This window comes from Aquirhabdus parva, assembly GCF_003351745.1.
In the GTDB taxonomy this organism is placed as follows: Bacteria; Pseudomonadota; Gammaproteobacteria; order Pseudomonadales; family Moraxellaceae; genus Aquirhabdus; species Aquirhabdus parva.
In genome coordinates, this window is the sequence record NZ_CP031222.1 from 3,688,232 (window position 1) to 3,745,428 (window position 57,197).

Consider the following 57,197-nt stretch of genomic DNA (forward strand, 5'->3'; position numbering starts at 1 on the left):
AACAGGGATGCGCGCGCTGCCATTTCGGCGCAATCCCGAATCACAGACACTTCGGCGGCACGCATCAGTTCATGCGGATTTTCAGCGCGCAGGTATTGCAGGTCTTCGGCGATTTCTTCAAAGCGTTGTAGCCCGATCTCCATTTTTTTGGTGACTTTGGGTGGCTGTAGATAGTCGTTCACCATACGGCGCAGTTTGTATTCAACCTGAGCGGGAGACAGACCCTGCTTGCGATGCAGCGGAGCATAGACCCGTGCACGCTCCTGCTCGATCTGTGCCGCATCAAGCGCGGTGAATTCACGATCTGCGATGTACTGCGCAGCATTGACCCCTGCAAACCAGCCGTAGGTAAATGCACCCAGCATGTAATTGTGCGGTACGGCTGCCATATCCCCTGCGGAGTACAGGCCTTTGACCGAGGTTTCGGCACGCTCATTGACCCAGACGCCAGAGGCGCTATGACCACTACAAAAGCCAATCTCAGAAATATGCATCTCGACCATATCCTGCCGATAATCAGTATGGCGTCCTTCATGAAAGCGTCCACGGCTGGGTCGTTCATTGGTATGTAGGATGGTCTCGATGGTCTGGATGGTTTCTTCTGCCAAATGATCCAGCTTGAGAAAGACAGGGCCATTGCCGCCTTCGAGTTCCTGATAGAACTCCCACATCATCTGACCACTCCAGTAGTCGCACTCGATGAAGCGCTGCCCTTTATTGTTGGCGGTATAGCCGCCGAGGGGCCCTGTCACATAGGCACAGGCGGGTCCGTTGTAGTCTTTGATCAGGGGGTTGATCTGGAAGCATTCAAGGTTAGACAGCTCCGCACCGGCGTGATAAGCCATCGCGTAGCCATCACCTGCATTGGTTGGGTTTTCATAGGTACCCATGAGATACCCAGAGGCGGGTAAGCCCAGACGCCCTGCTGCACCGCAGCTTAAAACCACAGCTTTAGCACGAATGACATAGAAGTCTGCCGTACGACAATCAAAGCCCATCACGCCATTGACCGCACCCGTGCTATCGGTGAGTAAGCGTGTGGTAACAATGCGATTGCTGATGGCGATGCGTGCCCGTTTAAGCTGGCGATAGAGCACTTTCTTGATGTCATGACCTTCCGGCATCGGCAGCACGTAGGAGCCCATGTGATGGACTTTCTTAACCGCGTAATCACCAGTTTCGTCTTTCTCAAACTTCACCCCCCAGCGGTCAAGCTGCTCAATGGTGGTAAAGCTGTGTTTGGCATAGGCATAGACCGTGGCTTGATTGACGATGCCATCATTGGCGACGGTGATTTCCTTGGTGTATTGCTCGGGTGTGGCATGACCCGGGATGATGGCGTTGTTTAATCCATCCATGCCCATGGAGATAGCGCCGCTCCTTTTCACATTGGCTTTATCAATGAGCAAGATCCGTAAGTTTGGATTGGCTTCTTTGGCTTTGATCGCGGCCATCGGTCCTGCTGTACCACCACCCACGACGACGATGTCATACTCTAATTCATGGGTTTTAATTGCATTATTGGTCATGAGATGTCTCGGCATGCGTGGCTGGTGGATTAGCTTGGCGATCAACACGCAAGCGATATTGGAAGGCGTCACCACGGAAATAGAGATATTCGAAGTCGATGGGTTGTCCTTTGGCATCGTGGGTGAGGCGTTCGATGCGCAGAATCGGTGAACCTTCTTCAATGCCGAGAGCACTATTCAAATCCTCATCGGCCAGAACGGCATCGATACTGAGATCCGCATGACCCAGCGCGATCCCGCAGTCGTTTTCGAGAATAATGAAGATGTCCCGTGTGATCAGATCGGCTTTTTGCAGTTGCTTGCCGATTTCTTCGGGGACGTAGGTTACTTCTAACGACACTGGCTCGCGGTTGAGTAAACGCACACGTTTGATTTCCGTGACGATGCGACCTTCAGGGATTTGTAGTTTTGACGCAACGTGTGATGTTGCAGGTACAAAACTGAAACTTTGCAATTTATTGAGGATTTCATAGCCCATGCTGGACATGGCTTCCGCAAAGCCTTGCAGACGACTGACATTTTGGAAGGCTTTAGGTTTGGCCACAAACGTGCCTTTGCCATGAATCTTAAAGATCAGCCCTTCCTTTTGCAGATCACCGAGCGCCTGACGTACGGTGATGCGACTGACTTGAAAGCGGTTGCAGAGCTCATTTTCAGAAGGCATCTGACTTAAAGGCGGATAGCTACCATCAAGAATCTGCGCGCGTAGTTCAGTACGGAGCTGTGCATAGAGCGATGCGGAATTCTGAGGCTTTAATTTGATCAGGGGGGTGTCCATAGCGATTTTCAATCTTGTTATAACAAGTTAAAAAACAGTCTATGTGGATCGACAGAAATAATGAAATAACAAGTTTAAATATCGATAAGCGATTTAATGATTTAGGAGCAACTGGTTAACAACGGTGATTTTTTTATTGATATGAATGAGTATATTAAAAGAACGAGACCATAAAAAAGCGGCTAACAAGAGCCGCTTTATTTCAATCACCAGCGCTTAGGATGACTTGGTAAACAGCTTAAGTGCAAAGAAATAAACCGCCAAAACAATCAATGCACCGACGATGGAACCAAAGAAGCCTGCGGCTTGACCATCGTGATACCACCCCAGTGATGCGCCGACAAAGCTGGCTACATAGGAACCTACAATACCCAAAACGATGGTCACAATGATTCCGGCTTTTTGGCTGCCAGGATAGATCGCACGTGCCAGTAAACCAATGATAAAACCGATGACGATCGTATAAATAATGCCATGCCCTTCCATTTTAGTTCTCCTGATATGAGTTTTGACACATTGTTAGGAAGCATTGTTTTAAAACGTATAGCATGCAGCGCATATCATGCGCTGTTCATCATTACATTAGCGTGTTATTGCAGATGGATAAGTATTATTTTTGCAAATGAATAGTCAGAAAACTGCATTGATTCATCAGGCTAAAAAAACTCTGCGCTTAGGCAAGCGCAGCAAGAATTTTTTGATGCAATCCACCAAAACCGCCATTTGACATAATCACTACCACATCGTCAGTGGTTGCCTCTGTGGTTATACGCTGAATGATGCTGTCCAGATCATTAGCAACTTGGGCCGCATTGGGTGCGGCATCAACCACCGGTTGTAGATCCCAGTCGAGTCCAGCAGGTTGGTACCAAATGACCTGATCAGCGACCCTTGCAGATTCGGCGAGCTGGGATTTGAAATTTCCCATGCGCATGGTGTTTGAACGTGGCTCGATGATTGCCCATAGACGGCGGTTGCCGATTTTTTTTCGGATGCCATCAAGGGTTGTTTCAATCGCGGTCGGATGATGCGCAAAGTCATCATAGACATCGATACCGCGTACCGTACCGAGCAACTCCATACGACGCTTCACGCCGCCAAAGTTGGATAAAGCGAGGCTGGCTGTGGCGGGATCAATGTCGATATGATGTGCAGCAGCAATTGCGGCGATGCCATTGGCGACGCTATGTAAACCGGTCATGGACCACGTGACGGTACCGACTTTTTGACCCTGATAGTGCACGTCAAATGCACTGCCATCCTCAGACAGAAGGATCGCTTGCCATTCAACCTGTGCATCAGGGCTTGCCGCTGGTGTGGATTGAATCGCGGTCTTGGTGACTGGCGTCCAGCAGCCCATAGCAAGGACATCATCCAGTGCCGGGATGCCTTGTGGCAAAATAATCTGTCCGCTTTGTGGGATGGTGCGTACGAGATGATGGAACTGCTTTTGAATCGCGGCTAGATCATCAAAGATGTCGGCATGATCAAATTCCAGATTATTCAAAATCACGGTGCGTGGGTGATAGTGGACAAACTTGGAGCGCTTATCAAAAAATGCAGAGTCGTATTCATCCGCTTCTACCACAAAATAATTTTTTGCTTGGTCTTTACCGCCACCCACCCGTGCACTTTGACTAAAGCCCAGCGGCACGCCACCAATCAAGAAGCCGGGGTTAAGCCCTGCTTGCTCTAAGATCCAAGCCAGCATAGTAGTGGTAGTGGTCTTACCATGTGTACCAGCGACAGCCAGTACATGACGATTAGGTAAAACATGATCTGCAAGGAAAGCGGGGCCTGAGGTATACGCAAGGCCAGCATCCAGCATGTACTCCACTGCAGGGATCCCACGCTTGAGTGCATTGCCGACGATCACCAGATCAGGATGCGGTTGCAAATGACTGGCTTCATAGCCTTGCATGAGTGCGATGCCTGCATTTTCGAGCTGAGTGGACATTGGCGGATAGACATTTTGGTCTGATCCTGTCACGGTATGACCTAGCTCGCGTGCGAGCAATGCCAGTGATCCCATGAATGTGCCACAGATACCCAAAATATGCAGATGCATAACCGCTCCTCTATATGCCGTTCTTTGCGCCTATTCAGTGACTATTGGCGGAATGCTTCGCGTCATTCTCACCCTGAAGTCATTGGATAAAACAGATGAATTTAATTGGACAGCACGATAGCAAGACATGCTGCTAAAAGATACTATTTCACTGTAGATGTTCTCACCACTTACGCCAAATATAGGCGATTTCCGATGTTATTAATCCGTTGAGTTTGTGCCATGTTGAGTGTTTTTTTCCAGCAGCCGTATGCGCCTTTTTTATTGCTTATTCTATCGAACGTGTTCATGACCATGGCGTGGTATGGGCATCTCAAGTTTTTGCATGATGCGCCGTTGTGGCAGGCGGTACTCATGGGCTGGGGTTTGGCCTTTTTTGAATATCTGTTCATGGTTCCTGCCAATCGTTTATTGGAGGCGCGTGGTTTTAGTCTAGGTCAGATGAAAATCAGCCAAGAGGTCATTACGCTACTGGTGTTTGTCCCCTTTATGTTGCTGCTCTTTAAGCAACCCTTTCGTTTAGATTATTTGTGGGCCGCATTGTGTTTGTTTGGCGCGGTATTCTTTGTCTTTCGCAGTGCTTAGAGGGTCAAAACGCACTGAATATTGCTTAATTCATAAAAAAACAATCAAAAAATAGGCTAAATGTCACCTAATGCTTGGTTCATGGCGTTAAATACGTCAAACTACGCGGTCTATTTTTCAAGTCTATTTGCACGATAAAACGCCATGACTCATGCTGATCCTGTTTCAACAAATCCGTCTTCGACTACTGCGCCTGTGGTTGGAATCATTATGGGTTCACAGTCGGATTGGGCGACCCTTGAGCACACGGCAGTGATGCTGACGCAATTGGGCGTGGCCTTTGAATGTGAGGTCGTTTCTGCGCATCGCACGCCAGATCGTTTATTTGACTATGCCGAAACTGCACGCGAACGCGGTATTCAAGTCATTATCGCCGGTGCAGGCGGTGCGGCGCATTTGCCGGGCATGTGTGCAGCAAAGACTGACTTACCAGTACTGGGTGTGCCAGTGCAGTCTTCGATTTTAAACGGTGTTGATTCATTGCTGTCCATTGTACAAATGCCTGCGGGGATCGCGGTGGGAACGCTGGCGATTGGTAAAGCGGGTGCGACCAATGCGGGACTATTAGCGGCACAGATCATCGGCCTCAGTGATGCCAAAGTGGCGGCAGCTGTGGCGGCGTTCCGTGTTCAACAAACCGAAAAAGTGCGGGCCAATCCTATACCTGGACAAGTCGGTTAAGCGTCTATTGGTGCGTAACGATCCGTTTTATATAATTTTATGATTTTAACTGTGTCATGCTGAAGATGGGTTATTTGAGTTTATGAGTAAAGTTCAAGTCGAAAACATTGGAATTTTTGGGGGCGGTCAGCTGGGACGTATGCTGGCTCAGGCTGCGCTGCCTTTAAATCTCACCTGCACTTTCTTTGAAGCTGGAATTGATTGCCCTTCCAAGGATTTAGGTGCGGTGTTTGATTCGACTCAAGCCAATGCGCTGCAAGATTTTATCGACAGTGCGGATGTCTTTACGCTTGAGTTTGAGAATACATCACTTACAGATGCGGATGCTCTACTCACGCAAAAAGCACTCTACCCGCCTCGTGTGGCGCTGGCCACTGCGCAAAATCGTTTGTCCGAAAAAGCGCTTTTTGATCAGTTGGCTATCCCTGTCGCGCCCTATCAACGCGTTGAGTCAGAGGCTGACTTACGTCAAGCGGCAGTCAGCATGGGTTTGCCTTTAGTCGTGAAGACCGCCTCTGGCGGCTATGATGGCAAAGGCCAATTCGTGGTCCGCGAGGAAGCGCAAGTCAGTCAGGCATGGCAGGAGCTCGGAGCCGCAAAGCTATTGATCGCCGAAGCCTTTGTGCCCTTTGTTCGTGAAGTGTCGATTATTGCGGTTCGTGGACAAGATGGCGAAGTACGCACTTGGCCCTTGACTGAAAACCATCACCATCATGGTATTTTGTCGCATTCAATCGTACCTGCACCGAACAGCACCGATTTACAACCGATTGCGCAAGACTATATCACCCGTTTATTGAATCATTTGAACTACGTCGGCGTGCTGACTTTAGAGTTGTTTGTTACCCCAGAAGGCTTGTTTGCCAATGAAATGGCACCACGCGTGCATAACTCGGGTCACTGGAGTATTGAGGGCGCGGTCTGTTCGCAGTTTGAAAACCATATGCGTGCTGTTGCCGGACTGCCACTCGGTTCAACCGAATTGATTAGCCCCTGTATGATGGTCAATATCATTGGTCAGCATCCTGCACGGGATGCGGTGTTGAAGTTGGCGGGTGCGCATTTGCATTTTTATGGTAAAGAAGAACGTGTGGGCCGTAAACTTGGTCATGTGACCCTGATCCCAACACAAGGCAATACACTAGAAGCATTGAGTAGCGCTCTGGCTGATATTTTGCCTGAGCCTTTAGCGCTTAAAGGGTAATATCATACCGCTCGTATAAAAAAAGCCACTCATTAGAGTGGCTTTTTTATGGCATGAATCAAAGCAGAGGGATTATGCTGCTGGTTTGATTGATGGCAATTTTGCAATCAGTTCGTTTACGAAAGTTTTCAAGCTGCTGTTCGCTTGAAGCGTTTCGAAGTTTTCGATCACTGCAGTGCGTAGCAATGCATAGTCATGCTTCAGCGCTTCATAACCACCAGTTTGCACTTCTTTGATCAACGCAGTTGCTTCAGCGCTGATTTCTGAGAATGATTTTTCTGTGTGGATAGTGGTTTGCAATTGAGCGATGAGGCTTTTTACTTTTTCAACGATGGTGCTTGATTCGGTTTGAACCAAGTCAGTCACTTTGTTGACCAAGTCAGTTGCAGAAGTGGTGACGTCATCAGCCAATTTCTCAGCTTTTTCAGTCAGACTTTCAACGAGGCTTTCGGCCTTCGCGACTTCTTTTTCAACAGTTTCAGTAATCACTTCTTTTACGGTTGTTTCGGTTGCAGCTTTTGGTGCAGCAGCTTTTCTCGTAGGCATGATGAACTCCGGCGTGGTGATAAAAAAAACTTATGTATTATTAATTTTTAAAGCATCATTCATAGACAACTCGTTGCTTATATTTTAAGCAGGTCATGAATTTTTGATAGATATGCAAAGAGTACGCCATATCTAAAAATTCTTAATCTGCTCAATGAGTATCAGAGTCAGTTTTGCAATAGGATTGCAGATCATTGATGCATAACACATCAAACCACAGTCCAGAAAAACTTCAACGAAGACTTTTTGCTAACTAAAGCAAAAATTTCGTTGATCACGACGCGTTATGCCACGTACGTCATGAAAAAATCTGAAAAAAAAGCACTCATTCAAAAAATAGTTACAGACAAAGTAGGGTCATATTGAATAACATCGTCATGCGCTGTGACTTGAAATACGGCACTCTGACGATACGCTTTAATTTAGTGCGTTGTGATGTTATCCAATGTATAACCTGTTGATTCACCGCTTTGTCTGACATTAAGTCAGCTTGGCGAAGATTTACGATGAACGGTCATGGGACAATTGCCCTAAATGATCCACATGAAACCCAATTAATTTAGATGAATGGAATACTGATATGAGTCGTTTTATCCCTGTTGCACTTGCCGTGCTGTTAACTGGAGGTGCATTGTCTCCGGTATTGCTCGCGCACGCTGCTGATCCAGCCGCAAAAAAATCCTCTGTAAAATCAGCAGGTGTCACTGCAACAAGTTCTGATAATCAAAAAGTAGGTTATAGCTTTGGTTATTTGATGGGGAAAGGAAATTCAGAAGCCGTCAATGATTTAGATATTGAAAAATTCTTTGCGGGTTTCCGTGATGGCTATGGCAACAAGCCAAGTGCGCTCACTGAAGATGAAATGCGCAAAACATTGATGGCCTATAAAGAAAAGCGTGATGCTGAGGCGATGAAAGAAATTCAAAAGCTGGGTAGCGAAAATGCAGCGAAAGGCGCAGCATTCTTGGCTGAAAATGGCAAAAAAGCTGGCGTAAAAACCACAGCCAGTGGCTTACAGTACGAAGTGATCAAAGAAGGCACAGGCGCTCAGCCGACAGCGGATGACCAAGTGCAAGTGCATTACGAAGGTAAAATGCTCGATGGTACTGTATTTGACAGTTCAATCGCACGTGGTCAACCGGTGACTTTCCCACTGACTGGTGTGATTCCAGGTTGGACCGAAGGTCTGCAATTGATGAAAGAAGGTGCTAAATATCGCTTCTATATCCCTTCTAAGCTGGCTTATGGCGAAACCGGTGCAAGCACCATTCCACCAAACAGCGTATTGACCTTTGATGTTGAGTTAATCAAAGTCATTAAAGCGGGTAGCGATAAAGCGGCGGCAGCGCCTGCGGACAAAAAATAAGTCAAAAGATATCAGTCTTTAAGATCTGATCGTATTAAAAAAGCCGTTGAGTTAATCAACGGCTTTTTTATTTCTAGCAATCAACCCTTAGTGCTTTTCACCAAATACTGAATTGAAGAATACACGCATGTCATGCCATGATTTTTTATCGGCTGCCGCGTTATAGCCGACATCAATCATATTTTCTTTGCCTAAACGATCTGCTGCAGGGCTTGAAAAGCCATGCTTGGCATTGGGATAGCTGATGAATTGATAAGGCACGTTTCCGGCTTTCATCTCTGCTTTAAAGGCATCTACTTCCGCAGGTTTCACCATTGTATCAGCCTCACCATGCAAGACGAGGATCTTGGCTTTGACCACGCTGGCTTGTGCTGGCGTTGCGGTTGCAAGAACCCCATGGAAGCTTGCGACACCCGCAAGTGGTAATCCTGCACGTGCCATATCGAGCACGATCTTACCGCCAAAGCAGTAGCCGATCGCACCAATCTTGCTGGTATCCACTTGAGGCTGAGCTTCAAGCAGTTCTAAACCTGCTTTAGCGCGGGTCATGGAGGTCGAGGCATCATTGAACACGCCATGCATCATCTCCATGGCTTCACTGGCTTTTTCGGTATGTTTGCCGTCTCCATACATATCAATCGCCAGTGCGGCATAGCCAAGCTTGGCCAGTTGGGTGGCACGCTTACGGGCATAATCGTTGAGTCCCCACCACTCATGGACCACCAAAATCCCTGGTCGCTTGGTCTTGATCGCATCATCATAGACATAGTAGCTGACCAGTTTGGTGCCATCGGCAGCGGTATATGGGATTTCTTTACTTTGGATCGCAGCCAGTGCTGCACTGCCGTATAGCCCTGCTGCAAGTGTGAGTGTGACCTTGAATAATGATGCCTTAGATAATGAAAGTTTGGATATGGACGTCATGATTTCACCCTGAAAATGACAAGCGATATGGCAGCTCATATGAGGTGCACATGAGACATGCGCTTAGAGAGCTTGATTCTAACCAAATGATTAAAGCAACTATAGAGGGTATAAGGGTGATTAATAGTGAATGATACAAAAGTATACATGATGCAAGACTCGACACTCAAAGTCTCATTCGAATCCTACATATTGATCAGGTCATCCTTGCACAAGCAAAGTCGTTTACGCGAATTGATAGTCGCTTAAAGGGAAGGTATGACTGGCATGCATGGCGTTGTATGTGGTTGTTGGGCGCAGTAATGTCGCTTCCCCTTGCGGGTTAAAGTAATAGCTATTCGCAGAGGCACAATTGCCATTGGTAAAAATGGAGCTATCCAATTTATGCTTCATTCTATCTGTAAATGTACTGTTGGCAGCGGCATTGACTTCAAAAGAGGTCGCATCCAGTCGAATCATCTCACCCAGACAGCGTTCGATATGCGCCATCTGATAATCCACCACCGAGAAGTAAGAGAAGCCTGAATACGCATATGGGCTATGGAGATTAAATAAATTGGGGAAGTTCGGCACGCTTAATCCCTCATAGGATTGAAAACCATTGTCATCCCACCATGCCCCGAGCTCTATGCCTGATTTGCCGATGACATCAAAAGCTGGAAAATTGCCCTTCTCCCAGACCTTAAATCCTGTGGCCAAGATCAGGGTATCGATTTTACGTTTGACTCCATCCTGCGTCACGATACCATCAGCTTCAATATGATCGATGCTGGTTGTGACCAGCTCGACATTTTTGCGATTAAAGGTCGGATAGAAGGTGTTTGAAAACGTGGGGCGTTTACAGCCAAAGTCATAATGCGGGGTGAGCTTCTCACGGAGTACCGGATCTTTAATCACGCGACGCATATGGGCGCGGCACATGAACTCAATGCTTTTATTGAGGAAACTGAGCTGTTTGTTATGCAGCACGCCTGTCACCATCATCAGCTCAAGCACGCTTGAACTCGCAAAGCGGGCGATCTTCTGACTTTCGGGCAGGCTGGCAAACAGTTTTTGAATCGATTTTGCAATTTTGGAGTCATTTTTGGGAGAGACCCAAATCGCCGTGCGCTGATAGACATCCAGTTGCGCAAGCTTTGGTGCGATTTCAGGCACGAGCTGCACAGAGGTCGCACCCGTACCAATCACCGCGGCACGTTTGCTATTAAGGTCATACGTGTGATCCCAACGCGCGGTGTGAATGACTTTACCTGCAAAGTTTTCAATGCCTTTAATATCCGGCATTTTCGGATGAGAGAGGAAGCCGGTCGCAAGAATCAGAATACGGGCTGTGACAGGGGCCTGCCCTTGGATGGAAACGGTCCAGAATTGACCTTCTTCGTCATAGACTGATTTTTCAACCAATGCATTAAAGCGCATGTACTGGCGTAGATTGTATTTTTGAGCCACATGATGTGCATAGGCTTTTAATTCTCGGCCCGGTGCATAGATTCTCGACCAATAAGGATTGGGCTCAAAGGAATAAGAATAGGTGACGGATGGAATATCGACGGCAATGCCCGGATAGCTATTATGGTGCCACGTCCCACCCACATCAGAGGCCTCATCCAGCATGAGAATTGAGGTAATGCCTAAGCGATTCAATTGAATGGCGGCCCCCATCCCACCAAATCCTGTGCCGACGATGATGGCTTGGTATTCGGGTGTTTTTGGGGATGCTGGAGCTGATTTTTGAGGTGCTTTGCTCATGATGATTGTCCCCGCCTCATTAGAAAATGTCGTGATGATGGAGTGAGTGGTGGTTCCAGCCTAGTCTGTTTGAAGGTAATTGACAATATATGTTGTCAATTACGTAATGATTTGAATATATCACCCTCATACTAAAAGTGTAATGGCATTTTTTGATATTTGAGGTGTCAATTGATCACTATTTTTTAAATAATTTAGGAAAGTTCTTTTAAGGCCTAGTGCAGTCTGATTAGTTAATAATTAGATTTATTGGGTACTCATAAATTGCTTATTTAATAAATATTTAAAAAGTAATCACCTATTGTCAAAAAAAATTCGAGGTCGCTAAAGATAAACATCTCATAGCGACTAACTCTTATTTCTCTTTTTGACTTCAAGCTATTAAGTTTTCTAATTAGATAAAAATTTTATGAAATTTGCTTGATACATGATCATGCTTTGTGTTACTTAAAGACTAAGAAAATGACATAGAGTAACTACACGGATGAAAATAATAAAATTATCGAATAGTCTTAGAATTTCAAATTTATCGAAATACTTCATATTTCATTTGATGTTATTAGTCAGTACTCTATTAGTATTTAATACAACTTATGCAAACGGGCCTACCGATCAATGTGCTCGATTTGGCGGGGCGCAGGCGCTAGAATGTACTCCTGCGAGTCACCCAGTTTCAGATTGGATTTATCATGCAGGCAATCAAAACTTTGCAAGCGAAGATGCTTTAACTCAATATATTTGGGAACATTGGGCTACTTTCCCATCAGATTGTCTAAAATATAGCTGTACATCACAGATTACTCCAGGTTGGGATTTTAATACGGTTAATCCAAGTAACCCTAATGGAAATCCTCCTCCAGCAGGCGTTGTATGGTCATATACTGGTGGATTAAATAATAACGAGATACAAGGACAAGGCAAGCTAGCCCAGTTCAAAGTTGTACGCCCAGCCACTCAGGATGTAAGTGGCTATACTTGGGATTATAGTTGGACTTATGCACGTAACCGTAATGTGGATACCTATATTTGCCCAGCAGGTGCCCAGCTATGGATTAGGCCTAAAACGGATACAACACCGACGTCTATGTGGTGCTATATCCCTAAACCTATAGTTCAATGTAAGATTAGATCTAGCCCTGCAACAAAAAATCCATGCTCAATCACTTCAGGAAATAAATTCAAACCTCAAGAAGATTGGGCGGCGACAGTTGGTCCACTTCGATTTAACCGCGTATATAACAGTATTAGCTCAGGTCTTATACCAGAATTATCGACTGCACAGCTTGATCCAAACTTTACATGGACAAATGGCGGTGCAGGTGGAGACGCAGGCAGCCCTGCTTCATCTAAACCACGCCCCAACTCTGCCTCACTTGGCAAAACATGGACGCATAACTACAATCTACAATTGATTTACACTCAACCTGGGCAAGTCATCCTAATTCGTGGCAACGGATTACAAGTCTCTGCGTCTAGTATATATACAGATACGACAATTGCAGGAGTTAATGGTTGGTTTATTGATAGAGATCAAGGACTAAAATTATCTCAACTTACCGATGGTAGCTGGCAAGTTCTGAATATTAAAAACAATACTGTTGAACTTTATGATACCAATGGTCGCTTAACTCAGATTAAATATGCAAATGGTCAATATGTTACGGTTAATTACCCTGCAACAAGCGGTGGAACCGTTTTTTATGATCCAAGTTCCGTGGTGGATAATTTTGGTCAAACCATGGGATTTCACTATAATACGTTGAATCTACTGACTTCTATATCATTACCTTCAGGCGGAACTATTACCTATACCTATGACACACAAAATCGTTTAAGTACTATTATTCGTCCTGGTTATGGCACAAAAACCTACCTTTATAGTGAGAACAGCACTGTTGCACCATCAGGTAATCCTAATCTCCTGACAGGGATTCTTGATGAGAAAGGTACACGCTATGAAAGTTATGCCTATGATACATCAGATCGCGGAATTTCAACTTCAATGGCAGGTGGTGTTGAGAGTTATACTCTCAGTTATAACGCCAATGGTTACAATGCAGTCACTGATCCACATGGTCTAACTAAAAATTATTACATTACGACCGCTTCAGGAAGCCCTGTAGTTGGTACAATAGTGTTGATGAATAGTGGTAGTACAACTATTCAAGAACATAATTACACCTACGATGCTGCTGGGAATATTGCTTCAGATAATCATCTTGGTATCACCACCAACTACACCTACGACCTCACCCGCAACCTCGAAACCAGCCGTACTGAAGCAGTAGGAACCCTTCAAGAACGAACCATCACGACGCAATGGGACCCTAACCTTCCCGTTCCTACTTTAATCACTGAGTCAGGTAAAACCACGGCTTATACCTACGACAACAATGGTAATGCACTAACCAAAACCGTTACAGATAAGACGACGACTCCCTTTACTATCCGCACATGGACGTATACCTATAATACGGTCGGGCAAAAACTCACTGAGAAAACGCCAGCAGGTGAAACAACCACCTATGCCTATGATAGTAATGGTCGTTTAATCACCGTGACTGATGCATTAGGCAATGTCACGACCTATAGCAACTTTACCCTCTTAGGTCCAGCTGCAACGATCACCTATCCAAATGGTAATAAAGTTGATTATGTTTTTGATGAGGCTGCACGAGTTAAACAATCCAGCGAAACAGTCTATAGCGCGCCTTATCAAGCTACGGATTCCACCACATCGACGCATTGGCCCCAGTGGATCATTGATCTGATTAATGCCTTATGTCAGTTGATTGGATCAGCTTCGCCGTTTGATGCCTCAGGCTCGACTACTGCATCCGTCGTTCAACCTTTGACAGCCACGGCATCCCGTGTAGACGTCACGAAGTATTATTACGACCCAATTGGACAATTAACCTCGGTCGTCATGCCGAGTGGTGAAACGCTCACCTATAGTTATGATGATGCTCATCGTCTCGTGGGTGCAACCGATAGTTTAGGCAATAGCATTACCTATACCTTGAATGGCGCAGGCGATATCACCAATACCTCCATACAAGACCCTACAGGCAATATCAAAGTCAAAACTCAGCAAATCTTTGATACCTTGGGCCGTGTACAACAGGACGTGGGCAATAATGGGCAAAACACGACTTATGGTTATGACAATTTAGATAATCTCACCAGCACGACGGATGCTTTAAACCGAAGTACAAGCAGTACGTATGATGCTTTAAACCGAAAAGTGACGGATGTCGATGCTTTAGGACAAACCGTTAAATATGGCTATAACGCCTTGGATCAACTCCTTACCATCACGGATGCACGTAATAACACGACCACCTATACTCCCAATGCTTTTGGCGAAATCACCAAGGAAGTAAGCCCAGACACAGGTACGACTACACGTAGTTATACCAATGGACGTCTGATGTCGGCGGTGGATAGCAATAGCATGACGCACGCCTATGGCTACGATGATATTGGGCGTGTAACGACACGGACTGATTCGGGTGCCTCTACAAGTACACTCACAACTCAGTACGGCTATGACCAAGGCACTTATGGCAAAGGTTACCTAACCAGTGTCGGGAATGCGTCCAGCACCCTGCGCTATAGTCGTGATAGTGCGGGTAATGTTATAGAGAAAGTGATGGCGGTGGGAACTAGCCCGTTCCGCGTCCAATACAAGTATCTGGCTGGCAATAAAATTAGCGATATTGTCATGCCCAGCGGACGTCATATTTCTTATGCCTATACCAATGGCAAAATAACCAGTGTCAGCATTTTGGGTTTAGCAACGCTATTGAACAATGTGAAGTACGGCCCAACGGGGATCGTAGGCTGGACATGGATTACCTCTGGTTCAGGTGCAACAGATACCAATACCTTCAGCTATGACTTAGATGGTCGCATGACCAATGTGACATCAACAGGTGTATTAGGTCGGGGTTACACCTATGACGCAGGTAATCGTATCCTGACGATTTCTGACATCTTGGCAGGGATTGGCACACAGTCCTACACCCATGACAAGCTTGATCGTTTAACGCTACAGACGCTTGCAAACCAAACACTGGGTTATAGCTACGATGCCAATAGCAATCGTACCTCTAAGACCCTGACTCCAAATGGCGGCAGTGCAATCAGCAGTACCTATAGCATTCAAGATTCAACCAATCGAATCAATACCATCACCGCAAATAGCACGACGAATACCATGACGTATTTGCCGACAGGGCAATTGGTTAATGATGGCGTACATCAGTTTAGCTATGACGCGGCAGGACGTTCCATCACCATTCAAAATAGTGCCACGGGCGCCACGATCTATAATAGCTACAATGGACTTGGAGAACGTGTCAGCAAGAAAGCGGGTCTGAACCAAATCTATTTTGTCTACGATGAAAATGGTCATCTGCTTGGTGAGTACGATCAGAATCGCGCCATGATTCGCGAATACTTCTGGCTTGGTGATCGTATCGTCGGAATGATGAGTAAAGATCGTCCGGGTGTACTTCTACGTGTCCATACCGATCATTTAGGTACTGTTCGTGCAGTTAGTCAAGGTGATGGTACGAATACACGGACTGTACTTTGGCGCTTTGAAGGCGATGCATTTGGGGATACGCTGCCGAATGAAGATGTGGATGGCAACGGTATTAAATTTACCATGCCGATTCGTATGCCGGGTCAGTACTATGATGCTGAAGTAGGTACGAGCTATAACTACTTTAGGGATTATGATGCCAGTACTGGGAGGTATGTGGAGAGTGATCCGATTGGGCTCAGTGGAGGAAACAACACATACGGGTATGTGGGTGGAAATCCAAACAGTAAAATTGATCCTGATGGGCAGTTTGCTTTCCTGATTCCTTTCCTACCCGAAATTGGGGCAGCTATATGTGAAGGGGGTGGATGTGCTGCCGCAGCTTCTGCGATTGCTAATGCAGTTGGTGCTATAGGACTTGGGGCTGTACTATCTAACCCTCACAATGTCAATGACTATAATGACAACAATATTGAAAAGATTTCTAATAAAAGAGAATATGAAAGGAATTGTGATGACAATGACCCTCCATTAGCTGATCCATGTGAGGAGGCTAAACGGAAGCTAAAAAGGGCTGAGTTGTGTCTAAGCTCAAGAAAGGCTTTCACTAATAAATGGTACAATGGTGTCGATGACCGACATAGTCCACAGCTCTATGTTGATCTTGAAAATAGAATTAAAGCTGCTGAAAGGGAGGTTGCCCGTAAATGCGCATGCTCCAAAAAATGATGAATACAGACTTACTCTTAAAGGAAATAAATGATGTATTTCCTGATAGTCCAATGCCTGACACATCAGAGTTAACTGTACATCAGAAGGATTGTGAACTATGCGATGATGTTCGTCGATACTTGAATGTCTATCGACATTTAAGCGTTGATAATAAACTAATTAGATTCTTGCATCAGAATCTATATGAACTTTCACCCTTAGCCTTTCGTTGGGTACTGCCTCATTATCTTAAATATTGTTTGACGGAAGATTGGGCGTATGCGCAAGAAGAAACATACTTTTTGGTTTTTAATCTTGGGCCGGCCCCTCAGCTTGAGAATGATACACTCATACGATTTGCAGCTTTGAACGATAAACAGATTAATTGCTTAATCGATTTTTTAAGTTGGTGCACTGGAGTTGAGGACTGTATCGACATTGAAGATGATATTAATAGAGCTTTTGCGTTTTTAAAGAAGCTTCTTAACCAAGCAAGATTAAAAATGTAGAAATCGTAGATACCGTCTTCAACGTCAAGTTTTATCAAGCTAATCTTACGTCATAATTAGCTTGATAAGGCATCTGATGCTTCACATAGCACAAATACACAAGCTTAGGCATCGTTGCACCCCAACCATTTTCGATCTGCCGTTTGATAAAAGCCGCTCATACATCACTTTGATGTGAGGGTTATGTTTGATCGCAACTACTGCCGACATATACAAATCCGCACTTTTCTTGGCCGAGCCTGCTTTCGAAAGGGAGCTTCTCCCGTTAATAGAGTTATCAGAAATCGTAGATGGGTAGAGGCATGAAACCCATCTTTACACATATCAATCATGAACGATATATGATTAAAAATGTGTCTGCATCTCTACAGCGGTTCTGATCTCTTGTCCCGTTCCTCCCGATACTTCTGCTTATGGAAATTGACGGTTCTTTCAATCTCATCCAGATCATTGACCAGTTGCAAAGCCAGACGCTGCTGCGCCAGTGTGCTGTGTTCTTGCCGTGCCATTGGATTATCTGGGGGTTGATACGCTGCCCAATCAAGTATTCGGCAATCCGGCTTCTCACATACAAATAAGCAATGCTGTCCTGATTCATGGATTACTCCTGTAGAACGTCTGTTAAACATGAGGCTGAAGAAGTTGGCGAGTTCATTTCAAGTTCAGAATTTAGGGTTTATTTTTGTCCTTTCTGCGGAGAAAAACTTGATAGCAATGTCGATTAGAAGTTTGTCAATTTAGCTTCTCTACCCATTTCCATCCCATGTAAAAACCTCCCGTCCGCGGGAGTTCCTCACCCAAAAAATATCACACACCACTGCTGCAAAGCCTGAAAGCCTTGCTGGTCAAGGCTTATAATGTGTAACACGGATAGAATTAGAAGATGATGAGGATTGTGGATGTCATAAAATCTTAGAAAAACGAAAACGACCACCTTATGATTGGTGTCAAGGTGATATTATTTATTTCGAATACATTGATTGTCTGAAGAAGTGTAAAGAGAAATAGAATGCTTTTTCCCTTAATGACTTACTGAGTTCCAATAAAAAACCGCGCTAAAGGCGGTTTTTTTAAATCACTTTCAATCACTTCTGCTCAGTTACATTCTCATCAATCCCATAACTATCTTCCGCTGGAAGATCTTTTACGGCTTTAGAAATCAGATCCGCCATGTAGTTACCATGCGCGGTTGATTTGTCATAATGAAAACGCAAACGCGGTGTGAAACGGGTCTTGATACGACGACCCAGTTCCTGACGCAGGAATCCTGCGGCACCGTTCAACAGATCTAGGGTTTCTTGATGCGCTTGTTCAGTCAGGTCGTCATTTAATTCACGACCCATGACCGTCACATACACATCGCCATAACCCAGATCTGAGCTGATTTTCACGCCAGAGATGGTGACCATGCCACCACCCAGACGTGGGTCTTTGAGTTCCATGCGAATGAGGTCAGACAACTCGCGTTGTACCTGATCACCCATACGCTGTAGACGCTGACTCATTATAGACTCCGTTTAATCTCATGGACTTCAAAGACTTCGATCTGATCGAGTTCTTGAATGTCCTTGTAGCCTTTAACACCCAGACCACATTCCATACCTGCACGAACTTCATTGACGTCATCTTTATAACGACGCAATGATTCGAGTTCGCCTTGGAAGACCACCACGCCATCACGCAGCACGCGGATTGGGCGGTTACGATGGATGACACCCTCAAGCACCATACAACCCGCAGCAGCACCAAACTTACTTGAACGGAACACTTCGCGGACTTGGGCAATACCCAAGATGTTTTCACGATGTTCTGGCGCCAACTTACCGCTCATGGCTGCTTTTACGTCATCAATCATTTCATAGATGATGCTGTAGTAGCGCAGATCGATGCCATCTTCCTGACTCTTTAGACGTGCGGCATTGTCTGCACGAACGTTAAAGCCAAGCATTGCCGCACCAGTTGATTCAGCCAGTGTGATGTCTGATTCGGTAATCGCACCAACACCTGAACCGACGATCTGTACACGCACATCATCAATCGACAAGTCGTTTAATGCATGAGTAAGTGCTTCAAGTGAACCACGTACATCGGCTTTGAGGACGATATTGACGGTAGGTACGTCTTTCTTGCCCATACCCGCCATGATGTTTTCAAGGCGCATGGCAGATTGACGATCGATTTTGTTTTGACGTTCGCGGTCAGCACGGAATTCAGCCACTTCACGGGCTTTCTTCTCATCAGAAACCACAAGGATTTCATCACCGGCATTCGGCGCATCGGGTAAACCGAGGATTTCAACTGGAATTGAAGGACCCGCAGATTTAACCTGCTTGCCGTTTTCATCGGTCATCGCACGGACGCGCCCGTAGAAAGAACCTGCAAGGAGCAAGTCGCCGACTTTAAGCGTGCCTTTTTGAACCAGAACGCTAGCAACCGCGCCGCGACCTTTGTCGATACGGGCTTCGATCACGATCCCTTGTGCCGCGCCTTCTTCAGAAGCAGTGAGCTCCATCAGTTCAGCTTGGATTGAGATCAGATCAAGTAGCTCATCAATACCCGCACCGGTTTTTGCAGAAACACGCGCGATAGGCACATCCCCACCCCATGCTTCTGTGGTGACGCCTTTGACAGACAGTTCGTTCAGAACGCGATCTGGATCAGCGCTTTCTTTGTCGATTTTATTCAACGCAACGATGATTGGTGTACCTGCCGCTTTGGCATGTTCAATCGCTTCAGCGGTTTGTGGCATTACGCCGTCGTCCGCTGCAACCACCAGAATCACGATGTCGGTGGCTTTCGCACCACGTGCGCGCATTTGGGTAAATGCTGCGTGACCCGGGGTATCGAGGAAGGTGATGACACCACGATCAGTTTCTACATGGTAGGCACCGATATGCTGAGTAATCCCGCCTGCTTCGCCTGACGCCACTTTGGTACGGCGGATATAGTCGAGCAGTGAGGTCTTACCATGGTCAACGTGACCCATGATGGTGACGACCGGAGGTCGCAGTTTCACGTTACCGCGATCAGCAACCGAAGCCATCAGTTTGTCTTCAACGGCGGTATCACTGACCAATACAGGGTTGTGACCGAGTTCTTCAACCACCAAAGATGCTGTAGATTGATCAATCGTTTGATCTTGAGTAACGATTTCGCCCATTTTCATCAAGGTCTTGATGACTTCACGAACTTTAACCGCCATTTTTTGCGCCAGATCGGCAACGACGATATTTTCAGTGATTTGAACATCATAAACTTGTTTTTCAACAGGCTTTTCAAAACCGTGTTTGTTCGATTGGCTGGTTTTCAGACCACGTGGGGTTTGGCGGAAAGATTGCTCTTCCTGACGACCTGAACGATTACGTCCTTTACCCTTGCCCGCACCCGCGCCTGCCGCTGTCGCTGCACCACGTTTGATATCACGATTTTCTTTATCAAAAGATTCTTCGTATGCACGACCAACGAGACCCGCAGCCAGTGGTGCGGTGTCATCGATCTTACGATCTGGAGCTGCGCCATCGGCATATTTGCTGGCCATTTGGCGCATTTGTTCAAGCGTACGTTGTTGTGCTGCTTCAGCTGCTGCACGGCGTGCCGCTTCTTCAGCTGCTTTTAGGCGAGCAGCTTCTGCTTCACGCTCTTTCTTCTGTTCTGGTGTTTCATCGATTTTAGCTGCGCGTTTTTTAACGACAACTTCTTTCTTCTCTACATTTTTCTTGTCGCTTTGCAGACGCATTGCATCAAGCGTTGCTTGATGTTTAGCATCGGCTTCTGCACGTGCTTTTTCTGCCGCTACCGCCGCTGCTTCTTCAGCTGCTTTCACATCCGCAGGCTTTGCGTCTTGCGCTTTTTCTTGGGCACTGGCTTGAATGCTGGCTTGAATACGCGCTTTTGCTTCTAATTCAAGTTTGGCGCGTTCCGCTGCTTGGGCCGCAAGATCAGGCTTAACAAAAGTATGCTTTTTGCGCACTTCAACATTAATGGTTTTGGCTTTACCGCTTGAGCTTGCCACTTTGGCCGTGCCGAGCGTTTTACGCTTTAATGTGATTTGAGTGGTATCAGGCGCAGATTGACCATGGCTCTGTCTTAAGTGAGCAACCAGTTTTTCTTGTTCATTTTCAGTGACGAGCGCAGTTGCAGCACGCGCGGGTAAGCCTGCCTCAACCAATTGGGATAATAATTTTTCGACTGGACGGCCGACTTGTTGTGCTAATTCGTTTACGGATTTATCCGCCATGTGGTGCTACCTACCTATATACTCAAAACATCATTCAAAATCATTCGTGTTAAATCATGGGGGTCATCCTTAAAGATAACCTGCGCTGGGCGCTCATATTAAAAAAACCATGCCAGTACAACTCCAAGTTGTGTAGTGGCGTGTAACGAAGAACAACCCGTTACACGCGATGATGCTTATTCAGCGAGAGCGTAGAGCTGGGAACGAAGACTTGCGCCTTAGTTAAACCAAGACTCACGCGCTTTCATAATCAATTTACCTGCGGTCGCAGTATCGACGCCAAGATCTTCAAGATCGCCAACAGCTTGGTCTGCAAGGTCGTCAACGGTAACAATGCCGTGTGCTGCCAAGTTAAATGCAAGATCACGATCCAGGCCTTCGAGCGCCAGCAATTCTTCGCTAGGGTCTTGGATGCTTTCTTGTTGTAACAATTCATCAGCAAGTGCCGCATCTTTGGCGCGAGCTTGTAGTGCCGCGATCGTCTCGTCATCCAAACCTTCAATTTCATGGAAGGTTTCAGCAGGCACAAACGCCACTTCTTCGAGTGAAGTAAAGCCAAGCTCAACCAGCGCAGTTGCCAAATCTTCTTCGATTTCCAAGCGCTGGATGAATAAGTCAACATACTGTTGTGATTCAGATTGTTGGCGAGCGCGGTATTCGTCTTCGAGCATCATGTCGAGGCGATAACCTGTTAATTCAGATGCCAAACGCACGTTTTGACCCTGGGTACCGATGGCACGTGCCAATTGGTCACTGGCCGCAAAAATGATATCCGCACTGTGTGCATCTTCATCCAATACGATACCTGATACGTCAGCAGGTTCAAGGGCGCTGGCGATATATTGTGCAGGATCATCAGACCAGATAACCACGTCAATGCGCTCGCCTTCCAGTTCTTGCTGAACCGCTTGGATACGTGTACCACGCATCCCGATACATGCACCAACCGCATCAATACGATGATCGTTGGTTTTGACTGCAATCTTGGCACGTACACCGGGTTGACGCGCAGCGCCTTTGATTTCAATGATTTCTTCACTGATTTCAGGTACTTCTTTGCGCATCAAGGCAATCAGCATTTCTGGGCGTGAACGAGACAACAACAGCTGTGCACCGCGACCATCACGATTGACGCTAAACAAAATCGCAGTAACGCGTTGTTTGGCACGCAATACTTCACGTGGAATCATTTCTTCACGCGCCAAATAGCCTTCAGCGTTATTGCCTAAATCGATGATGAAGCCGTCTTTGGTTTGCTTTTTTACTTCGCCATAGATGAGCTCACCAACACGTTCTGCATATTCATCAGCAACCATCGCACGCTCAGCTTCGCGAATTTTTTGCACGATAACTTGTTTCGCAATCTGGGCAGCAATACGACCGAATTCAATCGATGGGATTTGCTCTTCGCGCACATCACCGATTTTCCATTTCGTTGGATCAAGATCACTGATCGCATCTTGTAGGCCAGGCATTTCATGATCTTCATCGGCAACAACAGTCCATACGCGGAAAGTGTCGTATTCACCGGTTTTACGATCAATCGATACACGCAGATCTACTTCGTCGTGTTCGTAGAATTTTTTCTTGGTTGCTGCAACCAGCGCCTGTTCCATCGCTTCGAAAATTGCCTCACGGCTCACGCCTTTTTCGTTGCTGACGACTTCCACGACGGTCAGAATTTCACGACTCATAGGTCACCTTATGATCTTAAAAAAGCAGTTAGAAAACTATTTGAAAACAAATATTAAGTAAAATTTATAACATCAAAAACTGTAAAACATTCACGAAGCAACAGCATACATCCATGTTCGCAATCAATTTTTTGCAAAACGCGAATTAAACAGGTGCAAACACCAAATTAGCTTTATCAATATTATCCGCATCAACTGTGACAGTCACACCGTCAAACTCGACCGTGAGCACCTCATTTTCTAGCGCTTTGAGTAAACCGGTCAGTTTACGGCGATTAGCAACCGGTGCTATTAGTCTTAAGTGCACGGTTTGACCGACATAAGGTTGCATTTGCGCAAGCGTAAAGAACGGACGATCCCAACCTGGTGAGGAAACTTCAAGAATATATTCACCTGAGATTGGATCATGCACATCCAAGACACCATTCACTTGATGAGTCACATTGACGCAATCTTGGACACCAATGCCGCGGCCTGTCTCTGGCGCATCTTCATCTAGTTCTTCGTCCGGTGCATTGTTATCGACGACATCATCAGCAATATCTTGGTCTGGATTCAATGCGGGTACGGAGAAACCGGTGGGCAATGCTGGGATTTCTGTATCTGGACGATCAATATAGATACGTAATAGTGAGCGTTTGCCCTGAGGTAAGAACTCTAGACCCCATAGTTCGACACCACACACCGCAACGGCGGGTTGGATAAGATCAAATAAGGCTTGAGTTTTTTGGGATAATTTCATGGTTTGTCTAAACTTTTTGTTAAGTACGGTCGTCAAATATGTTCAATCACGCCGTTCGTTTGAAAGAAGCATAAAGACATAAATCACGAACGACAAAAACAAAAAATGGGCATGAAGCCCATTTTTAACAGTTCATTCAATACCATCTATTATAAAGGATCACTGCCACAATGAAAGCAATCGATAATAGCTGATTTGAATGCTACTGCACGAAACTGTAAGAAAAATCACATCAATGTAAGCAGTGCTGTCCATTCAATGTGTCTTTCAAAATAAGTGGTAGCGGGGGCTGGATTTGAACCAACGACCTTCGGGTTATGAGCCCGACGAGCTACCAGACTGCTCCACCCCGCATCAACTGGACGGCATAGTATGCCTATCCTTACCTTCTGTCAACGTTTAATTTGCTGACGCCCGATATTTATATTTCATTGATTATAAAAGGTTAATTAACAACCAACTAACCTTTTTACTTTGAAACCTAAATATCATGGTGCGGAAGGGGGGACTTGAACCCCCACGCCGTTAAGCACTACCACCTCAAGGTAGCGTGTCTACCAATTCCACCACCCCCGCAAGAAGGACGACAAGTCTACTGGATTCAATTAAGAATTGGAAGGGGTCTTTGTCGAAATAGTTGTAGGAGTTGGTGTACTTACTGGCGCAGGTGCCGAGTTAGTTGCTGGTGTTGGCAGGCTAAATAGCGATTCAGCATGACGCTTGGCAAAAATTGCCAGTGACAGACTGGTGATAAAGAAGATGGTGGTCAGAACCGCAGTTGACTTGGTCAGGAAGTTTGCTGAACCTGATGCTCCGAATACGGTATTTGATGCGCCTGCACCAAAAGATGCACCAGCTTCTGCGCCTTTGCCTTGTTGCAGCAGGATCAAACCGATCATGCCCAATGCCACTAAAATATGTAATATCAGTACCAGCGTTTCCACGTTTACATCTCCACGCTTAAGCGATATCAAACGCTTTGGCGATTTGCAAAAAAGAATCAGCATCAAGTGCTGCACCACCAACCAATGCCCCGTCGATATCCGGGCACTGGGCAAGTAATCCTGCATTATCCGACTTTACGCTGCCGCCGTAAAGTAGGCTCGTCTCATTTAACGCAGGACGGATGTGACTGAGGACTTGACGAATCGTGGCATGCATCTGCTGTGCATCTTCTGGACTTGCTGTACGACCGGTCCCAATTGCCCAAACGGGCTCATAAGCCAAGATAAATTTTTGTGGGTCAATGATGCTTAAAAGTTGAGTATGTGCAGTCACTTGCGCAGTGACTATAGCAGTCGCCTGCCCAGATTCTCGCTCACTGAGGGTTTCGCCTACACACCAAATGACCCCTAAACCGGCATCTAGTGCAGCGCGAAGTTTTAATTCGATCAGTGCTTCGTCTTCATGGTGTAATGTTCTGCGTTCTGAATGACCGACAATCACCCACTCCGTACCTGCATCTATCAGCAAATCTGCAGAAATGTCGCCAGTAAATGCACCTGTATGACGTTGGGTCGCAACGTCTTGAGCAACCAGTTGAATCTTTGAAGGGATATTGGCGTGCTGAATGAGGCTGCTAATTGTGATTAAATGTAAATGCGTCGGTGCAATGGCCAGTTGACATTGTTGGATAGGCGTAGTGCTTAGTTCTGTGATCAGTGCCTGGGTCAGGTTTTTAGCCGCAGCAAGATTGGGGTTCATTTTCCAATTGCCGATAACCCAGCGTTTACGGGTTGTGAAAGAGGGTGACGCGCTTGTAGGCATAATTTATTCGTATGTCAGTGCAAAATTGCGTTAATTCTAGCGCAAATCGATGATGAATAAATATGGATCGTTATTTTTGGTTCTTTAAGATCATCACTTCGGAGTAAAAATATGCAGCATGGATTGGAAAATACTGATTCAACGATTGAACCGCTCAAGAACGGTCGCTATCGCCATTATAAAGGACAGTTTTATCAGGTCTTAGGCACAGCGAGACATTCTGAAACGCGCGAGTGGCTTGTGGTCTACCGCTGTTTATATGATGACTATAGTCTTTGGGTGAGACCTCTTGAGATGTTTATTGAGTCGATTGTTTTAGAAAACGGTGTGCAAGTCCCACGGTTTAGTTTCGTTGATCAAGATGTTGATGATTTTGTAAACAGTAGTGATGGTGAACCAGTGGGCAATTTAGGCAAATAATAGAATCCTGACCGATACTTAAATGCATATTTAGATATGTTATCCGATTGTACAGTCTTGCGGAGTGGGTTATAGTCGGGAAGCTCACGGAGGTGAGGTCTTTGATAACGAATGGATGAAGGTGTATGTCTGGACAAGCGGTATCCTTCGGTGGTTTAGCGCGTCAGATTGTGAATGAAGGTATCGTCACAGCTGAAATTATGCAGCGCGCAGCCAGCGATGCTCAAACCGAAAAAATCACATTAATCTCGCATTTAGTCTCCAAAAAATTGGCCAAAGCCGATCAGATTGCTTGGTTGGTTGCGCGCGATTTTGGTGATTCCTTATTTGATCTTGATGCGATAGATCAGAGCCTCATCCCGAAAGATCTTGTAGACGAGAAGATTGTTCGTCAGTTTTCTGTTGTGCCTATTTTTAAGCGCGGTTCCCGAATATTTGTCGCGATGAGCGATCCGACACGGGTGGATGCGTTGGAAGCCATCCGTTTTGCCAGCCGCTTAGCGGTTGAGGCGGTTGTGGTCGAAGAGGACAAGCTGGCGCGACTGATAGAAAAGCTTTATGAAAACATGACCACCGCTGATTTTAGCGGCTTTGGTGGTGATGTTGAGCTGGATGTCGAAACCGAAAACAACGACGATAAAAATGCAAACGATGCAGCAGGAGCGGAAGAAGCTCCTGTTGTAAAGTTCATTAATAAAATGCTGATTGATGCGATTCGTATGGGGGCTTCAGACTTACATTTTGAGCCCTATGAGAAAAGCTATCGGATTCGCTATCGTGTTGATGGTGTGATGCGCGAAATTGCCCGTCCGCCTATTCAATTGGCGCCTAAATTGGCAGCGCGTTTGAAAGTCATGTCGCAAATGGACATTTCTGAAAAGCGTATGCCACAAGACGGTCGAATTAAGCTCAAAGTTTCTAAAACCAAAGCAATTGACTTTCGTGTGAACTCTCTGCCAACTCTGTATGGCGAAAAAATTGTTCTGCGTATTTTGGATGCGTCGAGTGCGATGCTGGGTATTGATGCGCTCGGTTATGAGCCTGAACAAAAAGCATTGTTTATGGCTGCTCTTGAGCGCCCACAGGGAATGTTGTTGATCACAGGTCCAACTGGTTCAGGGAAAACGGTTTCGCTCTATACGGGTCTGAATATCTTGAATACAGTTGATACGAATATTTCAACAGCAGAAGACCCTGTTGAAATTAACTTAGAAGGGATTAATCAGGTTAATGTCAACTTAAAAACAGGCTTAACCTTTGCGGTCGCGCTCCGTGCATTCTTACGCCAAGATCCTGATATTGTGATGGTGGGTGAAATCCGTGACCTTGAAACAGCCGAAATAGCTGTAAAAGCTGCACAAACAGGGCATATGGTGATGTCAACATTGCATACCAACAGTGCTCCGGAGACGTTAACGCGTCTGCGTAACATGGGTGTGCCTTCATTTAATATTGCAACTTCAGTGAATCTGGTGATTGCGCAGCGCTTAGCACGCAGATTGTGCCCAGCGTGCAAGAGCCCTGTTGATGTACCGGCGCAAAGTTTAAAAGAAATGGGCTTTACCGATGAGGATTTGGCAACAGGATTTAAAGTTTATCAGCCCGTTGGCTGCTCTGAATGTCGTGATGGCTATAAAGGCCGTATTGGAATTTACGAGGTAATGAAAGTCACGTCTGAGATTTCACGGATTATTATGGAAGAAGGCAATGCGATCGATATTGCCGATGCATCGCGTCGATCGGGCTTCAATGATTTACGCCGTTCAGGACTGATCAAAGTTATGCAAGGTATGACCAGTCTGCAAGAGGTAAACCGAGTCACAGGTGGCGAGTAAATCGATCATAAAACTGCGCAGGCGCTGTTTTGTGATTAATAAAATGAGTTCAAAACGTTGATGAAGACAGAGCGATTGCATGCGGATGCTGCAATTTAGAGATGAAGGACGATGTGTCGTATTGGTATTTAATTTCAATAGGACACGCTAAAAAGAGAGCGAACATGGCCGTCAATAAAGCACAGGATATTCCGAATTTTCTCTACGAGGGAACCAATCGGCGGGGTCAAAAAATCAAGGGGGAAATCCCTAGTAAGAATATGGCTCTGGCGAAAGCAGTCTTGCGTAAGCAAGGGATCAATGTCACCAGCATCCGCAAGAAACAAAAGAATTTGCTTGAGTTCATTTCCAAGAAAAAAGTCTCGGCAATGGATATCGCGATTTTTACGCGTCAATTGGCGACGATGATGAAAGCTGGGGTACCCTTAGTTCAATCTTTTGAGATTGTAGCCGAAGGATTAGATAATCCATCAATGCGTGAAGTTGTTTTGGGCATTAAAGGTGAAGTGGAGGGAGGGAATACCTTTGCAGGTGCCTTACATAAGTATCCCCAGTATTTTGATGAGCTCTTTTGTTCACTGGTTGCTTCAGGCGAGCAATCTGGTGCATTAGAAACAATGCTAGATCGTGTAGCAATCTATAAAGAAAAGAGTGAGTTGCTAAAGCAAAAGATCAAGAAAGCAATGAAATATCCTATCGCGGTTATTATCGTTGCATTAGTTGTGACGATTATTCTGATGGTAAAGGTTGTGCCTGTGTTTCAAGATCTGTTTGCGTCTTTTGGTGCGGATTTGCCCGCATTTACGCAAATGGTAGTTAACATGTCCAAGTGGATGCAGGATTACTGGTGGGCATTGATAGGTATTATTGCGCTTGCCGTTGGAGGATTTACAGAGTCGTTTAAGCGTAGCGAAAAATTCCGTGATTTTTTGGATAAGCTGGTACTGAGATTACCTATTTTTGGTGATTTGGTTTACAAGGCGATTATTGCGCGCTTTAGTCGGACATTAGCCACAACTTTTGCGGCTGGGGTACCATTAATTGATGCATTAGAGTCAACTGCTGGTGCAACCAATAATGTTTTGTACCGCAAAGCAACCATGCAAATTCGTGAAGATGTTTCGACAGGGCAGCAACTGCAATTTGCAATGCGTTCGACGGATCGTTTTCCATCAATGGCCATACAAATGGTTGCGATTGGTGAGGAGTCTGGTGCTTTGGATGCGATGCTTGATAAAGTAGCGACTCACTTTGAAAATGAAGTGGATAACGCAGTTGATGGTTTAACATCGTTGATGGAACCTTTGATTATGGCCGTTTTGGGTGTGCTTGTTGGGGGGCTGGTGATCGCAATGTATCTGCCCATCTTCCAAATGGGCTCGGTGATGTAATGCAGAATTTGCACGATGCTTTGGATGTGATTATTGCTTTACCTTGGCTCAGTACATTGCTGATCGCATTACTGGGGCTGTGCGTCGGTAGTTTTTTGAATGTCGTGATTTACCGACTGCCGCGAATTATGGAAAGTGAGTGGCATCAAGATTGCTCCGTGCTCCTGCATGACGAGTTGCAAGAACAACATCGCTTGGATGAGTCTAAACCCCCAGCAAAAATGACACTGAGTCAACCTGCTTCCACGTGTCCATCCTGCGGTCATAAAATCCGTTGGTATGAAAATATTCCGCTGCTGAGTTGGCTAGTACTCCGTGGTAAATGCAGCGCATGTAAGACTTCTATTGGGATTCGCTACCCTTTGGTTGAACTATTAACCATGTTGGCGTCACTCGCTGTATTTTTAGTCTTTGGTCCAACGTTACAAATGCTTTGTGCTTTAGGGCTTACTTGGGCATTGATTGCTTTGACAGGTATCGATTTTGATACCCAATATTTACCCGATCGCATTACTTTACCGCTTGCTGCTGCAGGATTATTGGTCAATGCACAAAGTCTTTTTGTATCGCCGAGTCAGGCGATTTGGGGCTATGTCATTGGTTTTTTGGTACTGTGGATTGTCTATATTCTATTTAAAGTGATCACAGGTAAAGAAGGCATGGGCTACGGGGACTTTAAGTTACTGGCCGCGCTCGGTGCTTGGTTGGGTCCCATGCAATTGCCGTTGATTATCCTATTATCGTCCTTTGTGGGTGCCATCATTGGTATTATTTTACTTAAAGTACGTAAAGAGAATCAGCCATTTGCATTTGGACCCTATATTGCAATTGCTGGATGGATATCGCTACTGTGGGGCAATCAGTTGGTTACTGGATATTTAGGCATGTACCATTAGATTTAGAACGCGGTGTCAGCAGACATCGTGCACTGCTTAAAAGACAAAATCCCTAAACCTTGGTCAAAGAGAGGTTTGGGGATTTTTGTTTGTGGTATTTAATGCTTCAATAGCGTATTCATCGCATCTCTCATCAATAGGTCCGAGCTATGTTCATTGTGGGTTTAACGGGTGGTATAGGCAGTGGTAAAACAGCAGCAAGTGATTGGTTTGCAGCTCAAGGGATTACGGTGGTCGATGCCGATGTCGTCGCGCGCGAAGTGGTGATGGTAGGTCAGCCAGCACTATTAGAAATTGCAGAAACGTTTGGTCATTGGGTACTCCAACCCGACGGCACTTTGGATCGGGCTGCGTTACGTCAACATGTATTCTTACATCCTCAGGATCGTCAGAAATTAGAAAAGATCACCCATGCACGTATTCATGTGGCGATGGCACAGCAGTTGCAAGCGGCAACATCGCCTTATGTCATTTTGGTATCTCCTCTTTTGCTTGAATCTGGGAAGGCAGGGCTTTCCAGTTTATGTCAACGTATTTTAGTGGTTGATGTACCAGAAGAAGTGCAGCGTATCCGTGCCGGCGCTCGTGATGGACAAACACTAGAGTCGATTGATCGAATCATGGCTGTGCAGATTGCCCGAACAGATCGCTTGGCCCAAGCTGATGATGTGGCCGTGAATGATGGGGAGCTAACGCATTTGTATCAGCAGTTACGCGTCTTGCATGCGCAATATCTAGAGATGAGCCGAGATCATTGATTTTTTATCAGATAATTATTTAGCAATGAGCGTTTAGACATGGCAAATGTGCAGATTTCTTTTACATTGATGGATGTTTTTGCACATCAACCTTTATCAGGGAATGGGCTTAGTATCTTCAGTCTTGTAGAGGATCTCTCTGATGACTTGATGTTGTCGATTACACAAGAGATGCGTCAATTTGAAAGTATTTTTATCAAAAAGATTGATCACTCACCATCGTTCGCTGTGCGCATCTTTACCATGGAAGAAGAGCTCCCATTTGCAGGGCATCCATTGATTGGTGCGGCGGCGTATCTTCATCACAAGAGTTATCCGAAGCAAGATGAAGTGGCGCTGAGTTTGATCACAGAATCTGGAGAAGTTTCAGTCTGTAGTCACCATATAGCGGGTGAATATTGGGCCGAAATGGATCAAGGCGTTGCCAAAGTATCGTCCCCTATTTCTGAGGAATATTTTGAAGAGATATTAGCCGCCTTAAATTTGACCCAAGCTGATCTCATCCCGAATTTACCTTTACAGGTGATTTCGACGGGTCTGCCTTATTTAATCGTGCCGCTACGTCAAAACCTACAACATGCTGGGATCGTTATTAAACACTTCGAAGCGCTATTGACCAAAGTTGGAGCAAAATTCGTGTATGTTTTGGATGTGCACCGGCGCGAAGGACGAACATGGGATAATGATGGACGGGTTGAAGATATTGCGACGGGGAGTGCAGCGGGACCTGCAGCGGTCTACTTGACCCTACATGGACATGCTAAGGTCAATGAAACGATCCAATTCAAACAAGGGCAATATGTGGGAAGACCCAGTGAGATTTTCGCGACGGTCAGTGCTGAGTTGCCGTGGTCGGTTAAAGTACGTGGGCAGGTTTGCTTTGTGGGCGAGGGTACTTTGACGTTACCTCGCTAGATGTTTCTAGCGTCTGATTTAAGTGTTTTTGAGTACTCAATAATGTCTAATACCAATCAAGAAAAGGGTTTAAAGGTGCGCACCGAAGTCATGGGTGAAGCTTTTGTTCAGCGTGCAATTGAAAACACGACACCGCTGACAGAGCCCATGCAGGCTCGGCGCAATAAAAAAATATAATTGTTATAAATAAGACATTTATTGAGTTTTAAAAAAATCATGTAGCAAAGGTGTAGTAACACACTGGCTTAATTGTTCATGTTAAGCCAGTCTGATTTTGCCTTTTCCGCAGCGGCATCCATTGCTAAGCCTAGATCGACAATAGAAACCATATGTTCGGCTTTGTGGCCTTGTTTAATGGCCGGGTAGGGTAAGCCCTGCTTGTTTGCCAAGCGTTTAGCCTGCGTCTCATCCATGCCTAAATCCCATGTATCAAGCGCTTGACGTAGCGTAATCATAGGCGACTTAAATTTAAGTGCAAGTAAAAAATAACTATCGGACATTATTCATTCTCCTCGCGTTTATCTGCTTTCAATTTCAGTTCCGCTTTGGCTTTCTCAAGCCGCTTTAATTCATATTCCAACCGCTCGGCATACCAGAACATAGGATATGTCGTGTAGCCGCCTCGGTAGGTTCCCCGTTCTAGCCAAACAAAACAGGGGTATTCTTTAGGGTCTTTGCCAGTTGGGAACATCTCAAGATGACTGTTTTTAAACCGACTCCAACCCCTCTTAGTTTTAAGTAGGTGCATGGGGCTTATCCTTAATGAGTGCGAATAGCTCAGTTAGTGCATTATTAATATCAGTCAAAAACGCAATATTAATGTCAGTTAAACTTGCATCCATTACTTTATGAATCGCCCCCTCAAGCTCTGCTATGCGCTCATCTTGAAGTATTAAAATTTCTAATGTCTCTGGTTTTGTGATCCCAGCATCCATCCACTTTATTTTCAGTTCACGCAATCTGATTGAGTTACTCATGATTCGCACCCGACAGGCGGCTTAGGCGGAAAACACTTTGGTTTTGGATGCCATAGACCTTTTTCATATTGGACATTTAGGTACCAAATAGCTGTATTTGGATAGTTCTCGGTGATAGCCCACAAGTAGCCGCATTCATCTGTATCTGCTTCTGTCGGCAACCGATCAGCTATATTCACCCATTCACTTTCAACAATAATTGAATCCAGTTTGGCCGCTTGCCATGCCTCAAATGCTAGTTTTGTCTCATGGGCAATGTAGACGGCACCAATGTTTTTAGCTTTCTTAAATACATTGCTGTAAAAAGTGGCTAATTTTTCATAAGCGGTAGTGGTCTTAAACCAAGCTTCAAACCGTTGTTGTTCTAATGGGTTGCTCATGATTGCACCTCGTTAGGACGGCCTTTGAGTGGTTGCCAATGAGAGACGGTACCCATAACAGCCATGTTCATTTCTGGGCCGTCCTCATAGCTGTACCAGTCTGCAGGCCAATAAAGCATGTCTGAGTCATCGTCGTATACTGCTTCGCCTTCATATGGCCGTTCAGAGCTACAAACTACGCTCTTTTCAGAGACCCAAAAAGCAACACGTTGTCTGAAACCATCCCAGATCAAAACATCATCCTCATTGTCCGGGTATCGGTCCTTAGTGCTGATCCAAGAATCAGACTCAAAATCAATCCACTCAATGCCTAGAATGTCTTTGATGCTTTCGAGCGCTTGGCCTGCAGACGTGTCTTTGCATTTGTTGCTTCTTATGTTCTGCAAGTGGCGCAAGAGAACAGTTTGAATTTTTGCTAGATCAGTTTCATCCGATGCAGGCGCAGCAGCTTCAACACCTTTTATTGCCCAATTGGCCGGGCAATTGGTACATGATCGAAAATCATTGCCTTTGTGTGTGCAGCTTAAAGACAGTGTTTGGCTTGTTTTTCCGCACCTGTCTAAGCACTGCGCGTTATGCTCAGTGATTAGGGATGTGAGGCGTATTACTTCGGCTTTATGATTGATACTCACAATTGCACCTCCACTGCTGGCGATGCGCCCTCCTGGTACTCATACACCACTTCCCAAGTCGGGTGACACCAGTGAACCTTACGAATAGGATCATCATCAAAGACAATCCCAACATAGGCGGCGCGGGTTTTGGTTACGCGGCCTTTGCGACCCTTAAAATGCGCCACTGTATCTTTTTGGATTTTTAGGCCGTAGGTCTGATTGATATAATCAAACATAGGGTCATGATGACGTTGTACCCAAGTGCAGTAAGGCCCATCTTCGGTATCAAAAATGCACAAAATAAACCATCCTTCACCCGCAGGCTTTGATGGTTGCCATTCGGTAAAACCATCTAAATCGCCTTCCATATAGCGATTAAATAACTCTTCCGCGTCGCCTTCGAGGAAAATGGTTTGTTCACCAGTTAATTGCTGGTCTTTAAGCCACGCCTTCCAAAGTTGCGACGGTACAACTTCGCCACCGTCAAATTCAGGGAAGTCCGGGTGGTACCAAAAGCCGCCCTCACCGCGCACGACTGGCGCGGGTTGTATTAAGTGAGTCATGATTAGCCCCGCGCCGTAGGCAAAATTTGCAGCAGCGTGTCGATAATTTCTCGAAGTGCTGGAAATTCCGGCTGGTTTGCTTCATCAAATACGGCTTCGGCTCTTTGATTGCCATACTCAACTATTTTCTTAACAATTGAATCAATATCAAAGGACGGTTCAATATCCAAAGATTCGATGCGATCCTCAAGTAACACAAGAGCGTCGTGTTCTGCATCTTCTTCGATACTGAATTTTTTAGCCCGGCAATCGTCATAGTTTGAGTCATCTTCCTCTTCATCATATTCCGCGCTCTCTAAAGAGGCTTGGACATCTTGAAGTGCCGCAAATGCTGGATGACTTGGCGTAACGTGGAGGCGTGCATAGGTCAAGCGTTCAACAGCATCATTAAAATGTGCATTCATCATTAAGCCCTCATGGGTGATAAAGTTATTTGACAGTCCGCACCGTCAACAGGTTCAAAACGTAGTGCTGCGTGTGAATCTGCAGGCATGAAGATTTTCACGTCCTCGCTATCAATGAATTTCATGGCATCGAGCACGTAATCACGATCAATACAGATCGTGTGATCTAGGTTTTCGGTAAGAGTAGCTATGCACTCTTCGTTACCGCTTCCGCTTCCGTGTCTCTCGGTGTAATTAACAAGTAGGCGATCTTTGCAAGGGGTAATGGCGATGGCGCAGAAACTCTTGCTTGAGTCGGCTATGTAGCCCGCAGTGGCAATTTCAACCGCTTGAGTGAGCTCATGGCGGTTTAGGACCGTATTAAAATCCCCTCTTGGAACAATGCGCTTCCAATCAGGGTATTTACCGTCAATTAGCTTGGTTGTGAGTTTTACGCGGTCTACGGTGAAACTGGCTGTACTGCGCTGTAATTGCAGGCAGCAAGCTTTTTCTTTTGCATTTGAGATTAACTGCACAATAGTCTTAACAGTCGGTGCAGGGATGATTAGAGAGGCAGCAACACCCGTTGTAATGGGTAGGCTAAAGCTGGCGAGGCGATGACCATTAGATGCAATTAACGTAATTGAATCTTTATCCATTTGAAGGGCTACCCCGGTGAGGTAGTACCGGACATCGTTATGAGCGACAAAAGGCAGAACGGCTTTTAAGGCAGACGTAAAGTCTTTTGGGTCCTCAAGATCAAGTTGCGCGACCTGTTTAACATCACGATCAATCGACGGTAAATCCTCAACTAAGGCCGTCTGCAGCGTTAAAGCCGCTTTGCCGCATTCAATGTGTAGCGTGCGGTTTTCATCTAAGAAAATATTGATCGGCTTAGAGCGAGTAGACAGGCGCTTAATGATGTTGGTGAAGGCGTAGTTATTGACAGCACATGAGCCCTCTTTAAACTCACCATCAAGCGTCCGGGATGTCTCTATCTCAATTTCTGTATTGGTGCCCCGCATAGTTAAAACGCCATGACTCACAGTCAAAGCAACATTGCTTAGGATCGGCATAGTTGATTTTGTGTGAATGGCCGGTGATAACGCGGCAAGGTCAGAGGCAATCTGTGTGCCTAAGATTGTGATATTCATTAAGCTGCGACCCCTTCAGTTTTATGAAACTTTGCCTTAGTGATGATTTTTTTTGCATGATCCAAAGCAAAACAGCCATAAATGCCGCGAGGCTCAAAAACTGAAACCAAAGCTTCCAGCGCTTCAAGAAGTTCCGGCGCTGTAGCAATAAGCTGCGCATTGCTTGCTTGCACACCGTCAGGATGTTCGCAACCGTAAATCGTTGAAATGCGCGTACCTAAATAGCGTTCGCTATTACTGACAGGGCGAATTTCTGCAATTGAATTTGTGCATTGTTCGTGGGGATGGTCAAAGCAGGCCACCCAAGGTCCGGGGGTATGCTTATTCATAGATGTACCCCAACAGCACAGGCCCCGATGTAGAGGCCAAGGAAAACAAGAAAAACACCGATAATCACCAAACCGTTACCGCCTGACTCTGGATCAATTTGAGGCTGTGCAAAGTCGGGGGCTTGTAAGCGCTGTGTGCAAATCTGATCGATACGCTCAAAATCGATATCTTTGATCGGGTTTGGTTGATTGGTAATGGAAATATCTTTTACCGGGTTTGGTGTGGCTATGAGATCGATTCCCTCAAGAAATTCTTGTAAATCGCTTTCAAACTTATCCATAATATTTTTACTCCAACACTATTTGGGGTCATGCCCTTGGTTGCTAGAACAACGTAAGGGCTTTTTATGGGTCGCTGTATGCGTCCTAATGCAACAAATTAAACCATCGGTTTAATATTAAATCAACGGTTAAATTAAACCGTTGGTTTAACTGGTTACAAAATGATCAATAGATAAGCGATGGACAAAGAAAAGCCCACTGTAGAAAGTGGGCTATGTGTTGAATGTAATTTAAGATTTTTTGCTTAAAATATCATCGATCTTAGGGTAAGTCGGGTAAAGATTATTTTTTGCGGGGGAGTGGGTTTTGTACATCGAAGGCATAACCAAGCACGATAAACCGCTGTTCTTTAATTTGCTCTGCAGTAAGTCTTTCTTCCGGGTACTCTTCGGCGTTCTTGCTAACAACACGTAAGCCGCCAAGCGGTAGATTATATAAATACTTAAATTTAAAAGCCCCGTCATGCTCAATCGCATAAACGCAACCATCTACAATCTTTGTGTCGCTTAAGTCTACATATACCGTCGCTTTATCCTTAATTTCTGGATAATTTGAATTGCCTACCGCAGTCATTGCCGCCGCGCTTGCAGGGTCTACTCCATAACTCTTTAATGTTGAACGACTTAACCAAAGTCGTCGTGTTTCATTTTTCAAAGCCTCTCCTGTTGCGCCTGATCCACAAGCTAATAAAAAATCCTTATAAAATGGAATGGCTATGTCGTCGTCGTCCATTTCCGTATCGTTATCCCATGCGAGGACCGGGGTCACGATGTTTTCTTCTATTGGTATGCCGTCGGGAAGCATTGGCCCTTGACCATCTAGTAACCATCCAGAATTTACACCCGTCAACTTGGCAAGTTCGGAAAGTGTGTCGTTTGAAATCTTCCCCTTTTTCCAATTCGTAGCGGCTTGCGCAGAAAAGCCAAGCAGGATTGCAGCCCGCGACCAAGAGAGCCCTTTGTGATCAAGGGCTAGTTTAATTCTGTCCTGTAGCAGGGCTGGTGTAGATGTCATGTTAACTCCAATGCGTTAAACCGCAGGTTTATATTCTGAGTATTTATAAAACGAAAAGGAATAAACCGCTAGTTGCATTTTTATTAAACCAATGGTTTAATAATTTGCGGATTAATTAAATTGGAAATTTAACATGTCATCACAAAAACAAGTTTCAGCCCTTGAAAAAGCTATTGCTGCGGTAGGTGGTCAAGCAAACGCGGCGGCAATTTGTAATATCAGTGTTGCGGCCATTGGCCGTTGGGTTAAGCGAGGGCATTTACCACGGACGGAGTACACAGGCGAAACGAACTATGCAGAATTGCTTGCTCAAAGCGTTACAGCCCAACAGGATTCTTTCACCTCTGAATGGCTATTAGAGCACGCAAACCCTAGCAAGGTTTATAAACCCCAAAGCCTCGCGCTTGTTGGTTAAGGCGGTGCAGATCATGAGCACTTCTGGACAAGCCGCCGCAATTTTGCAGGCCCTTAAAAATGGCGAATCAATAACGCAAGCTGAGGCTATCCCCCGGTTTAGTTGCTATCGGCTGGCCGCGCGTATCAATGAACTACGTGCAGCAGGGCATAAGATCGTAACGCAGCATGAGCGCATTAACGGCGGTTCGTTTGGTCGTTATGTATTGGCCGATGATTCTGTTAAGGCTGGTGCAACCAATGAATAGCCACATATCAGTAAGTCAAACTACTATTGATTATCTACGTCAGTATTGTGCTTTTGGGGAACCTGATTTTTATGGGCTATTTCCGCATGAACTTATTGTCGATAATTTTGCAGGCGGTGGCGGGGTAGCAGAGGGCCTTGAAGAGGCGTTTAAGCGTCCGGTTGATATCGCAATCAATCACGACCCTAAAGCCTTGGCAATGCACCGTATAAACCACCCAATGACGAAGCATTATTGTGAGTCTGTATGGGATGTGGACCCCTGCGAAATTACCAAAAATCAGCCTGTCGGCTTGGTGTGGCTATCACCAGACTGTAAGCATTTCAGCAAAGCCAAGGGCGGTACACCCGTTGATAAAAAGATTCGTGGTTTGGCATGGGTTGCGCTTCGCTGGGCTGCAAAGGTGCGTCCGCGTGTAATCATGCTTGAGAATGTCGAAGAGTTCAAAACCTGGGGGGATGTTGGCAAAGATGGCAGGCCATGCCCTAAGAGCAAAGGTCGGACCTTCAATTCTTTTGTTAATGCTCTGCGTCGTCAAGGGTATGACGTTGAGTATCGGGTATTGCGTGCGCATGACTTCGGAATGCCTACACTGCGTAAGCGTTTCTTTTTGGTAGCCCGTAAGGATGGATTGCCGATTAAGTGGCCTAAACCTACTCATGGCGATCCAGCAAGTGATGCAGTCAAAAAAGGCAAATTATTGCCTTGGGATATTGTGGCAGATTGTATTGACTGGTCCATTCCATGCCCTTCAATATTTGAACGTACAAAGCCGCTGGCCGATGCGACATGCAAGCGAATTGCAACAGGTTTAATGCGTTATGTCGTGAATGCTGATAAGCCGTTTATTGTTAAGTGTAATCATACTTCGCCTCAATATTCCGCATTCCGTGGTCAGAGCATTTTTGAACCACTACAAACCATTTCTTCTAAAAATGGCTATGGGATTGTTGCGCCTGTCTTAACAGAGTGTGCTAACGCTTCATCACCGCGCTGCATGCCTGCTAACGAGCCAATACGCACCATATGCGCTCAAACTAAAGGCGGTCATCATGCCTTGGTTGCTGCATTTCTAACAAAAAACTATACAGGTGTTGTTGGTTGCCCGGTCACTGGCCCAGCGCACACGATCACCGCAAAAGATCATCATTCTTTGGTGACTTCCCATCTTGTAAAACTTAGAAATAACAATGTTGGTCAGTCTGTAGAAACCCCGTTACATACCATCACGGCTGGCGGTGGTCATTTTGCCGAAGTGCGGGCTTTTTTGACAACTTTCTACGGTAACGATAAAGACGGCCAATCACTTGATAAGCCAATTCGCACAATCCCCACACATGACCGTTTCGGGCTAGTCATGGTCGATGGTATGCCATATCAAATTGATGATATCGGCTTTCGCATGTTGCAACCGCGTGAGCTATTCACCGCGCAAGGGTTTAGGCGTTCTTACATCATTGACCGCGGTATTGATGAGCATGGCAAGGTTATACGCCTCACCAAAACAGAACAAACTCGGATGTGCGGCAATTCGGTACCGCCGGGTTTACCTAAGGCGCTAGTTTTGGCGAACTTTGGGCATGAGATTGCATGGAGGGAGTCGGCATGACACGTATTGTTTGCAATTTCTCAGCCGGTGCGGCCAGTGCCGTCGCCACAAAATTAGCCCTGCAACAATATCCTGATGCTTTGATCGTTTGTGTGTGGATCAAGGAAGAGCATCCAGACAATGCACGTTTCAGAGCAGATTGTGAAAAATGGTTTGGCCGTGATGTCACCATCATCAAAGATGAAAAGTACGGCAGTTCTGTGCGTGAAGTATGGCGTAGAGAACGGTTTATGAAGTCGCGCCATGGTGCGCCATGTACTCGCATTATAAAGCGTGCCCCTCTTGATAAGTTCGCAATGCCCGGTGACATACAGGTTATTGGTTATACGGCTGATGAGCCATGGAGGCGAGATGATTGGTTAGAGCGTCACCCAGATATGCCAATACTTACCCCTTTAATTGATGCTGGCCTAACTAAATCTGATTGTTTAGCAATGGTTGAGCGAGCAGGCATAAATCTGCCTGAAATGTATCAACTTGGCTTTAACAATAATAATTGCATCGGTTGCGTAAAAGGTGGGATGGGATATTGGAATAGGGTGCGGACCCATTTCCCTGATGATTTTGCAGAAATAGCAGCTATACAGGCCGCAATTGGCCCAAGTGCTAATCTTTGGGTGCATGGTGGTAAACGTATAAGCCTGCTTGAATTGCCTGTCGATGCGGGTCGCCATGATGAGCCTTTGCCTGACTGCAGCATGTTATGCGAACTCGCAGAGCGGGGTTATACAGCATGAGCGTAGATGCCACCGTCTGGGCTTGGAATGTGCCCGTATTCAGCAGTAGCGAGCGCCTTGTTTTGCTGGCCCTTGCGGATCGTGCTGGTGAGGAAAATACGTGCTGGCCGTCCGCTGAACGCCTTGAAAAAGATACCCATCTTGATATCAAAACCGTCAAAAAGGTGATCACCGATCTAATCAACCGGGGCCTCATTGCCGACACTGGCAAGCGTAAGGGGTCAACTGGCCGTGTCCGGGTCCTTGAATTGGTCGGCGTAAAGAACCGTGAAAACTACCGTAATGAACCCAAAAGCGGGTCTGTTGAATCGACCCAAAAACGGAATGATTCCAAAAACGGAATGATTCCAAATTTGGATTTTAATGAACCCAAATTTGGGTCGTTGAATGAACCCAAAAACGGGTCGTTGAATGAACCCAAATTTGGGTCGCAGAACCTAACAGGGAACCTCCCACAGAACCTTCCAAGAACCTCAACTTTTTCGCAAGCGAAAAATCTTCGGTTCTTGGAAGGTTCTGTGGGAGGTAAGGCAGAAGCCCAACACCACCCACCACCCATATTTTTGACCGCTGGCAATAAGTACACGCTAAAAGAGATGAGAGAGAAGGTATCAATTGATATTGATGAATATTTTATCAATGATAACTTGCTGAAAAATAAAGACTTTACTGAAACTTTGGCAGAGCTTCACCTTTTAGCAATTAAAGACCCGCAGCATTTTAGAAATATTTATAGATTGAATCCACCAGAAGGAATGACAACATGATAGAAAAAAGCATGGTTGAAACAGTAGGGCATTATCTTGTTGGCATTGATCCCGGTGTAAAGACAGGGTTTGCAACCAAGAAAAAAGGCAGCAAACAGTTAATCAGGGTGAAAACTACAACCATCATTCAGGCGATTGAATGGATCAAAGAACTCTTGCTCAATGGCTGTACCGTTGATTTACATATTGAGGATGCCAGAAAAAGAACATGGTTCACAGGTGGACGGGAGAAGGCCCAAGGTGCGGGCAGTATCAAGCGTGATTGCCAAATCTGGGAAGAATGGGCCAAAACCCAACCGGGTGTAACACTTCACCTCATTGCACCTAAAAACAGCATGACCAAGGTCAAAGACGGGATTTTTAAAAAGATCACTGGTCATGAAGGCCGCACCAGTGAGCACGCCCGGGATGCTGCAATGTTGATCTTTGGGCGGCCTTAATTATGAGAGTAAATTTACATGAAGCGAATGCTTGTGATATTGCAAATTTGAGGGGGTATGGCCCCCGCCAAATTGAAAGTATTCAATATGTGCAAGGTACAGCATTATTTCTGGTCATGGTGACTGGTAGTGATGAAATGATATATACCTCAGATGGAAAATGCGTTGATAATAAATTGTTTAGTGATGAATCTTGCGACATCCTGAGCGTTAATAAACGCGTAATTATCAACGCTTGCCCTTTTTGCGGTGGCCCGCCTGTTGTTTTGGTGGAGTTAGATAAAAGCATGATGGCCGTTCGTATTGAGTCGGACTCGGCTTGGACAACTGAATGTTTTTTAGGGCATGTTTGGTGCCATGAGTGCGGCTCTAAAGGTTCGGAAACTGAGCACGATTTTGGTGATATTTTTGATTCAGAGGATAGAGAGGCAGTTGCTAGGGAAGCGGTTAGATTGTGGAATAGACGTGAAAATATTTTTGGTGGCGATCATTCCCGGTTGTTTGATGTGAACAAAGATACACAAGGGAGATAATGAGTATGAGCATTTTAACATTACCTAAAAAGGATAAGTTTGAGCTGATTGATTTAGCACAGAAACTTATGGACGGGTTTAAAGATGGTCAGTCAAGCACTAAGAAAACCACGGGCGGCAATCGTGTTGCTGAAATGATGGGCGGCTTGCCTGATGATCAATGCGCCTTGCTCTGGGCTCTAATCCGATCAACCAGAAACAATGACCGATATTTTGGTTTAGTGCAGTTATGCCTAACTAATGCTATCCGTCAACTCTTTGTTGAAAAACAAGTTAAGTTTGCGAAGCTGAATGCAAAGGATGTTGCAAAAGGAATTGCCCGCTCTGTCTTGACTCAGTATCTTTTCAATAAGGGAATGTGCCGCATATGCTGCGGCGATGGCAAGCATACAACACCGCATTTTCCATATTTTAGAGACTGTCATTTTTGTGCGGGTACGGGTACGGCAAACTATACCGGAGTAGAACGCCATAGACTCACGGGCTTAGATATCGCAAGACAAGTCTATCTGCGAACCTACGGTGAGTTTGAGCAGGCAGCATTCGATATTTTGCACGCTTGGCGGCTTGGATTAGATATTCATTTGCGCGGTTATTTTTACCATGCAGCAATAGAATATGATTTATAGGGGGTTGCTTCGGGTGCAGATTTGGGGTATGTTTTCGCCATAGTGGAAAAATACGCAAAAAGCTCAGGTCTTAATTGATTCTGGGCTTTTTTATTGCCTGTTATTTTTGGAGAACATCGTGGAAAATCAACACCGTAAAATCAAAGGCTACCGCGATTTAAGTCAAGAAGAAATTGACCTGATGAATCGTATCAAGGCTAAGGGTTCAGAGCTCTTGGAGTTGCAGGCAGAGTTGATGTGCCGCCTAAATACTGACCTAAGTATTAAAAATGGTCAGATTGGTACATATGAGTCTTATTACAATTTAGCGCCCAATGATGCAACGGCTTATAAGGTATTCAACGAAGCTAAAGACGAACTAGCTCGTTTTAAAGCCGCTGAGCCTCAACGCTGGGCCGCAATCGGCAAGACTGACATTGAGACGGGCATTATGGCCCTTGTTCGTTCAATCGCTCAGCCTGCGCCTTTCTAAGAATAAAGCCAAGGGGTGCGGTGTGGTGAGTGCCTCCCCCGACATAAATTAACTCACCACTAATTCGAGACAAAGCCCCCGAAGGGAATGGTTCGCCGGTTGCCATTCCAAAATCAGTCAACCCGGCACTAATTTGTTGTACCCCTTCCCCCTTGTTGCTTGCAGCAGGGGATTTTTTATTTGTGGAGTTCGATATGTCAGCCAAAGAACTAAGAGAGCGTCTTATTTTAGGTGTTCTTGCATATCGCCCTGATATGAATATAGAACAGGTTCTTTTAGTAGCAAAAGACCTTGAGTCTTGGGTCAATGGTGATGACAACTTTAGCCCAGATAGTGAAACAAAACCGCAGAAAGGCGTGTCTGTAATGCCTGCAGTGACCAGTATAACTAAGGGTTGTCCAAATAAAGGCAAGGCATGTTTTTGTACTGGTGCATGTATGGGTAATGGTACGGATTCAAATTTTATAAAAGGTTTTATTACTTAAGAGAATCTTCTTAATAGAGGTTTTTTTTGCGGTGTAGTTCAGCCCGGTAGAACGTGAGAGTCATAACCTCAACGCCGCTGGTTCAAATCCAGCCGCCGCAACCATATTTTTTAGGGCCTGTTAATCATGAAGATCATCAAGGCTGGTCGTCCTGCAGATTCAAAGCCATATATCGCTGATTGCCGCGATTGTGGCGCACGCTTTGAGTTTATGAGGCATGAGGCCCAGCTTAAATATGATCGGCAGCATAGTTGCTTAGCGATCAATTGCCCTTGGTGCCATAAAGAAATTCATAAGGCGGTTTAAATGAGCGCCCGGCCATTCCCTCCAACACATTTAAAGCCTGATGAGGGTGTTTATGTTGAGGGGTCGCAGTTTGCGCCCGCGCCCGATGTATGGGATTGGATACATAACAATATTATCGATCCCTCTGGATCAATCCATAACCCGGATCATGAGCATTTAATGGGTCAAACAGAGATTGCTGTGATGTGGTCAAGTGAGCCATTCATAAAGCAGGGTCGCAGGGTATTAGGTCAATGTGAGTCTGTGGCTTTTCGTGCTGGTGGTTGGCAAAAACTAAGACAAGAACGACAAATGCTTGATTGGTTCGGCTATGTGCCTAAATTTCTTATTACATTGGCCGCGTCATATTGCTTTGAGTGTTCGGATTCAGATTTTTGCGCCCTTGTTGAACATGAGCTTTATCACATAGCTCAAGCTGTGAACGAATTTGATATGCCGAAGTTTAACAAGCAAACCGGGCAAGCAATCCTGACCATGCGCGGCCATGATGTTGAAGAGTTTAAAGGTGTTGTGCGTCGTTATGGCGCGAGTGAGGATGTGCAAATGCTGGTTGATGTTGCCAATAATCCACCAGAGGTATCACGGGCAGACATAGCTCACTCATGCGGTACATGCTTATTAAGGCTGGCTTAGGAGGCTTTTTGATTGACGTAGATTGACAGGTGGGTACTTATGGCAGCGCTAACAAATGAGTTAAAACGATTTATCGTTCAATCGCTTGCGTGCTATGACACACCATCTCAAATCGTGTTAGCCGTCAAGCAAGAATTTAAAATCGATGTTACCCGGCAGCAGTGCGAAATGTATGACCCCACAAAGCGGGCGGGTAAGAATTTGAGCAAAAAATGGGTTGATGAATTTCATGAAGCCCGGACCAAGTTCAAAGAAGATGTCAGCGACATCCCTATAGCAAACAAGTCTTTTCGTTTGCGTGCCTTGAACCGTATTGTCGATGAGGCAAAAGGTAATAGCGTATTGAAAATGCAGGCTTTGGAGCAGGCCGCAAAAGAGGTGGGCGACTCATACACGAACCGCAAAGAGATCACAGGCAAGGGCGGCGATCCTTTGTCTATGCTGGTTACACAATTGCAAGGTTCTGCATTGCCGTTTGCGGAAACGGTTACAGATGATGATTGATATACCGCGCCGGGCCGATGGTGGGATTGATTTTAACTTTAGGCCACAAACCCCCGAACAGATGTTTTATTGCTTGCAGGACGCAATGTGGCGGGTTTGTAGTGGTGCGCTGTATAAGATCATGATCAAGGGCGACAATGACGAAGATGTTTTAGTTCAGGAGTTCAAGCCCAACGCCGCACAGATGCGGTTAATTAAGCGCCTTTGGTACCGAAACATCATCTTGAAGGCCCGTCAACTTGGTTTTACCACACTAATCTGCATTTTGTGGCTGGATCATGCGTTATTCAATGCTGATACCCGTTGCGGGATCATTGCGCAGGACAAAGAGGCAGTACAAAAGATATTCCGGGATAAAGTGCAATTTGCATATGAGAAGTTGCCCGATGTGCTGAAAAACGCAATGCCTCTTGCTCGATCTAATGCGTCAGAACTTCTTTTTGGTCACAACAATAGTTCGATCAAAGTGGCGACTTCGATGCGTTCAGGCACGATTCACCGCCTGCTTGTCTCTGAGTTCGGCAAAATATGCCATATGTTCCCTATCAAGGCCGCAGAGGTTGTTACGGGTTCATTGCCTGCGGTACCAAAGAACGGAATGGTCGTGATTGAGTCTACCGCCGAAGGGCAAGACGGGGATTTTTTTAACATGACTCAATCGGCTAAGAAGGTTAAAGAACTAGGCCGCAAACTGGCACAAAAGGAGTATCGATTGCATTTTGCCCCTTGGTTTGATGAGCCACATTATCGGGTGAATCCTGATGATGTCGTCATGACCGATAAAGATCACAAATATTTTGATGAGCTTGAGGCAAAGCTAAATGTTTCTCTCGATCTACAGCAGCGTGCTTGGTATGTATCAGAACGTGATGTGACGTTTAGCGGCAATCCGCAAAAGATGTGGCAGGAATACCCCTCGTTTGTTGATGAGGCTTTCCAAGTTAGCAAAGAAGGTTGCTACTACGCCGAACAAATGACGATTGTTCGTAAGCAAGGACGCATTACCACCGTCAAATATACGCAAGGCGTGCCCGTAAATACCTTCTGGGATATTGGAAGCAGTGATGGTTGTGGCATATGGCTGCATCAACGTGTCGGGCTGCAGGATCGATTTATAGGCTATGTCGAAGGCTGGGGAGAGCCTTACGCCTTCTACGTTAAAAAGCTTCAAACAACAGGCTATGTGTGGGGAAAACACTGTTTGCCACATGATGCCGGGCATGTAAGACAAGGACAGGTCGCAAACACAAGCCCTATGAAGATGCTGCAAGATTTAGGGCTGCGCGATATTGTGATTGTTAACCGGGTTCAAGACTTGCAGCAGGGGATACAGATCACCCGTGATGTTTTGGTGGGTGATGTCTGGTTTGATGCCACGGAATGCAAAGAAGGGATTGCGCACTTAGACGGTTATACGAAGTCATGGAGCCAACACCGGGGTACATGGTCGGATGAGCCGCTTAAGAACATACATACCGAAGGCGCAGACAGTTTTAGACAGTTCCCGCAGGCAATGGCCCAAGGGCTATTGAATGTCAAAGTTATTCCAAAATCTACACAACGTGGTCGCCGTGGCGGCTGGATGAGTTAATCATGAATTTAGACGATATCGAAAAGCCTGATACTGACGTGAAAGATGCAGACCCGCAAAAGTCAGATGACAAGCGCTCAGACGATGACATCTTGTCTGAAATTCGTGGTTTTCTGACCGAAGCCCAAGACTATTGGAACCCGATTTATCAAAAGGGCCGTGAAGATAAAGAGTTTGTGACGATTGACGGCGCACAATGGGATGCGGTGGCAAAGAAAGCCAGAGAAGAGGATGGATTGCCTAGTCTAGAGATTAATCTTGCCCGCACGTATTGCCGCCAGCAGATCAACACCCAACGCCAGAACAGGCCACAGATTCAGCCTTTACCTGTTGACTCATTTGCAGACATTGAAACAGCAAACACGATTAAAGGGTTAGTGAAAGATACGGAAAGTGTGAGTGATGCAGAGTCAGCCTATGATGCGGCGGCAGAGAATGCCGTATATGGCGGCATGGGCTTTATTCGCGTCATCACCGACTATGTGAGCGAAGATAGTTTTGACCAAGAGCCGCGTATAGTTGCCGTACATAACCCGGAATCTGTTTATATCGATCCGATGTCAAAGGCCCTTGATGGTAGCGACAACACGCGTGCTTTAGTGAAAAGTTGGGTTGATAAAGATGAGCTGATTAAAGAGCATGGCGAAGATGCTGTAGATGATTTTGACAGTGATTTATCAGACATGCCGTCTTGGTACAATATCAGCGATAAAAAGGTACTTGTTGCAGAATATTTCTGTATCGAATCCGATGTCAAAGAGCTGTGTTTGCTTGGTGATGGTTCGACGAAGTGGAAAGAAGAGGTAATTGCGGGTGAGCTTGTTATTAAGACACGCAAGTCTGCAAAGAAGGTGATCAACTGGTATAAGGTGACAGGCAGTAAGGTTTTAGACCGTACGGTTTTTATTGGCCGTTTTATACCTGTCATTCCTGTATATGGCGAAGTCACATTTATAGGTGAAGATCGTCATATTTTTAGTCTGGTCCACTTTGCAAAAGACCCATCACGACTTTTTAATTATTGGAAGTCTACCGAAGCTCACCAACTGTCAGAAATGGTCGACGCGCCTTATGTTGCAGCAGTTGAACAAATTGCAGGATATGAGCATGAGTGGAAAGACCCTAAAGGATTGCGCGTTCTACATTACAACTACAAGGACGATCAAACAGGGCAACAATTACCACCGCCACAGCGCGTAGGCTTTCCCGGTTCGCCTACAGGTGTGCTCAATGCCGCTATGGGTGCACAACAGGCAATTGTCGATGTGCTTAACATGCACGCGCCTGCTATGGGCTCTTCGCAAAATGATCAATCCGGGGTTGCTCTTGGCAAGCTGCAAAATCAGCAAGAAACATCGAACTTTCATTTTCCTGACAATCTGAATAAATCAATAGCACAGGTTGGCCGTATTCTCATCCCTCAATATCAAGCTTTTTACACCGAACAGCGTGTTAAACGGATCATTGGAGAGGATGGCAAGCCTCAGACTATTACATTAAATGAGGCTATGAAACCCGGACAGCAGCTTAAGAAAGGTCAGACATTAAGTAAGAATGGGTGGCTTAATGATTTAACTGTTGGCCGCTATGATGTGCGCATTATGACGGGTCCAAGTTATAACACTCAGCGCCAACAAGATAGAACTGACTTTGTGCAAATGCTTCAATACATGCCAATAGTCGGACAAGCGGCACCAGATAAGATTTTACGTCTATTCGATACACCTGGTATTCAAGAGATTGCGGATCGAGTAGAACGCGCATTGCCACCGCAATTTAAGGACCCGGACGAACAGCAACAACAATTGCCGCCAGAGGTACAACAGCACTTGCAACAATCCGATGCTACTGTGCAGCAGTTACAGCAAGAATTGCAAAAGCTTCAAGCCGAAGTACAGGACAAGCAAGCGGATCGTGACCACAAGGCGCAGCTTGCCGAAATGGATGCACAGGTCAAACTAGCCATTGCTCGAATGAACAATGAGTCTAAAGAGAATCTAAACGAGCTCACGCAGGCCGTTAAATTGATGCTGCAACATATGCAAGTGCCTGCTAGCCTAGCTCAGCAAGTGAATCAGGGTTTTAGCGATGATAACCAACAATATGAATCGCCGCCCTCGCAATATTCAATGCAAGACATAAACCCGCTAAATGCGGGTTTTTCTTTGCCTGAGTCAAACATGGGTCAACAGCCTATGCCGCAAGAACAGCAACAAATGCAACAAAACTACGCGCCCGATACCAGCCAGATCGAGAACAACGCGCCCCCAATGGCTGCAGTAACACAATCCGCACCTGACGGTTTTCAGGGCTAAGAGGAAACTTGCAATGGACGAACTTTCATACACCGTAGCTTCCGACGAACCAACGCCAGAAACTGCAGCAGAGGCCCCGGAAACCCAAGCGACAGCACAACCGGGTGAACCAGAAGCCGAAGTAGTAGAACTGACGGAGGAAGAGCAGGCCGAAGCCGAAAAGGAAAAACAAACCAAAGCTAAGCAGTCAGCATTTGACCGCCGCATTGGGGAAGTTACCCGACAAAAACATGATGCTGATCGTCGTGCGGCTGAGGCAGAGCGGGTTGCTAATGAGTTACGCGCACGATACGAACCGCAAAATGCTACCGCCAGCAATCAAGTGCCTACGATTGATCAATTTGAATCAATCCCTGCTTATGAGAAAGCTGTGCAGGATTACTGGCAAGAGCAAGCTAAATCGTCGGTGCAAAAAGAGTTTGAGCAGAAAAAACAAGCCCAAGATGAGGCAATTATTGGGCAGAAATTTGTCCAAGCCGAAGCAGAATACGCTAAATCTAATCCCGATTATGAGAATGTTTTAACCTCAATGGTTCCTTTTATCGGGCCAGAAGGATTGCCAGTGCATTTAAAAGACGCAATTTTACGTGCTGATGATGCGCCGGCTATGCTTTATGAGTTGGGTAAAGATTTAGCGGGTTTTGCTGATTTTCTTGGTAAGTCGCCCACTGAGCAACTCATGGAATTGGGAGCCGTCCGCGCAAGTTTAAAAAACAACGGTGCAGCAGCGCCGCGTACACCTGCAGCAGCAAACCTACCAAAACCCATTTCAACAGTATCAGGCCGAACCACTGTTAAGACTGATCCTTACGCGATGAGCGATAAGGACTTCTTAGCGGCGAAAGGTCTGAGATAAAAGGATATAGAAAATGCCAAATCCAGTCTCTAACAACACGATTATTACTCATGACATCATCGCCAAAGATGCGGCGGTGATGTTTCTTGAGGAATCAACTTTTGTTAAATCGATCAACCGTGATCGAGAGCAAGAGTTCGGAAAAGACCGAGGCGGTTATACAGCTGGTGAGTCTGTCCGTATTAAAATCCCTCCTACACCCGTTGTCACCGATGGCGACGTGTGGTCACCAACTGATGCCGCAAAAAATGCGGTTGAAGAAACCATTTTGCTGAAAGTCGATACGCCTAAACACGTAGGGCTCAAATTCGGTTCAATTGAACAGGCTTTGAAGTTTGGTGAGTACAACGCAAAAGGCGGTTTTAAAGAGCGTATCTTGAAGCCTGCTGTTAAGGCGCTTGTTTCTGTCGTTGAAGCGGACATGTTGCAACGTGCAATTATTCTCACAAATAACTTTGTGGCGAATACTGGCCCGCTGACCACGCTGTCGCCATATGACAATGCCCGAGCTGCGCTGCAACGCAATCTTTGCCCTGAGGATAACCGTCAATCCTTAATCACCAGTAATATGAACGTTGGGCTTGTTTCGGCATCACGCCAGTTATTTAATTCGCAAAAAGACCTTGCCAAGCAATATACCGAAGGCTGGATTGGTCGCTATGCTGGCTTTGATTTTCATGAGCATCAATCGCTGTATCGCTCGACCAATGGTACGCAGGTTGCGGGTGTCACCGTATCGGGTGCTTCGCAAACGGGCGGAACATTGACGATTGGCGGCGTGACCAATGGCACGATCTTTAAGGCTGGCATGATCTTCACCATGACAGGTGTGAACATGTTGCATCCTCTGACCAAGCAAGATACTGGCAATCTCATGCAGTTTGTCGTACTTGCTGATGCGACGATGGGCGGTACTACTGGTGCGTTAACGATCTATCCTAAGATCACACCAGCAGGAACTGCGAATGCCAATGTGACGGCTTCACCAGCAGGTGGCGCAGGTTTAACTTTCGTTGGTGCTGCAAACCAGACCATCGAGCAAGGGTTAGCCTATCAGGGCGATGCTTACGCGGCGGCTTTTGTACCTCAGAAGCTACTTGCAGGATGTGTTGGTAGCACTTTTGATGCGGGTACCTTCTCAATTCGCTGCATGACCTTTGGTGATGGTGTGAATAACTTTGAAGGTACACGCCTTGATGTGTTGTACGGCTTTACGGGCGTTCGCAATAATTGGGCTGTGCGCACAGGCGTAGGCTTGTAATAGTCATTTAACCTTAAACACAAACCAATAAACGACAAAAGCCGCCTTCGGGTGGCTTTGTCGTTTTTGAGGATTTAAAAAATGTCAGAACCTATTGAATACCCAAAGGCTCTTTATCGTGATCATGCTGATCATGCAATCGCTAAAGACGAAGAGCATGAGGCCCGTTTACGTGAACTAGGTTACGGGGATTTTTCGGAGCTTGATCACTCAGACCATAAAACTACTGAGTCTGAAACTAATGCCCAAACAGAGGCATCGGGTGATGTTGCTTTTCTGCAAGCGCGAGTTGAAAACCTTGAAGGGCTTTTAACACGCGCAGAATCAGACCTAACTGCAATCGATATTCGTAACAAAGAGCTAGTCTCTGACCTAGAAAAAGCTAATGCAACTATTGCAGAGCATGTGCAAACCATTGCTGAAATGGAAGGGCATGCAGAGAAAGGTATTGCAGAGATTGAGCGTTTAAACAACGAAGTCTCTTCTTTTCAAGTCACCGTTAATGGCTTGCAAGAGCAAATAGCAAAATCAAATGCAGATGTATCAAAAACTGATAAAAAGGATAGCAAATAATGAAACCTGTTCTTAGTTTGCTGCGGGAGGCCGCACGCAAAGCGAATCTAATCGCGTCCGGTGAAAATCTCAATGCAGACCAAGAGCAGGAGTCATTAGAGGCGCTTAACACGTTATTGGACGGGTGGGCGCTCACTCTTCGCAATGGTTCTTTGCCACAGAGTGTTAAGGTGACTGATACCTTATATTTACCTGATGGTTACGCATCAGCAATCATGTATAACTTGGCGGTGCAGATCAGTGTTGATAATGAATTACAGATTGATCCCGAAGTTCAGCAAATGGCGCTTAATACCTTGTCTGCAGTGCGCCGTGATGGTACCGCGCCATTAAAATCTAAAGGTGATACCACACTAAGCCGTATGAGCCGCCGTCATGGTCTAGGACGAAATTTCTATGGCTAAGTTACCCATAGTCGGCGCGGCTTATAAAAACCCTTCGCTGATCATTGATTGTCAGAATACGATTAATTGGTACCCTCAAGCCATTGAGCTACCTAATGGTGCACAACGTGTATCTGCACTAATACCAACACCCGGATTAATCCGCCGATTCACGGGTGATAGTGCGGCAGTTCGTTGTCTAAAAGTTTTGTCTACTGGTCAGCTTTTAGCGGTGATTGGGAAGAAGCTTTATCACAGCCCGGCCAATACTTTTAATCTGACTCAAGTCACTGGCGTGATTATGGGGCTAGATATTGTCTCGATTGCTGATAATGGCACCGTGGCTATGATCGTCAACGGCAATACAAATCAAGTCTTAGACCTGAAAACCTTGGTACTGACTACACTCACCGGCTCGAATATTCCGCGATCTTCTTTTGTGGTTTTTCTTGATGGCCGCTTTGTGATGAATAAAGAGAAGTCCGACCGCTTTGTATGGTCTGACTTGTACTCAACCAATATTGACGCACTGTCATATGCTACTGCAGAGGCAAGTCCTGACCCTATGGTTGCCTTGGTCGAGTTTCAGCGCGAACTGTGGATGTTTGGCACTCAGACCACAGAACGCTATTACTCCAACAATGACAAAGATCAACCCTTTGCACGTATGCCCGGCGGCGTGTTTGAAATGGGGTGTTTAGCCCCTAATAGTGTATGTGCATTTGGTACAGGGATAATTTGGCTTGCTGTATCAGAATTTGGCGGCAATCAGATTGTGATGAGTTCCGGCGGTCAGCCTGTCCGTCTCAGTAATCATGCTATTGAGGGTGAAATTGACTCTTATCCAACAAATAATGATGCGGTGGCATTTGCCTACCAACAAGAAGGTCATTCTTTTTATGTGATTAGTTTCCCCTCTGGGAATACCACATTTGTTTTTGATATGACAACGCAGCTTTGGCACCAACGATCATGGACCAATACACAAGGGCAACATGACCGTCACCGCGCTCATATTCACGCCTATTTCAACGGTACCCATTATGTGGGTGACTACAGTAACGGCAAGATTTACGAATTAGACCGTGGAACCTATACCGATGATGGCAACATCATTACCCGTGAGCGCACTTGTCCTGCAACGCTTACAGACGGTCAAATGATGCGGTTTACGCGGCTTGAGATTGTTTGCGAGACGGGTGATTTAAAGAAGAGGGGGATTCCCCCCGATTTAGAAATCCATTCATACACAAGTCAGCCTTACCCTTATATGTTTAATGATGTTTTTAAGGTTGGCGGCAGTTTAACAGGCATTTCACTTAGACCTAACTTTTACACCATCCCTGCAGAAATCTTTCGTATGGGGGCATCTCTAACAGCAATTAACCTGCCTGTTGCAGTCACTTACGGCACGTACAACATTCCGCCTGAGGCGTTCAAGCCTTCTGCATCTATGACCGCAATAGATATGCCTATCTTGGTGAGTTACGGAACATACAACATTCCTGCAGAAGCCTTTAAACCATCAGCATCCATGTCTGCGATATCTCTGCCGATTGTCGCTTCCTACTTAACATATAGCATTCCTGCAGAACCTTTCAACATCGGTGCTAGTCTTACTGGAGTCACCTTAGCATGAACATAGAAACTAATATCCGTCTTTCGGGGCGATTCAAATTGACAGCGGTAAACGAGCATGGCGAGGAAAGATTTTTAGCGGAATTTGATAACTTAATCTTGAACCAAGGCTTAGACAAAGTAGCGGACACTGCGCCTAGTGCCCCTGTTATTGCTTGTGTGCAAGTCGGTACGGGCAACACTGCGCCTGCGGTTACGCAAACTGCTTTAAGTGCATACTTAGTCGGCACGAGCCGCAACTTTTCCTTTAGCACAAACCCGCCGTCATCTGCACCTTGGGTCGGCACTGTTGTGTACTCTTGGCAGTTTGATCAAGGTGTTGCGGCAGGTAATTTAAGTGAAGTAGGGGTAGGTTGGACATCATCAACAGGCAACTTGTTTTCTCGCGCGTTGATTTTAGATGGCAGTAATAACCCGACCTCAATCACTGTACTCGCTAACGAGTTCTTGACTGTTACATACACGCTAACCGTAACACCTCCGACAGCAGATAACGTAACCGTTATTTCTGTAAATGGTGTGAATACCACATGCACAACAAGACCTTCAGCGGTAAGCACTTATACGACTGGTCAAGGGGCATGGGGTGTCCTGTATGGAGGGTACAGCATATTTCACGACATCAGTTCTTCAAGATGTATAGTTGGTGCGGGAACGTTAGGAAATTATGATTCCATCCCATCAAGCAGTACCTTAGTGCTAAATGGTGGTTTTACGGTTGGGAGTTATACACCCGGTTCCTTCTCACGCTCAATCACTTGCAACGGCACACTAACAGACAATTTGCCTGGGAACGCACCTATTACTGCGGCGCTTATCAACGTGTTAGGGGGTACTTCGTGGCAGACAAGTTTTAGTCCGGGATTGCCAAAAGATAATACAAAGACATTGGCATTGACCTTAACGATTAGTTGGAGTCGCTAACATGTTGCCAAATGGGGTGCTATCGACTACGCCTATCACGGGATCATTTATAGCACCTGATAACCAACCGTTTAGTTATACAACGGATTACGAGAAAGGCGGCATACACCTGCAAGACCCTTCGCAAGGTCTTGATGTTCAAGTCTGGACAGCACAGGTTAAATTAGACGGTATTTATATCAGTGCGCCCAACACCCCAGAAGTCAAAATACTTTCAGGTCTGCGATACACGGAAGTCGGTTTATCATTTGATCAGAACATGAACCCGCATATCAGTTTTGTGCAAAATGGTAATGCGGGTTTATTGTGGTATGACTCGGCAGCTCATGCGAACGCCACGATGATGATTCCTGATGCTATCAACCCTCGCACATGCTTGGATGACAAGCGTTCATTAAGTTCAAGTTCAAGCGACGTACTGCTTTTCTATCTCAAAAGTGATAACCATTTGTATTACCGTCAACAGCGTGACCGATTCGGCATTGAATATCCATTGGGTGTGGTTGATGGCAATGTATTAAGACGTGTAGGAATGAATCAAAAATACCGTCTACAAATTGAAATTGAGAAATTATCTAAGCCCACTATTTAAGTGGGTTTTTTAATGGAGATCGATATGCTGACCGATGACGAAGCAAAATTGATGGTCACATGGTCCGATGACCACGGCAACACATGGTCAAACAATCGTTTATTGCCACTCGGTAAAGTTGGTGAATATCGCAAGCGGGTAGAGACTCGCCGCATGGGGTCGGGCCGTGATCGAGTGTACCGCGTGCGCTGTACTGATCCGGTGAATATCGTCATTGTCGAGGCGCGTTTGTCATGAGTAGCGGAATCCCGGCCAATGATCCAATTTCAATGCCTAATGGATTATGTACGCGGCAATGGATTTTGTATTTAGATGGTTTATCAAATAGCTCAGCCAATGGAAGCGCGGCAGCTTTAGCAAAGGCAAATCAAGCCCTTTCTACGGCTACACAAGCCGAAAGCGCGGCAAACCAAGCCAACACAACCAACAATGCTCAGAACAGCAAAATTAGCACGCTGGAAAGCAATGTAAGTGGCTTGCAAACAGGTAAAGCTGATCAAACGGCCTTAAACAATAGCAATAACCGCATAAATACGCTTGAGACAGCAAACGTCACAACACAATCTCAACTTACGGCACTGACAGCAAAGGTTAATGGTATCGGTGATGCTTCTACAGACATAGCTGACATTAAAACAGAGTTATCTCAAGACACAGTTTTGATCAATCAACTACGCGTTACAGCAAATGATCATGAAGAGCGTATAGATACTTTAGAAACGCATGATGACGATCATGAATCACGCATAACTGCAATTGAAACTTTTGATACTGCAGCCGGTATGCGTCTGACTTCTTTAGAGGGGCGAAACCTTGCGCCAGTCATGAAAACCGTGGATGTCAATTTAGGGTCCACGCCTGCAAAAAACTTTACTGCATCGTTCACTGATGCGGATGTCACCACGGCATCAAAGCTGATGATGGTTGCATCAAAGCCATTCGCAACATTTGCCACTGAGACAGTAACCGCTTATGCGTCTTGTACAACAGATGGCACCGTAAACATTCATGTAAACAGCGCGATAAACAACATATCTGGCATTTTCTCATTCACATATTTAATCAGTCCATAGGGAGCACGTCATGGGTGGATTTTTAGGGTCATTGACAGGCGCAAACGCAGCCAATGCAGCAGCTCAAGCGGCAAAAGCTCAAGCCGCAGCAAACCAACAGGCGGCGCAAGTTCAAGTCGATGCTTACGGCAAAGCGGCACCTTTGCAAGCCAATGCAGCCACACAAGCAGCGCAGGCGCTTCAAGATGCCTATGGTTCAGGTACAAAGTCACTTGTTGGGGGTTATAACAATGCCAATGACACGCTAAACAGTGGTTATCAGTCTGCACTTGGGTTTTTGCAACCTTATGCCGCAGCCGGAACAACAGCAACAGGTCAACTTAACCAAGGTTTAACTGATGGCAGTCTTACTCGATCATTCGGTGCAGGCGATTTTACAGCTGATCCGGGTTATCAATTCCGCTTAGACCAAGGCATGAACGGCATTCAACAAAGTGCGGCTGCAGGCGGTGGGTTGATGTCTGGTGCGACACTAAAAGCGCTTCAAAACAACAATAGCAACCTTGCAAGCCAAGAGTACGGCAACGCATATAACCGCTATAGCAACGACCAACAAAACCGCTTTAATCGCCTGTTTGGTGTTGCACAAAGTGGTCAAGGTCTGGCGCAGAACATGGGCAATATGGCTTATCAGAACGCTAGCAATATCGCAAACAATCAGATC

Annotated in this window: 61 protein-coding genes, 3 tRNA genes and 1 pseudogene (2 of these 65 running past the window's edge); 38 read left to right on the plus strand and 27 right to left on the minus strand. The window is 45.7% G+C overall.

What is annotated here, in order from left to right; all coding sequences use genetic code 11:
• The 4 genes from HYN46_RS16645 to mpl form a co-directional block, all read right to left on the minus strand.
• Positions 1–1,514, minus strand: partial view of a fumarate reductase/succinate dehydrogenase flavoprotein subunit gene (locus tag HYN46_RS16645; RefSeq protein WP_228254954.1) — the 5' portion only. It extends 220 nt beyond the left edge of the window; 1,514 of the gene's 1,734 nt are visible here — the first part of the coding sequence; the start codon lies at positions 1,512–1,514; its stop codon lies beyond the left edge, outside the window.
• A 4-nt stretch (positions 1,515–1,518) separates the two neighbouring features.
• Complete coding sequence (locus HYN46_RS16650) at positions 1,519–2,307, minus strand: GntR family transcriptional regulator (RefSeq protein WP_114900429.1); 789 nt, start codon at positions 2,305–2,307, stop codon at positions 1,519–1,521.
• Positions 2,308–2,523: 216 nt separating this feature from the next.
• Positions 2,524–2,793: a GlsB/YeaQ/YmgE family stress response membrane protein gene (locus HYN46_RS16655; protein WP_114900430.1), complete on the minus strand. Its 270-nt coding sequence runs from the start codon at positions 2,791–2,793 to the stop codon at positions 2,524–2,526.
• Between the two features lie 187 nt (positions 2,794–2,980).
• Complete coding sequence (gene mpl, locus HYN46_RS16660) at positions 2,981–4,375, minus strand: UDP-N-acetylmuramate:L-alanyl-gamma-D-glutamyl-meso-diaminopimelate ligase (protein WP_114900431.1); 1,395 nt, start codon at positions 4,373–4,375, stop codon at positions 2,981–2,983.
• Positions 4,376–4,597: 222 nt separating this feature from the next.
• On the opposite strand from mpl, the gene HYN46_RS16665 reads away from it, so the two are divergent.
• The 3 genes from HYN46_RS16665 to HYN46_RS16675 all read left to right on the plus strand — a co-directional run bounded on the left by HYN46_RS16665 (position 4,598) and on the right by HYN46_RS16675 (position 6,845).
• Positions 4,598–4,960, plus strand: coding sequence for a DMT family protein (locus HYN46_RS16665; RefSeq protein WP_114900432.1), 363 nt, complete (start codon positions 4,598–4,600; stop codon positions 4,958–4,960).
• A 144-nt stretch (positions 4,961–5,104) separates the two neighbouring features.
• Positions 5,105–5,641, plus strand: coding sequence for a 5-(carboxyamino)imidazole ribonucleotide mutase (purE, locus tag HYN46_RS16670; RefSeq protein ID WP_114900433.1), 537 nt, complete (start codon positions 5,105–5,107; stop codon positions 5,639–5,641).
• 82 nt (positions 5,642–5,723) lie between these two features.
• Entirely contained in the window at positions 5,724–6,845 is a 1,122-nt protein-coding gene (locus HYN46_RS16675; protein WP_114900434.1) for a 5-(carboxyamino)imidazole ribonucleotide synthase, read from the plus strand.
• A 72-nt stretch (positions 6,846–6,917) separates the two neighbouring features.
• On the opposite strand, the gene HYN46_RS16680 is transcribed toward HYN46_RS16675, so the two are convergent.
• Positions 6,918–7,391: a hypothetical protein gene (locus tag HYN46_RS16680; RefSeq protein WP_114900435.1), complete on the minus strand. Its 474-nt coding sequence runs from the start codon at positions 7,389–7,391 to the stop codon at positions 6,918–6,920.
• Between the two features lie 580 nt (positions 7,392–7,971).
• Here HYN46_RS16680 and HYN46_RS16685 point away from each other — a divergent pair.
• Positions 7,972–8,757 carry an FKBP-type peptidyl-prolyl cis-trans isomerase gene (locus HYN46_RS16685; protein ID WP_114900436.1) on the plus strand — a complete coding sequence of 262 codons (786 nt, stop codon included), beginning with the start codon at positions 7,972–7,974 and terminating at the stop codon, positions 8,755–8,757.
• A gap of 87 nt (positions 8,758–8,844) precedes the next feature.
• On the opposite strand, the gene HYN46_RS16690 is transcribed toward HYN46_RS16685, so the two are convergent.
• Positions 8,845–9,681, minus strand: a complete 837-nt coding sequence (locus HYN46_RS16690; protein ID WP_114900437.1) for a dienelactone hydrolase family protein — start codon at positions 9,679–9,681, stop codon at positions 8,845–8,847.
• A 225-nt stretch (positions 9,682–9,906) separates the two neighbouring features.
• Positions 9,907–11,430 (minus strand): flavin-containing monooxygenase, encoded by a 1,524-nt coding sequence (locus HYN46_RS16695; RefSeq protein WP_114900438.1) that lies wholly within the window; start codon positions 11,428–11,430, stop codon positions 9,907–9,909.
• A 553-nt stretch (positions 11,431–11,983) separates the two neighbouring features.
• Between HYN46_RS16695 and HYN46_RS16700 the strand changes: the two genes are divergently transcribed.
• Both HYN46_RS16700 and HYN46_RS16705 read left to right on the plus strand, forming a co-directional pair.
• Positions 11,984–16,708 (plus strand): RHS repeat-associated core domain-containing protein, encoded by a 4,725-nt coding sequence (locus HYN46_RS16700; RefSeq protein ID WP_162818276.1) that lies wholly within the window; start codon positions 11,984–11,986, stop codon positions 16,706–16,708.
• The gene (locus tag HYN46_RS16705) at positions 16,687–17,199 is read left to right on the plus strand and encodes a DUF6714 family protein (RefSeq protein WP_114900440.1); all 513 of its coding nucleotides are present in this window, start codon (positions 16,687–16,689) and stop codon (positions 17,197–17,199) included. Before HYN46_RS16700 ends, HYN46_RS16705 begins: the two co-directional genes overlap by 22 nt.
• Positions 17,200–17,564: 365 nt before the next feature.
• On the opposite strand, the gene HYN46_RS16710 is transcribed toward HYN46_RS16705, so the two are convergent.
• The 9 genes from HYN46_RS16710 to tpiA form a co-directional block, all read right to left on the minus strand.
• Positions 17,565–17,828, minus strand: a complete 264-nt coding sequence (locus tag HYN46_RS16710) for a hypothetical protein (RefSeq protein ID WP_114900441.1) — start codon at positions 17,826–17,828, stop codon at positions 17,565–17,567.
• A gap of 456 nt (positions 17,829–18,284) precedes the next feature.
• On the minus strand, positions 18,285–18,704 hold the full coding sequence (locus tag HYN46_RS16715; protein ID WP_114900442.1) for a ribosome-binding factor A: 420 nt from the start codon (positions 18,702–18,704) through the stop codon (positions 18,285–18,287).
• Positions 18,704–21,436, minus strand: a complete 2,733-nt coding sequence (infB, locus tag HYN46_RS16720; protein WP_114900443.1) for a translation initiation factor IF-2 — start codon at positions 21,434–21,436, stop codon at positions 18,704–18,706. The genes HYN46_RS16715 and infB overlap by 1 nt, the downstream gene beginning before the upstream one ends.
• A 218-nt stretch (positions 21,437–21,654) precedes the next feature.
• Complete coding sequence (gene nusA, locus HYN46_RS16725; protein ID WP_114900444.1) at positions 21,655–23,130, minus strand: transcription termination factor NusA; 1,476 nt, start codon at positions 23,128–23,130, stop codon at positions 21,655–21,657.
• A gap of 145 nt (positions 23,131–23,275) precedes the next feature.
• Entirely contained in the window at positions 23,276–23,872 is a 597-nt protein-coding gene (locus tag HYN46_RS16730) for an LSm family protein (protein ID WP_114900445.1), read from the minus strand.
• A 277-nt stretch (positions 23,873–24,149) separates the two neighbouring features.
• Positions 24,150–24,226: transfer RNA gene (locus HYN46_RS16735), tRNA-Met, on the minus strand.
• A gap of 137 nt (positions 24,227–24,363) precedes the next feature.
• Positions 24,364–24,448, minus strand: a tRNA-Leu gene (locus HYN46_RS16740).
• A gap of 29 nt (positions 24,449–24,477) precedes the next feature.
• On the minus strand, positions 24,478–24,816 hold the full coding sequence (secG, locus tag HYN46_RS16745) for a preprotein translocase subunit SecG (protein ID WP_114900446.1): 339 nt from the start codon (positions 24,814–24,816) through the stop codon (positions 24,478–24,480).
• A 16-nt stretch (positions 24,817–24,832) separates the two neighbouring features.
• Positions 24,833–25,639 carry a triose-phosphate isomerase gene (gene tpiA / locus HYN46_RS16750; RefSeq protein WP_114900447.1) on the minus strand — a complete coding sequence of 269 codons (807 nt, stop codon included), beginning with the start codon at positions 25,637–25,639 and terminating at the stop codon, positions 24,833–24,835.
• A 111-nt stretch (positions 25,640–25,750) separates the two neighbouring features.
• Between tpiA and HYN46_RS16755 the strand changes: the two genes are divergently transcribed.
• The 7 genes and pseudogenes from HYN46_RS16755 to HYN46_RS16785 form a co-directional block, all read left to right on the plus strand.
• Entirely contained in the window at positions 25,751–26,059 is a 309-nt protein-coding gene (locus HYN46_RS16755) for a DUF1653 domain-containing protein (RefSeq protein WP_114900448.1), read from the plus strand.
• A gap of 125 nt (positions 26,060–26,184) precedes the next feature.
• Positions 26,185–27,894: a type IV-A pilus assembly ATPase PilB gene (gene pilB / locus HYN46_RS16760; RefSeq protein ID WP_114900449.1), complete on the plus strand. Its 1,710-nt coding sequence runs from the start codon at positions 26,185–26,187 to the stop codon at positions 27,892–27,894.
• A 164-nt stretch (positions 27,895–28,058) separates the two neighbouring features.
• On the plus strand, positions 28,059–29,285 hold the full coding sequence (locus HYN46_RS16765; RefSeq protein WP_114900450.1) for a type II secretion system F family protein: 1,227 nt from the start codon (positions 28,059–28,061) through the stop codon (positions 29,283–29,285).
• An 8-nt stretch (positions 29,286–29,293) separates the two neighbouring features.
• Entirely contained in the window at positions 29,294–30,181 is an 888-nt protein-coding gene (locus HYN46_RS16770; RefSeq protein ID WP_407640809.1) for a prepilin peptidase, read from the plus strand.
• Positions 30,182–30,330: 149 nt separating this feature from the next.
• Positions 30,331–30,939 carry a dephospho-CoA kinase gene (coaE, locus tag HYN46_RS16775; protein WP_114900452.1) on the plus strand — a complete coding sequence of 203 codons (609 nt, stop codon included), beginning with the start codon at positions 30,331–30,333 and terminating at the stop codon, positions 30,937–30,939.
• Positions 30,940–30,978: 39 nt separating this feature from the next.
• Entirely contained in the window at positions 30,979–31,854 is an 876-nt protein-coding gene (locus HYN46_RS16780; RefSeq protein ID WP_114900453.1) for a PhzF family phenazine biosynthesis protein, read from the plus strand.
• 42 nt (positions 31,855–31,896) lie between these two features.
• A pseudogene (locus HYN46_RS16785) lies at positions 31,897–32,007 on the plus strand (carboxymuconolactone decarboxylase family protein); the annotation flags it as partial.
• A gap of 92 nt (positions 32,008–32,099) precedes the next feature.
• Here HYN46_RS16785 and HYN46_RS16790 read toward each other — a convergent pair.
• The 11 genes from HYN46_RS16790 to HYN46_RS16840 form a co-directional block, all read right to left on the minus strand.
• Complete coding sequence (locus HYN46_RS16790) at positions 32,100–32,354, minus strand: pyocin activator PrtN family protein (RefSeq protein ID WP_114900454.1); 255 nt, start codon at positions 32,352–32,354, stop codon at positions 32,100–32,102.
• Positions 32,354–32,602, minus strand: a complete 249-nt coding sequence (locus HYN46_RS16795; RefSeq protein ID WP_114900455.1) for a hypothetical protein — start codon at positions 32,600–32,602, stop codon at positions 32,354–32,356. The genes HYN46_RS16790 and HYN46_RS16795 overlap by 1 nt, the downstream gene beginning before the upstream one ends.
• Complete coding sequence (locus HYN46_RS16800; protein ID WP_114900456.1) at positions 32,589–32,831, minus strand: hypothetical protein; 243 nt, start codon at positions 32,829–32,831, stop codon at positions 32,589–32,591. The genes HYN46_RS16795 and HYN46_RS16800 overlap by 14 nt, the downstream gene beginning before the upstream one ends.
• Positions 32,828–33,211 carry a hypothetical protein gene (locus HYN46_RS16805; protein ID WP_114900457.1) on the minus strand — a complete coding sequence of 128 codons (384 nt, stop codon included), beginning with the start codon at positions 33,209–33,211 and terminating at the stop codon, positions 32,828–32,830. Before HYN46_RS16805 ends, HYN46_RS16800 begins: the two co-directional genes overlap by 4 nt.
• Positions 33,208–33,843 carry a DUF551 domain-containing protein gene (locus HYN46_RS16810; RefSeq protein ID WP_162818277.1) on the minus strand — a complete coding sequence of 212 codons (636 nt, stop codon included), beginning with the start codon at positions 33,841–33,843 and terminating at the stop codon, positions 33,208–33,210. The genes HYN46_RS16805 and HYN46_RS16810 overlap by 4 nt, the downstream gene beginning before the upstream one ends.
• On the minus strand, positions 33,840–34,388 hold the full coding sequence (locus HYN46_RS17445; RefSeq protein WP_210009263.1) for a hypothetical protein: 549 nt from the start codon (positions 34,386–34,388) through the stop codon (positions 33,840–33,842). Before HYN46_RS17445 ends, HYN46_RS16810 begins: the two co-directional genes overlap by 4 nt.
• 2 nt (positions 34,389–34,390) lie before the next feature.
• On the minus strand, positions 34,391–34,795 hold the full coding sequence (locus HYN46_RS16820; RefSeq protein ID WP_114900459.1) for a hypothetical protein: 405 nt from the start codon (positions 34,793–34,795) through the stop codon (positions 34,391–34,393).
• Complete coding sequence (gene dnaN, locus HYN46_RS16825) at positions 34,795–35,925, minus strand: DNA polymerase III subunit beta (RefSeq protein ID WP_114900460.1); 1,131 nt, start codon at positions 35,923–35,925, stop codon at positions 34,795–34,797. Before dnaN ends, HYN46_RS16820 begins: the two co-directional genes overlap by 1 nt.
• The gene (locus HYN46_RS16830; RefSeq protein WP_114900461.1) at positions 35,925–36,254 is read right to left on the minus strand and encodes a hypothetical protein; all 330 of its coding nucleotides are present in this window, start codon (positions 36,252–36,254) and stop codon (positions 35,925–35,927) included. The genes dnaN and HYN46_RS16830 overlap by 1 nt, the downstream gene beginning before the upstream one ends.
• The gene (locus HYN46_RS16835; protein WP_114900462.1) at positions 36,251–36,535 is read right to left on the minus strand and encodes a hypothetical protein; all 285 of its coding nucleotides are present in this window, start codon (positions 36,533–36,535) and stop codon (positions 36,251–36,253) included. The genes HYN46_RS16830 and HYN46_RS16835 overlap by 4 nt, the downstream gene beginning before the upstream one ends.
• Positions 36,536–36,818: 283 nt before the next feature.
• Positions 36,819–37,550, minus strand: coding sequence for an XRE family transcriptional regulator (locus HYN46_RS16840; RefSeq protein ID WP_114900463.1), 732 nt, complete (start codon positions 37,548–37,550; stop codon positions 36,819–36,821).
• A 133-nt stretch (positions 37,551–37,683) separates the two neighbouring features.
• Between HYN46_RS16840 and HYN46_RS16845 the strand changes: the two genes are divergently transcribed.
• The 25 genes from HYN46_RS16845 to HYN46_RS16965 all read left to right on the plus strand — a co-directional run.
• On the plus strand, positions 37,684–37,965 hold the full coding sequence (locus tag HYN46_RS16845) for a helix-turn-helix domain-containing protein (protein WP_114900464.1): 282 nt from the start codon (positions 37,684–37,686) through the stop codon (positions 37,963–37,965).
• 13 nt (positions 37,966–37,978) lie between these two features.
• Complete coding sequence (locus HYN46_RS16850) at positions 37,979–38,212, plus strand: helix-turn-helix domain-containing protein (protein ID WP_114900465.1); 234 nt, start codon at positions 37,979–37,981, stop codon at positions 38,210–38,212.
• Positions 38,205–39,821 (plus strand): DNA cytosine methyltransferase, encoded by a 1,617-nt coding sequence (locus HYN46_RS16855; RefSeq protein ID WP_114900466.1) that lies wholly within the window; start codon positions 38,205–38,207, stop codon positions 39,819–39,821. Before HYN46_RS16850 ends, HYN46_RS16855 begins: the two co-directional genes overlap by 8 nt.
• Complete coding sequence (locus HYN46_RS16860; RefSeq protein WP_114900467.1) at positions 39,818–40,558, plus strand: phosphoadenosine phosphosulfate reductase domain-containing protein; 741 nt, start codon at positions 39,818–39,820, stop codon at positions 40,556–40,558. The genes HYN46_RS16855 and HYN46_RS16860 overlap by 4 nt, the downstream gene beginning before the upstream one ends.
• Complete coding sequence (locus HYN46_RS16865; protein ID WP_114900468.1) at positions 40,555–41,325, plus strand: helix-turn-helix domain-containing protein; 771 nt, start codon at positions 40,555–40,557, stop codon at positions 41,323–41,325. The genes HYN46_RS16860 and HYN46_RS16865 overlap by 4 nt, the downstream gene beginning before the upstream one ends.
• Complete coding sequence (locus tag HYN46_RS16870; RefSeq protein WP_228254842.1) at positions 41,322–41,765, plus strand: hypothetical protein; 444 nt, start codon at positions 41,322–41,324, stop codon at positions 41,763–41,765. Before HYN46_RS16865 ends, HYN46_RS16870 begins: the two co-directional genes overlap by 4 nt.
• A 2-nt stretch (positions 41,766–41,767) precedes the next feature.
• The gene (locus tag HYN46_RS16875) at positions 41,768–42,298 is read left to right on the plus strand and encodes a Lar family restriction alleviation protein (protein WP_114900469.1); all 531 of its coding nucleotides are present in this window, start codon (positions 41,768–41,770) and stop codon (positions 42,296–42,298) included.
• A gap of 5 nt (positions 42,299–42,303) precedes the next feature.
• Positions 42,304–42,927, plus strand: coding sequence for a hypothetical protein (locus tag HYN46_RS16880; RefSeq protein ID WP_114900470.1), 624 nt, complete (start codon positions 42,304–42,306; stop codon positions 42,925–42,927).
• 118 nt (positions 42,928–43,045) lie between these two features.
• Positions 43,046–43,399 (plus strand): Acb2/Tad1 domain-containing protein, encoded by a 354-nt coding sequence (locus tag HYN46_RS16885; protein WP_114900471.1) that lies wholly within the window; start codon positions 43,046–43,048, stop codon positions 43,397–43,399.
• A 194-nt stretch (positions 43,400–43,593) separates the two neighbouring features.
• Positions 43,594–43,884 (plus strand): hypothetical protein, encoded by a 291-nt coding sequence (locus HYN46_RS16890; RefSeq protein ID WP_114900472.1) that lies wholly within the window; start codon positions 43,594–43,596, stop codon positions 43,882–43,884.
• 27 nt (positions 43,885–43,911) lie between these two features.
• Positions 43,912–43,988 (plus strand) — tRNA-Met (locus HYN46_RS16895).
• Positions 43,989–44,190: 202 nt separating this feature from the next.
• The gene (locus HYN46_RS16900) at positions 44,191–44,823 is read left to right on the plus strand and encodes a putative metallopeptidase (protein ID WP_114900473.1); all 633 of its coding nucleotides are present in this window, start codon (positions 44,191–44,193) and stop codon (positions 44,821–44,823) included.
• Between the two features lie 39 nt (positions 44,824–44,862).
• Entirely contained in the window at positions 44,863–45,327 is a 465-nt protein-coding gene (locus tag HYN46_RS16905) for a DUF2280 domain-containing protein (RefSeq protein WP_114900474.1), read from the plus strand.
• Positions 45,317–46,918, plus strand: a complete 1,602-nt coding sequence (locus tag HYN46_RS16910; RefSeq protein ID WP_228254843.1) for a terminase — start codon at positions 45,317–45,319, stop codon at positions 46,916–46,918. The genes HYN46_RS16905 and HYN46_RS16910 overlap by 11 nt, the downstream gene beginning before the upstream one ends.
• A 2-nt stretch (positions 46,919–46,920) precedes the next feature.
• The gene (locus tag HYN46_RS16915) at positions 46,921–49,233 is read left to right on the plus strand and encodes a portal protein (protein ID WP_114900475.1); all 2,313 of its coding nucleotides are present in this window, start codon (positions 46,921–46,923) and stop codon (positions 49,231–49,233) included.
• A gap of 13 nt (positions 49,234–49,246) precedes the next feature.
• Entirely contained in the window at positions 49,247–50,089 is an 843-nt protein-coding gene (locus HYN46_RS16920; RefSeq protein ID WP_114900476.1) for a hypothetical protein, read from the plus strand.
• Positions 50,090–50,102: 13 nt separating this feature from the next.
• Complete coding sequence (locus HYN46_RS16925) at positions 50,103–51,350, plus strand: P22 phage major capsid protein family protein (protein ID WP_114900477.1); 1,248 nt, start codon at positions 50,103–50,105, stop codon at positions 51,348–51,350.
• Between the two features lie 81 nt (positions 51,351–51,431).
• Positions 51,432–51,923, plus strand: a complete 492-nt coding sequence (locus HYN46_RS16930) for a hypothetical protein (RefSeq protein WP_114897536.1) — start codon at positions 51,432–51,434, stop codon at positions 51,921–51,923.
• The gene (locus tag HYN46_RS16935) at positions 51,923–52,327 is read left to right on the plus strand and encodes a hypothetical protein (RefSeq protein ID WP_114897537.1); all 405 of its coding nucleotides are present in this window, start codon (positions 51,923–51,925) and stop codon (positions 52,325–52,327) included. Before HYN46_RS16930 ends, HYN46_RS16935 begins: the two co-directional genes overlap by 1 nt.
• Entirely contained in the window at positions 52,320–53,945 is a 1,626-nt protein-coding gene (locus HYN46_RS16940; protein ID WP_114897538.1) for a packaged DNA stabilization protein, read from the plus strand. Before HYN46_RS16935 ends, HYN46_RS16940 begins: the two co-directional genes overlap by 8 nt.
• Positions 53,942–54,868, plus strand: a complete 927-nt coding sequence (locus HYN46_RS16945) for a hypothetical protein (RefSeq protein WP_114897539.1) — start codon at positions 53,942–53,944, stop codon at positions 54,866–54,868. The genes HYN46_RS16940 and HYN46_RS16945 overlap by 4 nt, the downstream gene beginning before the upstream one ends.
• Before the next feature lies 1 nt (position 54,869).
• The gene (locus HYN46_RS16950; protein ID WP_114897540.1) at positions 54,870–55,460 is read left to right on the plus strand and encodes a hypothetical protein; all 591 of its coding nucleotides are present in this window, start codon (positions 54,870–54,872) and stop codon (positions 55,458–55,460) included.
• A 24-nt stretch (positions 55,461–55,484) separates the two neighbouring features.
• Positions 55,485–55,697 (plus strand): hypothetical protein, encoded by a 213-nt coding sequence (locus HYN46_RS16955; RefSeq protein WP_114897541.1) that lies wholly within the window; start codon positions 55,485–55,487, stop codon positions 55,695–55,697.
• Positions 55,694–56,533 (plus strand): hypothetical protein, encoded by an 840-nt coding sequence (locus HYN46_RS16960; RefSeq protein WP_114897542.1) that lies wholly within the window; start codon positions 55,694–55,696, stop codon positions 56,531–56,533. Before HYN46_RS16955 ends, HYN46_RS16960 begins: the two co-directional genes overlap by 4 nt.
• Before the next feature lie 10 nt (positions 56,534–56,543).
• Positions 56,544–57,197: the 5' portion of a hypothetical protein gene (locus HYN46_RS16965; RefSeq protein WP_114897543.1), read on the plus strand. Its footprint extends 387 nt past the window's final position; the window shows 654 of its 1,041 coding nt (coding positions 1–654); it begins with the start codon at positions 56,544–56,546; the stop codon falls past the right edge of the window.

Bases quoted from the DNA above. Each gene is read 5' to 3' on its own strand.
- HYN46_RS16870 (WP_228254842.1), top strand. From the start codon at position 41,322: ATGATAGAAAAAAGCATGGTTGAAACAGTAGGGCATTATCTTGTTGGC.
- HYN46_RS16945 (WP_114897539.1), top strand. From the start codon at position 53,942: ATGAACATAGAAACTAATATCCGTCTTTCGGGGCGATTCAAATTGACA.
- HYN46_RS16805 (WP_114900457.1), bottom strand. From the start codon at position 33,211: ATGAGCAACCCATTAGAACAACAACGGTTTGAAGCTTGGTTTAAGACC.
- HYN46_RS16845 (WP_114900464.1), top strand. From the start codon at position 37,684: ATGTCATCACAAAAACAAGTTTCAGCCCTTGAAAAAGCTATTGCTGCG.
- HYN46_RS16865 (WP_114900468.1), top strand. From the start codon at position 40,555: ATGAGCGTAGATGCCACCGTCTGGGCTTGGAATGTGCCCGTATTCAGC.
- HYN46_RS16800 (WP_114900456.1), bottom strand. From the start codon at position 32,831: ATGAGTAACTCAATCAGATTGCGTGAACTGAAAATAAAGTGGATGGAT.
- HYN46_RS16680 (WP_114900435.1), bottom strand. From the start codon at position 7,391: ATGCCTACGAGAAAAGCTGCTGCACCAAAAGCTGCAACCGAAACAACC.
- HYN46_RS16875 (WP_114900469.1), top strand. From the start codon at position 41,768: ATGAGAGTAAATTTACATGAAGCGAATGCTTGTGATATTGCAAATTTG.
- HYN46_RS16890 (WP_114900472.1), top strand. From the start codon at position 43,594: ATGTCAGCCAAAGAACTAAGAGAGCGTCTTATTTTAGGTGTTCTTGCA.
- HYN46_RS16925 (WP_114900477.1), top strand. From the start codon at position 50,103: ATGCCAAATCCAGTCTCTAACAACACGATTATTACTCATGACATCATC.
- mpl (WP_114900431.1), bottom strand. From the start codon at position 4,375: ATGCATCTGCATATTTTGGGTATCTGTGGCACATTCATGGGATCACTG.
- HYN46_RS16655 (WP_114900430.1), bottom strand. From the start codon at position 2,793: ATGGAAGGGCATGGCATTATTTATACGATCGTCATCGGTTTTATCATT.
- HYN46_RS16690 (WP_114900437.1), bottom strand. From the start codon at position 9,681: ATGACGTCCATATCCAAACTTTCATTATCTAAGGCATCATTATTCAAG.
- HYN46_RS16795 (WP_114900455.1), bottom strand. From the start codon at position 32,602: ATGCACCTACTTAAAACTAAGAGGGGTTGGAGTCGGTTTAAAAACAGT.
- HYN46_RS16710 (WP_114900441.1), bottom strand. From the start codon at position 17,828: ATGTTTAACAGACGTTCTACAGGAGTAATCCATGAATCAGGACAGCAT.
- HYN46_RS16940 (WP_114897538.1), top strand. From the start codon at position 52,320: ATGGCTAAGTTACCCATAGTCGGCGCGGCTTATAAAAACCCTTCGCTG.
- nusA (WP_114900444.1), bottom strand. From the start codon at position 23,130: ATGAGTCGTGAAATTCTGACCGTCGTGGAAGTCGTCAGCAACGAAAAA.
- HYN46_RS16960 (WP_114897542.1), top strand. From the start codon at position 55,694: ATGAGTAGCGGAATCCCGGCCAATGATCCAATTTCAATGCCTAATGGA.
- HYN46_RS16950 (WP_114897540.1), top strand. From the start codon at position 54,870: ATGTTGCCAAATGGGGTGCTATCGACTACGCCTATCACGGGATCATTT.
- HYN46_RS17445 (WP_210009263.1), bottom strand. From the start codon at position 34,388: ATGACTCACTTAATACAACCCGCGCCAGTCGTGCGCGGTGAGGGCGGC.
- infB (WP_114900443.1), bottom strand. From the start codon at position 21,436: ATGGCGGATAAATCCGTAAACGAATTAGCACAACAAGTCGGCCGTCCA.
- HYN46_RS16685 (WP_114900436.1), top strand. From the start codon at position 7,972: ATGAGTCGTTTTATCCCTGTTGCACTTGCCGTGCTGTTAACTGGAGGT.
- HYN46_RS16905 (WP_114900474.1), top strand. From the start codon at position 44,863: ATGGCAGCGCTAACAAATGAGTTAAAACGATTTATCGTTCAATCGCTT.
- HYN46_RS16835 (WP_114900462.1), bottom strand. From the start codon at position 36,535: ATGGATAAGTTTGAAAGCGATTTACAAGAATTTCTTGAGGGAATCGAT.
- dnaN (WP_114900460.1), bottom strand. From the start codon at position 35,925: ATGAATATCACAATCTTAGGCACACAGATTGCCTCTGACCTTGCCGCG.
- HYN46_RS16855 (WP_114900466.1), top strand. From the start codon at position 38,205: ATGAATAGCCACATATCAGTAAGTCAAACTACTATTGATTATCTACGT.
- HYN46_RS16820 (WP_114900459.1), bottom strand. From the start codon at position 34,795: ATGATGAATGCACATTTTAATGATGCTGTTGAACGCTTGACCTATGCA.
- HYN46_RS16790 (WP_114900454.1), bottom strand. From the start codon at position 32,354: ATGTCCGATAGTTATTTTTTACTTGCACTTAAATTTAAGTCGCCTATG.
- HYN46_RS16780 (WP_114900453.1), top strand. From the start codon at position 30,979: ATGGCAAATGTGCAGATTTCTTTTACATTGATGGATGTTTTTGCACAT.
- HYN46_RS16840 (WP_114900463.1), bottom strand. From the start codon at position 37,550: ATGACATCTACACCAGCCCTGCTACAGGACAGAATTAAACTAGCCCTT.
- HYN46_RS16910 (WP_228254843.1), top strand. From the start codon at position 45,317: ATGATGATTGATATACCGCGCCGGGCCGATGGTGGGATTGATTTTAAC.
- tpiA (WP_114900447.1), bottom strand. From the start codon at position 25,639: ATGCCTACAAGCGCGTCACCCTCTTTCACAACCCGTAAACGCTGGGTT.
- HYN46_RS16915 (WP_114900475.1), top strand. From the start codon at position 46,921: ATGAATTTAGACGATATCGAAAAGCCTGATACTGACGTGAAAGATGCA.
- HYN46_RS16850 (WP_114900465.1), top strand. From the start codon at position 37,979: ATGAGCACTTCTGGACAAGCCGCCGCAATTTTGCAGGCCCTTAAAAAT.
- HYN46_RS16880 (WP_114900470.1), top strand. From the start codon at position 42,304: ATGAGCATTTTAACATTACCTAAAAAGGATAAGTTTGAGCTGATTGAT.
- HYN46_RS16900 (WP_114900473.1), top strand. From the start codon at position 44,191: ATGAGCGCCCGGCCATTCCCTCCAACACATTTAAAGCCTGATGAGGGT.
- HYN46_RS16765 (WP_114900450.1), top strand. From the start codon at position 28,059: ATGGCCGTCAATAAAGCACAGGATATTCCGAATTTTCTCTACGAGGGA.
- HYN46_RS16830 (WP_114900461.1), bottom strand. From the start codon at position 36,254: ATGAATAAGCATACCCCCGGACCTTGGGTGGCCTGCTTTGACCATCCC.
- pilB (WP_114900449.1), top strand. From the start codon at position 26,185: ATGTCTGGACAAGCGGTATCCTTCGGTGGTTTAGCGCGTCAGATTGTG.
- HYN46_RS16675 (WP_114900434.1), top strand. From the start codon at position 5,724: ATGAGTAAAGTTCAAGTCGAAAACATTGGAATTTTTGGGGGCGGTCAG.
- HYN46_RS16955 (WP_114897541.1), top strand. From the start codon at position 55,485: ATGCTGACCGATGACGAAGCAAAATTGATGGTCACATGGTCCGATGAC.
- HYN46_RS16935 (WP_114897537.1), top strand. From the start codon at position 51,923: ATGAAACCTGTTCTTAGTTTGCTGCGGGAGGCCGCACGCAAAGCGAAT.
- HYN46_RS16755 (WP_114900448.1), top strand. From the start codon at position 25,751: ATGCAGCATGGATTGGAAAATACTGATTCAACGATTGAACCGCTCAAG.
- HYN46_RS16700 (WP_162818276.1), top strand. From the start codon at position 11,984: ATGTTATTAGTCAGTACTCTATTAGTATTTAATACAACTTATGCAAAC.
- HYN46_RS16920 (WP_114900476.1), top strand. From the start codon at position 49,247: ATGGACGAACTTTCATACACCGTAGCTTCCGACGAACCAACGCCAGAA.
- HYN46_RS16715 (WP_114900442.1), bottom strand. From the start codon at position 18,704: ATGAGTCAGCGTCTACAGCGTATGGGTGATCAGGTACAACGCGAGTTG.
- purE (WP_114900433.1), top strand. From the start codon at position 5,105: ATGACTCATGCTGATCCTGTTTCAACAAATCCGTCTTCGACTACTGCG.
- HYN46_RS16650 (WP_114900429.1), bottom strand. From the start codon at position 2,307: ATGGACACCCCCCTGATCAAATTAAAGCCTCAGAATTCCGCATCGCTC.
- HYN46_RS16860 (WP_114900467.1), top strand. From the start codon at position 39,818: ATGACACGTATTGTTTGCAATTTCTCAGCCGGTGCGGCCAGTGCCGTC.
- HYN46_RS16705 (WP_114900440.1), top strand. From the start codon at position 16,687: ATGCGCATGCTCCAAAAAATGATGAATACAGACTTACTCTTAAAGGAA.
- coaE (WP_114900452.1), top strand. From the start codon at position 30,331: ATGTTCATTGTGGGTTTAACGGGTGGTATAGGCAGTGGTAAAACAGCA.
- HYN46_RS16695 (WP_114900438.1), bottom strand. From the start codon at position 11,430: ATGAGCAAAGCACCTCAAAAATCAGCTCCAGCATCCCCAAAAACACCC.
- HYN46_RS16730 (WP_114900445.1), bottom strand. From the start codon at position 23,872: ATGAAATTATCCCAAAAAACTCAAGCCTTATTTGATCTTATCCAACCC.
- HYN46_RS16930 (WP_114897536.1), top strand. From the start codon at position 51,432: ATGTCAGAACCTATTGAATACCCAAAGGCTCTTTATCGTGATCATGCT.
- HYN46_RS16665 (WP_114900432.1), top strand. From the start codon at position 4,598: ATGTTGAGTGTTTTTTTCCAGCAGCCGTATGCGCCTTTTTTATTGCTT.